This is a genomic window from Streptomyces sp. NPDC054932 (assembly GCF_053610205.1).
The window spans coordinates 1-56508 of the sequence record NZ_JBSGXU010000020.1 but is presented as its reverse complement, the minus strand read 5'-3'; the positions used below and the strand labels follow the sequence as shown (position 1 = coordinate 56508).

The window sequence follows — 56508 nt, the reverse complement described above, 5'->3', positions numbered from 1 at the left end:
GGGCTGCGCCGGCTCGGCTCCGGCGGGGGCGCGGGTGCGCGGGACTGCGGGCTGATCGCGACCGGGCTGTTCGTGTGGCAGCTGACCGACTTCCTCTACGCGGACATCGGCGGGCCGTCCACCGTGCTGACCGGCGTGATCATCGGCCTGGCGGCCTGGTGGGCGCTCCCCTCCCGGGGGGATGCGGGTCCACTGCGTGAGGCGGCCGCGGTTTCCGGGGCCGCCTCCGGTGCGGGTTCACGGGGTAGGGCCCCCGGGGTTGCGGCGCGCCGGTGACGGACACCACGCCCTGGCGGCCCGCCTCCGGCCCCCCGGCCGGGGCGGGCCACGCCCGTGTCCCGGGTGGCCCGGCACGCCCCGGTGGCGGGCCGGACCCGGCCCTGTTCCCCGCCGCACCGGGAGTGCGGGGGCCCGTCTTCGGCTCCGCCGGCTATCCGGGCGGCGCGTCGGGCAAGCACAGCGTGCCGGTGGCGACGCGGGCCGCGAGCGGCTGCGCCGACGCCCGCGAAGCGGCGCGCACCGACACCCCGGCGGCCCGGACACGGCGATCCGTACGGATGGCGGCGCGGGCGGCGGGCACACGGACCTCCGGTCCGGCGCCCGGCCCCGCCGACGCTCCGGCGGATCCGGTGACCGCGGCCCCGGGCAACCGGCCCGGCGGGCACCGCCGCACGGGTGAATCCACCGCCCCCGCGACTCCCGCCGGCGGCCAGCCGCTCGGCCGGTTCCTGGCCAAGGCCGCCGCCGTCACCGCCGGACTGACCGCCGCCGGGGCGGTCTTCGGGCTGGTGCGCGACCAGACCATCGCGCACCTCTTCGGGGCCGGGCACGACAGCGATGCCTTCCTGATCGCCTGGACCGTGCCCGAGATGGCCTCGACGCTCCTGATCGAGGACGCCATGGCGCTGCTGATGGTGCCCGCCTTCAGCCACGCCCTGGCCCGGCGGGCCGCCAGCAGGGCCGGGCTCACCCGCAAGGAGGCCCGCGCCCAGGACCCCGTACGGCTCCTGGTGGGGGCGACCCTGCCGCGACTCGTCGTGTTCCTGGCCGCGGTCGCCTCCCTGCTCGTCGTGGCCGCCCCGGCCGTCGTGGCTGTGCTCGCCCCCGGCCTGCCCGACCCCCGGCTGGCCGTCGAATGCACCCGGCTCACGGCGCTGACCGTGCTCTCCTTCGGCATCGCCGGATACTTCAGCGCCGCACTGCGCGCGCACCGGTCCTTCCTGCCGCCCGCCGCGATCTACGTGTCGTACAACGTCGGCATCATCGGCACGATGGTGGCCCTGCACGCCCTGTGGGGGGTACGGGCCGCCGCCGCGGGCGTCGCCGTCGGCGGACTGCTGATGGCACTCGTCCAACTGCCCGCCTTCATCCGCAACGTGGGCTTCGGAACGCCCCGCGCCAAGCGGTCCGCCCCGCGCAGCCAGCGCGACCGGGACCGCCCCACCCTCATCGCCTTCGGGGTCATCGCCCCCGTGATCTTCTTCGCGGTCTTCCGGCAGTCGCAGGTGCTCGTCGAGAGGTTCCTGGCGGCCTCGCTCCCGTCCGGGGCGATCTCCCATCTCAACTACGCGCAGAAGGTCGCGCAGATGCCGATGGTGCTCTCCCTGATGATCTGCACCGTCACCTTCCCCGTCGTCGCCCAGGCCATGGCCGCGGGAGAACGGGAGAAGGCCCGGCGGCGCGTGGAGCAGGACCTCGCACTGGCCGCGCTCGCCGTCCTGATGGGCACCGCACTCGTCATCGGCTACGCGCCCCAGATCATCCAGGTCCTCTTCGAACGCGGCGCCTTCACCCACCAGGACACCCTCGCCACCGCCTCCGTCATGCGGGTCTACGGAATCGGACTCCTCGGCCACTGCCTCGTCGGAGCACTCTCCCGGCCCTTCTTCTCGACCGCCCGGCCCACCTGGTTCCCGGCGCTCGCGATGGGCGCCGGGCTGCTCGTCAACATCGTGGCCGGAGCCCTCGCCGTCGGCTGGTGGGGCATCTACGGCATCGCCGCCGCCAACGCCGCCGGCATCTCCACCACCGCCGTCCTGCTGCTCACCGGCCTCGGCTCCCGGATCATCGCCATCGAGGTCCGGCGGGTCGCCGGCAGCATCGGCCGGCTCGCCGTGGCCGCCGTCGCCGCGGGCGCCACCGGCTGGATCGCCGGCCCCATGATCCCCGACCCGATGCTCAGCGCCGCCCTCGGCTGCCTGCTGGTCCCGGCCATGTTCGGAGCCGCCGGCACGGCCATACGCGCCCTCGAAGTCACCGCCCTGCCCGGTCAGATCTCCCAGCTCACGCAGAGGTTCCGCAATGTCCGCTGACACCGACACGGCCCCCGCCGCCGTGGTGGTCCCCGCCCGACGGACCGCTTCGCCGTGGGTCCTGATGTACCACTCGGTCGCCGAGTTCACCGACCCCGCGGAGGACCCGTACGGCATCACCGTCACCCCGTCCGCCCTGGAGGCCCAGCTGCTGTGGCTGCGCTCCCGCGGCCTGCGCGGCGTGTCCGTCGGCGAACTGCTGCGGGCCCGCGCGGCCGGGCACGGAGCCGGACTGGTCGGACTGACCTTCGACGACGGCTACACCGACTTCCTGACCCACGCGCTGCCGCTGCTGCGCCGCTACGACTGCACCTCCACCCTCTTCGTGCTGCCCGGGCGGCTCGGCGTGGACAACGTGTGGGACCCGCTGGGCCCGCGCAAGTCCCTGCTCACCGCCGAGGGGATCCGCGAAGTCGCCGACGCCGGACAGGAGATCGGCTCGCACGGACTGCTCCACCAGGACCTCACCGCTACCGCCGACGACATGCTCCAGCAGGAGCTGCGGGGCAGCCGCGACCTGCTGCGCGAGCTGACCGGCACCCTGCCCGAGGGGTTCTGCTACCCGTACGGGCACCTCGACGCCCGGGTCGTCGGCGCCACGAGGGCCGCCGGCTACGGCTACGCCTGCGCCATCGACCCCGGACGCCTCGCGGGCCCGCACGCCCTGCCGCGCACGCACGTCAGCCAGGCCGATGGCGGTGCCCGGCTGCGGATCAAGCAGATCCGCCACCAGGTGCGGGAGCTCCGGCGGGGGGTGCAGAGGTGAAGGCGCTCCAGTCGGTCAGGGCGCTGCACATCATCACCGGGCTCGGAGTCGGCGGTGCCGAGCAGCAACTGCGGCTGCTGCTGCGCCACATGCCCATGCACTGCGACGTGCTGACCCTGACCAACCCGGGGCCCGTGGCCGAGGGGCTGCGCGCCGACGGAGTACGGGTGGTGCACCTGGGGATGCGGGGCAACCGGGACCTGGGGGCGCTGCCGCGGCTGGTGCGGTTCATCCGGCGCGGCCAGTACGACCTCGTGCACACGCACCTGTACCGGGCCTGCGTGTACGGGCGCCTCGCGGCCCGGCTCGCGGGCACCACGGCGACCGTGGCCACCGAACACTCCCTCGGCGAGGGCGAGATCGAGGGCAGGCCGCTGTCGGGCGGTGTGCGCACGCTCTACCTGGCCAGCGAACGCCTGGGCGCGGCGACGGTGGCCGTTTCGGACACCGTGGCCGCCCGGCTGGAGGGCTGGGGGGTGCCGGCCGCGCGGGTGCACGTCGTACCGAACGGGATCGAGGCCGTCCGCTTCCGCTTCGACGAGGGCGTCCGGCGGGCCACCCGGGCCCGGACCGGGCTGCCCGAGCGGGCCTTCGTGGTCGGCGGGGTCGGCCGACTGGTACCGGGCAAGCGCTTCGACGTCCTTGTGCGGGCCGTGGCCGCGCTGCCGGGGGCGCACCTGCTGCTGGCCGGGGACGGGCCGGAGCGGGCCGGGCTGCGCCGGCTCGCCGCAGAGCTCGGCGCGCAGAGCCGGATCCACCTGTTGGGGGAGCGGGACCCGTTGGGCGACAGTGCGGACGGCCGCACCCCCGGCATCCCGGCGCTGCTGGCCGCCATGGACGTCTTCGTCTCCCCGTCGCGGGAGGAGGCATTCGGGCTCGCCGTCGTGGAGGCCCTGGCCGCCGGACTCCCCGTCCTGCACGTGACCTGCCCGGCCATCGACGACCTGCCCGCCGCGCAGGCCCCCGGGGCCCGCCGCATCGGCACCGGTACGGAGGAACTGGTCGCGGCGCTGCGCGGCCACATGGAGGCGGGCGCGCGCCGGCTGCCCCCGCCGCCGGTGGTCCGCCGCTACGACATCGCCCGCAGCGCGCGCGCCCTGCTGGACGTGTACGACCTCGCCCTCTCGACCGCGCCGGGTGCCGCCGGGGCGGCCCGGGGCCGCGGCGCCTGTGACCCGGTGCCGGGCGACCCGGTGCCGGGCGACCCGGCGTCCGGCGACCCGGCGTCCGGCACCGGAACCGTCATCGGCGCCCGGCGCGAACCGGTGGGCCGCGGACCGGCCGAGCCGACCGGCACCGGCTGATCCCTCCCCTGCCCGGGGTCCCGACGGGACCCGAAGGAACTCCCCTCCACCCAGGAAGCGAGCACGTCCATGGCCGATACCGCCGACCAGAAGAAGTCCGAGAAGAAGGCCGAGAGCAGGCCCGAGAGCAGGCCCGAGAGCAGGGCCGAGCGCAAGGCGGAGCGGAAGCCGGACCACCGCTCCGAGCGGAGGCCGCGCCGCCGCAGGCTCTCGCCGCCCCTGTGGTGGCCGCTGCCCGCCTGCGCCCTGCTGGGGTTGGCCGCGGGCGGGGCGTACGGAGTGCTCAAGGCGCCCGAGTACGCCGCCACCAGCTATGTCGTCGCCGTACCGGACGACACCACCGAGCCGGCCACCGCCCTCGGCTTCGCGCAGGCATACGCCCGCATCGCGACCAGCAGCTCCACCCTCGCGTACGCCCAGCCGCGCGCGGGCATCAGCGCCGCGAAGCTGCGTACCCAGGTACGGGCCGAGACCTCGCCCGAGTCCCCGATGATCGCCATCACGGGCACCTCGAAGAGCCCCGCCGAGGCCGCCGACATCGCGAACGCGGTCGCCGACGCACTGTCCCTGAGCAGCAATCAGGCCGCCAAGAACACCGGTGTCCAGCTGCTCCTCTTCAACCAGGCGGTCGCCCCGTCCGACCCCGCCTCCCCGTCCGCCGCCATCAGCGGTGCCGTCGGCGCGTGTGCCGGCGGACTGCTGGGCGGCCTGTGGCTGCTCGCCCGGCCGGGCCGCGCCCGGCGTTCCGAGGAGAGCACGGCCGCCTCCCCGGCCGGGTCCACTGCCCCGGCCCCGGTGGAGAGCGCCGCCGAGTCCCCGGTCGAGGAGTACGCCTCCCTGCCCGCGCAGGGTGAGCCGACCTCGGCCAAGGAGAAGGAGTCCGTGCGATGAGTTCGGGCTCCGCCGGGGCCCTGTCGGTGACGCTGTGCCGCGACCCCCGGCAGTTCGCCGCGCTGGAGGAGTCGTGGAACGCGCTCTTCCGCGGCTGCCCCACCGCCACCCCCTTCCAGAGCCACGCCTGGCTGCACTCCTGGTGGCTGTCGTACGGCAAGGACGGCCGGCTACGGATCGTCCTCGTCCGGCGCGGCGGGGAACTGGTCGGCGCGGCCCCGCTGATGCTCGTGCACCGGCCGATGCCGCTGCTCGTGCCGCTCGGCGGCCCCATCACCGACTACTTCGACGTGCTCGTGGCCGCGGAACACGCCGGTCAGGTCCTGCCGGCCCTGGCCCGCGGGCTGCACCGGGCCGCCCGCGGTGCCGTCGTGGACCTGCGGGAGGTACGTCCCGGGGCCGCAGCCGAGGAGCTGTACCGGCAGTGGCCGGGGGTCTCCAGCCGGCTCGCCGACTCCACGTGCATGGAGCTGCCCACGCTGCCGTTCGACGAGCTGGTCAAGCGGATGCCGGCCTCCGGCGCCCAGCGGGTGCGGGCCAAACTGCGCAAGACCGACGCGGCCGGGATCGAGGAGCACGAGGTCACCGAGCAGGAAGTGCCGCGCGCGGTGAGGACCCTGCTGAGGCTGCACGAGAAGCAGTGGCGCGGCCGCGGGGTGACCCCCGAGCACCTGCGGCCCCGTTTCGCCGAGCACCTCACCCGGGCCACCCGGCGGATGGTGCGGGCCGGGGAGAGCCGGCTGACGGAGTTCCGGCTGGACGGCAAGGTGGTGGCGGCCAACGTCACGCTGCTGTCCTCCGGGCTCAGCGGCGGCTATCTGTACGGGGCCGACCCGGACCTGCGCGACCGGAAGGTGGACGTGGCCGCGCTGCTGCTGCGCTACGAGGCCGGGCGGGCTCTCGCCGAGGGCCGGCCGGTGGTGAGCTTCCTGCGCGGCAACGAGCCGTACAAGAACCACTGGCGGCCCGAGACGGTCGTCAACCAGCGCTTCCTGCTGGCGACGACCGCGCTCGCGCCCCTGCTGCGTGTGCACGAGTCGCAGGTGACGGGGCGCGAGCGGGCGGTGGACGTACTGCGGGAGGCGCTGCCGGCCGCCAGGGACTGGCGGGCGCGGCTCAACGAACTGCGGGTGCGATGACCCGTCTAGAAGGGCCAGAAGCTGGATTCCTTGCCGAAGTCCAGCTTGATGCAGACCGACTGCTTGCCGACCAGCTTGGACAGCCACTCGCCGAAGTTGAGCGGCACGCACCAGTGCTGGCTGTTGACCAACGGCGGCGGCGTCGGCTGCGGCAGGGGCTTCGGCGGAGTGGGATCGGGCTTCGGCACGACCGGGCTCGGGGTGACGGGCGTCGGCTTGGTGACCTCGGGTGTCGGGACCTGCGGCGTCGGGACGAGCGGGGTGGGCGCGACGGGGCTCGGGGTGACGGGCGTGGGCCTGGGGACCTCGGGCGTCGGGGTGACGGGCGTGGGCTTCGGGACCTCGGGCGTCGGGGTGACGGGCGTGGGCTTGGGGACCTCGGGCGTCGGGGTGACGGGCGTGGGCTTCGGGACGTCCGGCGTCGGGGTGACGGGCGTCGGCTTCGGGACGTCCGGCGTCGGCACCTGCGGGGTCGGCACCTGGGGAATCGGCACGACCGGCGTGGGCACGACGGGCGTCGGGACCAACGGGGTCGGGATCACGGGCGTGGGCACCACCGGCGTCGGGATCACCGGGCCGGGCCGCTCGGGCGTCAGCGCGTCGCGGAAGACCTTCGCGGACTCCGGGTTCTGCTTGCACTGCCAGACGCCGTGCGGGCAGTAGTCGGTGATGGTGTGGTAGAGCGGCTTGTGCTGCCCGATCCACTTCAGCATGCGCCGTACGTACTCCGGATTGTCCCCGCGCCGGAACAGCCCCCACTCCGGGTAGGAGATCGGCTTGCCGTGTGCCTTCGCGAAGTCGACGTGCTGCTGGAGTCCGTACGGCTGGGTGATCTGGTCGTCGAAGCTCTGACCGGGACCCTGGTCGTACGAATCCATTCCGATGACGTCGACCACGTCGTCGCCGGGGTAGCACTTCGTCCAGCCGATCGCGTCCGCCCCCCTGTTCGGGGCGAAGTCGAACTTGAACTTCTGCCCGGGCACGGCCCGCATCGTCCTGACGATGCGCCTCCAGTACACCTTCCAGTTCTCCGGGTCCGGCGCGCAGCGGTGGGTGTAGGTGACGCCGTTCATCTCCCAGCCGAGCACGATCACCGTGTCCGGGACGCCCAGCTCCACGAGCCGCTCGGCGAGCCGCTGGAAGTGCCGGTCGTACTGGCCCTGTGCGCCCGCCCGGATCAGCTGGGCCACCTGGTAGTCGGGCACCCGGCCCTCGTTGCGTTCCTGCATGGGCACGTTGAGGACGAACAATCGGTCGTCCTCGTCCTGGCGCCACTCGGCCCAGTCCTCCAGGAACGAGACCCGGCCCTCGATGCCCGCCCACCTGTCGCCGGGCAGATAGGTGTGGCCGACCCGGATCTCCTTGCCGCCCAGCCAGCTCGACAGGTACGGGATCCGGGCCACCCCGGGCGGCCCGTAGTCGAGATAGGCGCCCATGGCGATGTCGGAGGCCTCCGGCCGGTCATCCTCGGGCGTCGCGAGCGCGGCCCCGGTGGCCAGCAGTCCGGCCGTGACCGTACCGATGCAGGTGCTCGCCAGTCGGCGGCGTGGTGTGGGCATGGCGTCTCCCGAGCTTTCCTGAATCGGTGTGCTTACCAAAGACGTTAGGCATCAGATCTGACGAATGGCCTGTCCGGTGCCTGCCGCGTAGGCCATTAGCAGGTGCACACCACCCCCGCTTGGTCCGACTAGGTGAAAGACACCGTTGCCATGCACGCGTACCCCAACCATGTGCCCGCCGTTGTGCTCAGACTCGATCGCAATCCGTTCCACCACGGAACCCTCGGCGCCGTCAGATCCCTTGGCCGCAAGGGCGTGGAGGTCCATGCCGTCGTCGAGGCCGGGGGAGGTCCTGTGGGGCGTTCGCGGTACCTGCGCGCCGTGCATCCGGGACCGGTGGGCGGGCTGGACCCCGAGGCGCCCGAGGCGCTGCTGGAGTGCCTGATCGGGGTGTCGGAGCGGATCGGCCGCCCGGCCGTGCTCATCGCCATGGACGACCTGAGCGCGATCGCCGTGTCCAGGGTCGCGCCGATGCTCCGCGAGCGCTTCCGGATTCCCCATCAGCCCGACAACCTGCCCGCCCGGGTGGCCGACAAGGCCGAACTGTCGCGGCTCTGCGCGCGGTGGGACGTGCCGCACCCGGAGACCGTGATCCCGGCGAGCGGCGCCGAGGCGGCCGAGGCGGCCTGGCGGCTGGGCCTTCCGGTGGTCGCCAAGTGGAGCCGGCCGTGGCTGTTGCCCGCCGGGGCGGACGGGCTGCGCAGCACGATGCTCGTGCACACCACCCCCGAGGCGCGCCGGCTCTACGAGCGCTCCACCGAGGCCGGGAGCCGGCTGCTGCTCCAGCGATTCCTGCCGGCCGGGCCGGACACCGACTGGTTCTTCCACGGTGCCTTCGCGCGGGGCGGGCGTCCGCTGCTCGCGGGCTCGGGCCGCAAGGAGCTGTCCTGGCCGGTGCGGACGGGGCTGACGGCCGTGGGGCGCTGGCTGCCGGATCCGGCGGTGGAGGAGGCGGGGCTGCGGCTCGCCGAACGGCTCGGCTACCAGGGGATCCTGGACCTGGACTTCCGCCGCGACGAGCGGGGCTGCTTCCGGCTGGTGGACTTCAATCCGCGGCCGGGCGCGCAGTTCCGGCTGTTCGCCGACGCGGCCGGGCTGGACGTCGTACAGGCGATGTACCTGGACCTGACGGGCCAGCAGGTGCCGCGGCCCTCGGGCGGCCCGGGCCGGGTGTTCGTCGCCGAGAACTACGCGCTGCTGGCGGCGGTGCGGGGCGGTGCGCTGCCGCGCCGCCGGGCGGCGGGTCCCGCGGATCCGGCGGGGTCGCCCGGACCGCCGTCGGGCCCGGCCCGGCCCGGCGCGGACCGGGAGGCGGCGCCGAAGCGCGCGGCCGAGCGGGGGCGGGTCGAGACGGCCTGGTTCGCGGCCGATGACCTGCTGCCGTTCCTGGCGATGCTCGGCGCCCTGCTGGGGCGGGGTGCCGGGAAGGGGGTGCGGGCGCTGCGCGGGGTCCCGGAGCAGGGCCGCCGTACGGCGCGCGCGGTCGCCCGCGCGCCCCGCCAGCGCGGCCGGAACCAGTCGGAGACCGGCTCCGAGGGACCGGCGTCCCGCCCCGTCCCGCCGGAGGCCCCGGCCGAGCCGGACGAGCTGGTGACCCGTTGAAGGAGCCCGGTGCGGCGGACCGGGCCGGGCCGGTGACCATCGAGCAGGAGGAGCGGCCTTGACGCGGATCGACGATCTCGTGGTGATCGGCGCGGGCCCGTACGGGCTCTCGATCGCCGCCCATGCGGCGGCCGCGGGGCTCGACGTACGGCTGCTGGGGCGGCCCATGGCCTCGTGGCGCGACCACATGCCCGACGGCATGTACCTGAAGTCGGAGCCCTGGTCGTCCAACCTGTCCGCGCCGGACGGGCGGCACACGCTCGCCGACTACTGCGCCACCCGCGGAACGGCCGCGGAACACGGCACTCCGCTGCCGATCGGCACGTTCAGCGCGTACGGGATGTGGTTCGCCCGGCAGGCCGCGCCGGAGGTGGAGGAGGTGACCGTCCTGGAGGTGACCCCGCAGGGCGACGGCTTCCGCGTCCGCACCGCCGAGGGACCGCCGCTCCTCGCCCGTACGGTGGCCCTCGCGGTCGGGGTGATGCCCTTCGTCCACCACCCGGGGGCGCTGCGGGAACTCCCGCCCGACCACTACTCGCACAGCAGCGGGCACCGGGACCTGAGCCGCTTCGAGGGCCGCGAGGTCGCCGTGCTCGGCGCCGGGCAGGCGGCGCTGGAGACCGCCGCCCTGCTGGCCGAGCAGGGCGCCCGGCCCTGTCTGGTCGCGCGGCGCTCCCGGCTGAACTGGAACACCGTCCCGCAGCCCCTGGACCGGCCCCCGCTGCGTGCCCTGCGCGATCCCCACAGCGGCCTCGGCACCGGCTGGCGCAGCTGGGTGTGGTCGGAGCTGCCCTGGGCCGTGCGCCGGCTGCCCGCACCCACCCGGGAGCGGATCGCGGCGACCGCGCTTGGCCCGGCCGGCGCCTGGTGGCTGCGGGACCGCTTCGAGCGGCGCGTCCCCGTCCTGCTCGGGCACCGGTTGCACCGGGCGGTGGCGGTGGGCGGGCGGACCCGGCTCGGACTGACCAACCGGGCGGGGGAGTCCGTGGTGGTGGACACCTCGCACGTCATCGCGGCCACCGGCTTCGTCCCGGAGCTGGCCCGGCTGGAGCTGCTGGACGCGGGACTGCGGGCCGCCCTGGAGACCGTCGGGGGGAGCGGGGCGCCGGAGCTGAGCGCCGGGTTCGAGTCCTCGTGGCCCGGACTGTTCTTCGCGGGGCTGCTGACGGCTCCCTCATTCGGCCCTTCCATGCGATTCGTGCACGGCGCGGGCTTCACGGCGGGGAGACTGGTGAGAGGGGTCCGGAGCCGCCTCGGCGCCCGGGGCCCGCGGCCGGGCTCCCACGGTGTCGCCCGGCTCGAACGGGCTGCTTCCCCCGGACGTCTTCCCCGGCTACCGCCGGGAGGGGATCCCGGGGGAGTACCCCCGGGGTATCCGAAGACGTATCTGCGGTGAGACCGCGGTGAGAGGGGTCCGTGATGAGCGCGGAGCGAGCACAGGGCCGCGGCTGGGTACGCATTCCCGCCAGCCGCGGGGAACAGCCCGCCAGGGCCAGGGCCGCCGGGTACGACCGCGCTCCTTACGCGGGCCCGTACGCGTCGGCCTCCCCCGCCGACCAGCCCACGATCTACCTCTCCGTGGTCAAGCGCTGGCGGGAGGCCGGGCGCACCCTTCCGGGGCATCCTGACGAGGAGTGGGAGCGGCTGATCTCCCAGCCGTGCTGGCCCGGCCGTTAGGTGGTGGGGAACGTGGCAGCGGCGGAACGCGACGGACCCGAGCCGGTCCGGCAGTCCCCCGTGACCGTGCCGGGAGAGCGGCTCGCGCTGAACGGCATGGGCAGCTTCGAGTGGGACCTGGGCGCCGGGACGGTGGCCCTGGACGAGGCCGCGATGGACGTCTTCGACCTCGGGCCGCAGGAGTTCGACGGCACCGCGCCCGGGGTCGCGCTGCGCATCCCGTCCGAGGACGGGGACCGGCTGACCGAGATCATCGACCGGGTCCTGGAGAGCGGCGGGGACACCTACGGCGCGTACTTCACGGTGCGGCGCCGCGACGGCCGCGACCAGTGGACGCACACCTCCGGCCGGGTGCTCCGGGATGCCGGGGGGCAGCCGGAGCGGATCGTCGGGATCGTCCGGGACGCGACGGCGGAGCTGGCCCATGCGACGCTGCTGCGCAAGCTGGAGGCGGCGCGCGCCCAGCAGACGACGATCGTGCAGCGGACGACGGAGGCCCTGTCGCGGGCGGTGACGGTCGACGACGTCACGGCCGCGCTCACCGGGGCGGGCGCGCTGGAGCGGCTCGGCGCGGACGGGCTGGCCCTGGGACTGGTCGAGGGCGGCACCATCAAGATCATCGCGTTGAGCGGGGAGTCGCTGGAGATCCTCAGCGAGCGCCGGTTCACCCGGCTCGACGGTTCGCTGCCGCTGTCGCAGGCGGTGCTCACCCGGCAGGCACGTTTCGTCACCTCGCTCAGCGAGCTCGGCGACGAATTCCCGCTGCTCGCGGACTACTTGAACCGCATCCGCTACGACGCGGCCGCCTATCTGCCGCTGATCGCCCAGGCCAAGGCCATCGGCGGGCTGGTCCTCTTCTACCGGCGGCGCACCGAGTTCAGCCCGGAGGAGCGCAACCTCTGCCTCGGCCTGGCCGGCATCGTGGCCCAGTCCCTCCAGCGGGCGCTCCTCTTCGACCAGGAGCGGGAGTTCGCGACCGGCCTGCAGGCCGCCATGCTGCCGCGCCGGATCCCCGAGATCAGCGGCGGGGAGATCGCCGTCCGCTACCACGCCGCCTGGAGCGGGCGGGAGGTCGGCGGGGACTGGTACGACGTGATCGCGCTGCCCCGGGACCGCGTCGGCGTCGTGGTGGGCGACGTCCAGGGCCACGACACGCACGCGGCGGCCATCATGGGCCAGCTGCGGATCGCGCTGCGGGCGTACGCGGGGGAGGGGCATCCGCCGTCCACCGTGCTGGCCCGGGCCTCCCGCTTCCTCGCCGAGCTGGACACCGAGCGCTTCGCCACCTGCATGTACGCGCAGGTGGACCTGGAGACGGGCGGCGTACGTGCGGTCCGCGCGGGCCATCTCGGCCCGCTGATCCTCCACACGGACGGGCGTACGGGCTGGCCCAACGTGCGCGGCGGCCTCCCGCTCGGGCTGGCCTCGTACTTCGAACACGAGGAGTTCCCCGAGACCCGGCTCGACCTGGTCCCCGGCGAGACGTTGGTGCTGTGCACGGACGGCCTGGTGGAGGAGCCGGGCACCACCATCACCGCCGGGATGGACGCCCTCGCCCAGGCGGTGCGCAGCGGCCCCCAGGGCGCGGGAGCGCTCGCCGACCACCTCTCCGACCGGCTCTGGGAACGCTGGGGCTCCGGGGACGACGTGGCCCTGCTGGTGCTGCGCCGGGCCCCCGACCCCGGCACCCACCGGGCGCCGCGCATCCACCAGTACGTCCACCAGGCCGACCCGGAAGGCCTCTCCGAGGCCCGCTACGCCCTGCGTCAGGCCCTGCGCGACTGGGGCATGCCGGAGCTCGCCGACGACGTGGAGGTCGCGGCCGGCGAGCTGCTGGTCAACGCCCTGCTGCACACCGACGGCGGGGCGGTGCTGACGATGGAGGTGCTGCCGGAGCCGGTCCGGCGGATCCGGCTGTGGGTCAAGGACCGCTCCAGCGTGTGGCCGCGCCGGCGCAGCCCGGGCGAGGCGGCCACCACGGGGCGCGGGCTGCTGCTGGTGGACGCACTGGCCACGCACTGGGGCGTGGAGTCGCGGGGCGACGGCAAGGCGGTCTGGTGCGAGTTCGACGTCGGGGGCAGCCCCCGGAGCGCGGGGTGACCGGACGGTCACCCCGGGTTGTGGGGCGCCGGGGGTGGGGTGATGATGCGAGCCATGGAACGGATCGTGTTGTGCGCGGGCTGACCAGGGCCGCCGTGACGGGCGTCCTGGCCGTGCTCCTGCTCGTGGCCGGGGTGCCGGCCGTCGTGGACTGGGCGACGGGGCGACCGCACGCGGACCCCGCGTGCCAGTCGGTGGCCTTCATGTCGATGACGGACGTCTCCCCCGACTGCCGGTAGCGGCGGCTACCGGCCCGGCCGGCAGGACGCCCCCCGGACCCGCACCGCTCAGTGCTCGCGGACCTCGACGTCGCGGCTGTCCCGGGCGACGGTGGTGACCGACTTCGGCATCAGGCCCGAGAGCCGGATCTCCTGCAGCTCCGCGGTGACCACCGCGTGGCCCGGGTGAACGTTCACGAAGGCGCCCGGCGCGTTGGCCACCCACCGGCGCTCCTGGCCGTCGCAGACGATCTGCTCCGCGCCGATGCTCAGCTGCCGCCCGTCGTCCTGCACGAGGGTCGCCTTGATCTGCATCGCCCCCTCGGGTGACGCCTGCTCGCAGTGGTACGACCCGGAAAGGGTGACGGCGCCGTCCTTGGCGACGTGGGCGTCGTGATGCACGGAAATCCCTTGGTCGAAAACGGTGGCGCCGGCCGGAGCGGTGAATAGCGTGGTGGCAGCCAGTGCGGAGAAGGCCGTCAGGGCCATTCGGCGGGCGGGGATGCGCATTCTTCCTCCAGGTGGTGCGGGTGGCGGGATTCCGCCGGAACGCATTGTGCTGGCAGCTGGGCGTACGCACGTGATCCGTGCGCTCGTGTCGTTGAGTGCAATTCCCTGCCCGGGGGCGTGAAACTGGCCGTAATTCGTCCCCGAAGGGATCTTGCATGCGCCAGCCCGCCCTCCCCGTCCTCGCCCTGCTCCCGCTCCTGCTCCTCGGTGCCACCGCCTGCCAGAGCGCCCCCGAGGGAGACGCGCTCGCCCCCGCCGCCGCGCCCGCGGTCCCGGTGGACGACGGGGCGCCGGGCGCCGCGGAGGCCCCCGTACGGCCCGGTGTGAAGGATGCCCATGTGGGTGACCCCGTACGGGTGCACGCCCGGCAGGTCGGCCGACACCTCCAGGTCGAGCTCGGGGCGTTCGTGGACCCCGCGATCAGCGTGGAGAAGAACTTCGTCCCGCCCGCCGGGAAGCGCTGGGTCGCCGCCTCGATGTCCTTCGTCAACGTGGGCGGAGCCTCGTACGGGGCGCTCGGACGCATGTGGGCGCACGACAGCGCGGGACAGCGTCACCCGGTGGTGAAGACCGGCGAGCTGACGACCGGCAAACCGATCGTCTTCGATTCACTGGAGGTCGGTGAGCGGGCCGAGGGGTGGGTGGTGTTCGAAATCCCGGAAAGCGCGCGCATTGTGCGGCTCCAGTACCAGGACGCGAACATGCAGACGAATTCCGGAGAGGGATTCTGGGCCGTCTAGCCCGCCCGGGTGAAGGGCCGTGAAAGGCTCGCCGGAGAGACCACTAGGGTGCGCGCATGACTTCTACTCAAGCCGAAATCGACCGGTCCCAGCTCGGCACTCTTTCGGTGCTCGCCTGGATCGGAGACCCCGAAGAGGCGCACGACATCCCGTACCTCCTCGCCTACACCCTCGGTGACGGCCCGAAGGGCCGGGAGGCCGGCGAGGCGGCCGCCCGCGGGCTGCTGGAGGAGATCGGCCTGCCCATCGGCGACGTGGTCATGGACGGCACCCTCAAGGCGGCCACCTTCCCGGTGCAGATCCTGCTGGAGGGCAATCAGATCGCGCTCACCCTGCCCGGGATGAACGCGCGCTGCACCGCCCCCGACGAGTGGGTCGCCGCGGCGGACGAGAGCGGGCAGGCGTACTTCCTCTTCGCCACCCGCGCCTGGCCGGAGGCGGTCCCGGGCCGGCCGGTCGCGCCGGAGACCCTGCAGGCCTTCGCGGGTGACGAGTCGGTGCTCACCAGCAGCGCCCACTGCGTCCTCGCCGTGCGGCGCGTGCAGCGGTAGCCACGGGCCGGGTGCCGCCGCCCCATGCTCCGGCCGCCGGGCTCCCAGCCTGCCCGGTGGCCGGTTTCCCGGCCGGCCCCGCCGTCAGGGGCCGGGACGTTCGAAGGCGAACCTGAGCGAGCGGACCCGGTTGTCGAAGTTCGACCCCGCCAGGTCCGGCAGCCCCACCGCCCGCAGCCCGACCGGACGGGTCAGCAGCTCGCGGAAGAGGGCCTTCATCTCCACCCTGGCCAGGTGCGCGCCCAGGCAGAAGTGCGGGCCGCCGCCGCCGAACCCCAGGTGCGGATTGGGCGAGCGGGTGATGACGAAGTCGTCGGGGTCGGGGAAGACCGCCTCGTCGCGGTTGGCGGAGGCGTAGTAGAGGACCACCTTGTCGCCCGGCCGGAACACGTGGCCGTCCATGGTGTGCTCGGCCGCCACGGTCCGGCGGAACTGGATGATCGGCGTCGAGTGGCGGATCATCTCGTCCACGGCGCCGTCCGCGTACTTCTCGAAGTCCGAGAGCAGCAGGTCCCGCTGGTCCGGGTGATCGGTCAGCAGGGTCAGCCCGTGGGTGATCGCGTTACGGGTGGTCTCCACCCCGGCGACCATCAGCAGGGAGAAGAAGGCGCCCAGCTGGCGCGCCCCGAGCGCCTGGCCGTCGACGTTCGCGCAGACCAGCGCCGAGATCAGGTCGTCGGTGGGGTTCTTGCGCCGCTCCCGCCCGATGCCCGCCACCATCCGCTGCATCCGGGCGAGCGCGCGCAGCCCGCGCCCGGGCATCCGCAGCCGGGAGGCCAGGCCCCGCTCCACGCCGATGTTCTCCGAGGCGTGGTTGACGCGGTCGGCGATCTCGGCGCGGTAGTGCTCCGGAATGCCCATCATGTTGCAGATGACCTCCAGGGGCAGCCGGGAGGCCACGGCCGAGACGAACTCGTCCGGCTGTTCGGCCAGTACGTCGTCCACGATGCGGGTGGCCACGGCGTGGATGTCGGCCTCGGCGGCCGCCAGCAGACGGGGTGTGAAGGCACGCTGCACGATCTTGCGCAGCTGGGCGTGGTCGGGGCCGTCCAGATTGACCATCGAGTCCCCGAAGAGGGCCCTGACCCAGCGGGCCGGCTCGGGCGTGGTCACGCCGGGGGCGCTGGCGAAGACCTTGGGCAGGCGGCTGGCCTCCTGCACCTGGGCGTGGCGGACGAGGGCCCAGTGGCCGGGACCGGACCCTTCCGGGACGAGGACCGGGCCGTCGGCCGCGCGCAGCCGGGCGAAAGCGGCGAGGCGGTGGGCGGGGGGCTGCTGCCAGAAGCCTGGCTCGGCCAGCTCCCTGCCGGGGTCGGTGCCGTGGCGTGGTGCCGGAAGTGTCATGGCAGGGCCTCCAGTCGGTGCGCGGTGCGCGTCGTTCTGCGCTGGAGAACGGCGGCGGGGGCGCGGGAGTGACGGTTCGCCGGGTGCGGGTGCGGGAGCGGGTGCGTGCGGCCCGCCCGGACTCAGGCGGTGGCGGGAGTTCCGGCCCGCGTGGCCAGGGTCAGTCCGACCGCCACCGTCAGCACCCCGACGAGGCCCGCCCACAGGACGGCGTGGATGCCCGACCAGGTACAGGCGAGCGTCACGACGGCGGACACCGGCAGGACCAGCTGCTGGGCGGCGCCGCGCTTGAACTGCCGGGAGTGCAGCAGCCACACCATCATCAGGAACAGCGCGGTCGGGACGGTCACCGCGGCGTTCGCGGCGACCTGGGAGATGTGCGCCTTGCCGACGGCGTGCTCGACCGCGACCTCGATGCCGGCGCCGATCGCCGCGCCCGAGGCGAAGATCAGCAGGTGTCCGTAGCCCCACGGGATGGCCTCGCGGTTGGAGGTCAGGTGCTCGTGCATCGGCACGGCGAAGTAGATCCACCACGCGGCGAAGACGATCAGCAGCCCGCCCGCGGCGATGGGCAGCAGCTGGCCCAGTGCCTCGTGCTCGTCGATCGCGGACTTGACGGCCACCGTGGCCGCGGCAATCGTCTCGCCGAGCACGATGATGGTGAACAGGCCGTACCGCTCCACGATGTGGTGCGCGTGCCAGGGCGTCCGGTGGCCGCGCTCGGCGATCACCGGAACCCCCAGCTCCGCGACGAGCAGGACGAGGAACAGCCAGCGCTTCCAGTCGTCCGGGACGAACAGCAGGCCGAGCCAGCCCAGCTGACAGAGCACCAGTCCGCACGCGTACGTCAGCGCTGCCGTCCGGGCCGCGCCCCGCTCCCCGGCGGCGGCCCGCAGCCACTGCGCCGTCAGGGCGACGCGCATGATGATGTAGCCGGTGACGGCGACCGCCCAGTCGTTGTCGTCGAAGGCCCGGCTCACCCCGGCCGCGTACACGAGCACACCGGCGATCTGCACGAGCGTCGCGATCCGGTACGGGACGTCGTCCACGTCGTAGGCCGAGGCGAACCAGGTGAAATTCATCCAGGCCCACCACACGCCGAAGAAGACGAAGAAGTAGCCGACCACCCCGGCGCCGGGATGGCCCTCCGCGAGCGAGTGGACCAGCCGGGCGCCGGCCTGCGCGATGGCGACGACGAAGCAGAGGTCGAAGAACAGCTCCAGCGGGGTGGCGGCGCGGTGGGCCTCGTCGGGGCTGCGAGCGGTCATGGTGGAGTAGGCCATACCGGCCAGGAGAGCAGAGGCGGGACTTCCGGAGGGCCGGACGCGCTGCCGGTACAGCCCGTGTGCCCCGGGCGGATGCGTGGGAACGCCGGCCCGGCGCGGCGGTCCGACGGCGGGCCGGGCGGGCTGGCCAACGCGATTTTCGAGGCGCACGGCTTGACGGCGTATGACCCCGTTCGGTCCAACTGCACATACGGCATAACGGGCTGAATCGGTACAGGTCGCCTAGCGTGGGGCTGTGTCCGAGCCATCAGAAGCCCTCGCCGCCCCTCCGCCGCCTCCCGGGTCCGCAGGAGCCGCCGGGGCGGAGACCCGGTCGGCCCCATTCCCGCACGGGCCGGGCACCCGACGGTCGGTCACCGCCCGGGCCGCCCTGGCGGGCACGGTCGTCTCGCTCCTGCTCGTCGCCGCCATCGTGCTGGGCAGCCGGATGCTGCGCGACTTCGACTCGGCGCTGCTGCCGTACGCCGTCGCCACCGTCTTCCTGGCCTTCGGCGTGGCCTACCGGTACACGGTCTGGGTCTCCGCGCCCGGCGCGCGCCGCCTCTTCAGGAAGGGCTTCGGCAGCCTCTTCTCGGCCGACAACTTCCGCAGGGCGCCCACCGCCCTGCCCAGGATGATCGCCACCTACCTCGGCTTCCAGAAGTTCCTCGGCGCCCGCTCGCGCGGCCGCTGGGCCGCCCACCAGCTCATCTTCTGGGGCTGTGTCCTGGCCGCCCTCATCACCTTCCCGCTGACCTGGGGCTGGTTCACCTTCACCTCCGACAGCGGCTCGGGCCCCGGCTACGAGATGCGGATCTGGGGGATCAAGGTCCTCGGCTTCGACTCGCTGAACGTCTGGGGCTGGCTGATGTTCCACGGCCTGGACATCGCCGCGGTGCTGGTCATCCCCGGAGCCTCGTACTTCCTGTGGCGCAGGATGAAGGACCGCGGCGCGATCACCGGCCAGCGCTTCGCCTACGACCTGCTGCCGCTGATCTGCCTGATCGTGATCTCCGTGACCGGGCTGCTGCTGACCTTCTCGTCGATCTTCCTGCACGGCGGAGGCTACGAGTTCCTGGCCATCCTGCACATGGTGTCGGTGGTGTTCACCCTCATCTACATCCCGTTCGGGAAGTTCTTCCACATCGTCCAGCGCCCGGCCGCCGTCGGCATGCAGCTGTTCAAGTACACGGCCCGCCAGGACGAACAGGTCTTCGCCTGCAGGCGCTGCGGGGAACCCATCGACACCACCCCGTACGTGGAGAACCTGCGCGGCACGATGCAGGACCTGAACCTCGGCTTCAACGCCTTCGTCGAATACTGCCCGCGCTGCAAGCGGGTGCTGCGCGGCAACGCCTACCTGACCCGTGTCAAGAAGGGTTTCAAGTGACCGCGACGGAACCGGCCGGGACCGACCCGCTGCCCCTCGACCCCTCGATCGCCCCGCCCGGCACCCGCAACTTCCGCGACGCGGGCGGCATCCCCGCCGACCAGTGGCACGCCGACCAGAACGGCGAGACCCTCGTCCCCACCCACTGCTGCTTCTGCGGCGTGCAGTGCGGGATGTACCTGCGCGTGGACCGGGGCGGCAAGGTCTTCGGCGTGGAGCCCCGCAACCACGACATCAACCGGATGCGGCTGTGCCCCAAGGGCATCAACGCCTACCAGCAGGTCAACCACCCCGACCGGCTGACCGCGCCGCTGCTGCGCCGCTCCCGGGACGAGGAGTTGCGCGAGGCATCCTGGGAGGAGGCGCTGGACTTCACCGTCTCCGAGATCCGCCGCATCCAGGAGGCCCACGGCAAGGACGCCTTCGGACTGCTCGGCGGCGCCAGCCTGTACTCGGAGAAGACCTACCTCGTCGGCAAGTTCGGCCGGGTCGCGCTGGGGACGCGGCACGTCGACTACAACGGCCGCCTGTGCATGGTCAGTGCCGCCGGCGCCAACAAGCTCTCCTTCGGCATCGACCGTGCGGCCAACCCCTTCTCCGACATCCTCCTCACCGACTGCCTGCTCATCGCCGGGTCGAACGTCGGCGAGTGCTTCCCGGTGATGACCCAGTACATCTGGGGAGCCCGCGACCGGGGCGCCTCGCTGATCGTCGTCGACCCGCGGGAGACGGCCATCGCGCGCACCGCCGACATCCACGTCGCCCTCAAGCCCGGCACCGACTCGGCCTTCTTCAACGCCGTGCTCCATGTGCTCGTCGCCGAGAGCCTGATCGACGAGGCCTACCTGGCCGCCCACACCACCGGCTGGGACGAGGTCAGGAAGACCGTCCAGGGCTACCCGCCCGCCCGGTCCGCCGGGATCTGCGGCGTCCCCGCCGAGCAGATCGTCGAGGTGGCCAGGGTGTTCGGCGGCGCCGGCAAGGCCATGGCCCTCCACGCGCGCGGGGTGGAACACCACTCGCAGGGAGTCGAGAACTGCCTGTCCATCATCAACATGTGCGTGGCCACCGGAAACCTCGGCAGGCCGGGGGCCGGCTACGGCACCATCACCGGCCAGGGCAACGGCCAGGGCGGCCGCGAGCACGGGCAGAAGGCCGACCTCCTCCCCGGCGGCCGGTCCATCACGAACGAGGAGCACCGCCGCCAGATCTGCGAGATCTGGGGCATCGAGGAGTCCGAACTCCCGCCCGCCGGCACCTCCATGATGGAAATGGTCTGGCAGATGCAGCGGCAGGAGATCCGCGGTCTGATCGGCATCTGCAACAACCCCTTCGTCTCGCTCCCCCACTACACGACGGTCAAGGAGGGCTACGACGCCCTCGAATTCCACGCCCAATTCGACTTCTTCCTCTCCGAGACCGCGGCCAACGCGCACGTGGTCTTCCCGGTCACCGTGTGGGCGGAGGACGAGGGCGTCATGGCCAACACCGAGGCCCGCGTCGTCAAGCACAACAAGGCGCAGGAGCCCCCCGCCGGGGTGCGCACCGACACCTGGGTGATGTGCGAGCTCGCCAGGCGCCTCGGAGCCGGCGACAAGTTCGCCTTCACGAGCTCCCGCGAGGTGTTCGACGAACTGCGCGTCGCCTCCGCCGGCACGGTCAACGACTACTACGGCATCACCTACGAACGACTTGAGGAGACCGGAGGCATTGTGTGGCCCTGTCCCTCCACCGAGCACCCGGGCACTCCCCGGCTGTTCGAGGGCGGCCGGACCTACCACCCCGACGGCAAGGTCCACATGCAGGTGGTCGAGTGGCACGAGCCCATGGACCCGTACACCGAGGAGTACCCCCTCTCCCTCACCACCGGCCGCACCGTCGCGCACTTCCTCTCCGGCAACCAGACCCGCCGTCTGGGCGCCCTCGTCGAGCAGACACCGCGCCCCTGGGTGGAGCTCCACCCCTCGCACGGCTACCGCAACGGCGACCCGGTACGGGTGGTCACCCGCCGCGGCAGCGAGGTCTTCCCTGCCCTGGTCACCGAGGCCATCCGCCCCGACACCGTCTTCATCCCCTACCACTGGCCCGTGCCGACGGCCGCGAACGCCCTGACCATCGACGCCCTCGACCCCCGTTCGAAGATCCCCGAGTACAAGGTGTGCGCCGCCCGGCTCGAGCCCGCCGAGCGGGTCGACGAGGTCCCCGCGCCGCCCACGGCCCCGGGCCACGAGGCCTATCCGCAGACCCAGGTGTCCCGCGCCGACCCCCTGCCCCCCACGTCCTCGCAGGGCCGTGGCACGGCGGAGAGGAGCTGACCCGCCATGATGGGCCGCACGATCTTCATCGACCCGGGCCGCTGCATCGGCTGCCAGGCCTGCGTCTCCGCCTGCCGCGAATGCGACTCCCACCGCGGCAAGTCGATGATCCACCTGGACTACACCGAACCCGGCATGTCCGTCGCCTCCCTCCCGACCGTCTGCATGCACTGCGAGGACCCGGTCGCCCCCTGCGCCGAGGTCTGTCCCGCCGACGCGATCCTGGTGACCCCCGACGGCGTGGTCCAGCAGGCCGACACCACCCGCTGCATCGGCTGCGCCAACTGCGTCAACGCCTGCCCCTTCGGCGTGCCCAAGATCGACCTACAGGCGAAGCTCCAGATGAAGTGCAACCTCTGCTACGACCGCACCGCCTACGGCCTCGCCCCCATGTGCGCCACCGTCTGCCCCACCGGCGCCCTCTTCTACGGCACCCTCGAAGAGCTCCAGGCCGAGCGCCCCGGCGTCCAGGTGGCCGACTCCTTCGTCTTCGGTGACGTGATGGTCAGCACCGGGGTGGCGATGGTCGTCCCCGCCGACAAGGTCCAGTGGCCGGTCCCCGGCGGCCTGCCCGTCGTCGAGGTGAATGGGGTCGACGTCCGATGAGCCTCACCGAACACCCGCCCCCCGCGCCCGGCCCGGAGGCCGACGGCGACGCGGCCGCCGAGCAGTTGCGCGACCGGATCAGCGCCGACTCCCTCACCACGCGCCGCGACTACCTGCGGATCGTCGCCACCGTCTCCGGCGGCCTGGCCATCGGCGGTGTCGGCGTCGCCGCCGGCATCCTGCACCGGCACGGCGACAGCGAGACGCTGCCCGAGGCCAAGAAGGTCACCGACCGGCTGGCGCCCGGCCAGTCGGTGGCCTTCCGGTTCCCCGGCGACGAGGACCGGGCCCTCGCCGTGCGGCTGACCGACGGTTCCCTCGTCGGCTACTCCGCCGTCTGCACGCATCTGGCCTGCGCCGTGCTGTGGCGGGAGGACCGGGGCGACGAGGGGGAGCTGTACTGCCCCTGCCACGAAGGGGTCTTCGAGGTCCGCACCGGCGAGGTCACCGCGGGCCCGCCGCCCCGCCCGCTCCCCAGGATCTTCCTGACCGAGCGGCCCGACGGCAGCGTCTGGGCCATCGCCACCGCCCGGTCGGGAGAGCCGGCCCGGGAAGCGCTCTGCCGGCAGTTCGGCGATTCCAACCCCCTGGCGACCGTGCAGCTGGGCTGTCCCGGTGCGAACGGCCCCGCCGCGAGCCGGACGGGGCGGACATGAGCGAAGCACAGCCCCCTCCGCGCCCGGAGTACCACCCGGGCAGTGCCCAGCCCCGGCTGAACCGGCCGGTGCGGGACCGGTATCCGCAGATCCGCCCCACCAGTGGCTACGGAGACCCCCGGATCCGGCACACGGGCCCCGGCCCGGGGGCCGGCAGCGAGCAGGAGCCGGAGCGGTCCTCGAAGCTGAACGCCCGTCTGACCCTGGCCCTCACCGTCGTCGTCGGACAGCTCTGGGCGCTGACGGTCACCGTCAACGAATGGATGGAGGGCAACACCGGCACGGCCTGGTGGGGGGCGGGATTCCTGGTCCTGTCCTTCCTCGTCGTGATCGGACTGTGGCTCCTCGACCCGAAGGACCGATGACCATGTCCACACCCACCCCCACTCCCCGGACGGTGCGCTCGCACCGCGCCGAGACCTACAGGCCCGGGGCCACCATCGGGGACGGGCGGCCCGAGGACGAGGACTTCTGGCAGTCCACCGGCCGCACGGTCGCCCAGCGCAACCTCTGGGTCTCGATCCCGGCGCTGATGCTCGGTTTCGTGGTCTGGCAGGTGTGGTCGGTCACCGTCGCCGATGCTGTGGCTCGGCTTCGCGCTCCAGGACAACGCCGCCCCGTACTGGGAGCTGGTGCTGATCGCGGCCGTCTGCGGCATCGGCCGCGCGAACTTCGCCTCCTCGATGGCCACCATCGGCTTCTTCTTCCCCAAGAGGGAGAAGGGCAGCGCGAGCGGTCTCAACGGCGGGCTCGGCAACCTCGGTGTGAGCGTCGTCCAGCTGGTCGCCCCCGTGGTGGTCACCGCGGCCGTCCTCGGCGCCCCGGCGGGCGGTCCGCAGCACGACGCCAAGGAGAACACCGACATCTGGCTGCAGAACGGCGCCCTTCTCCGGGTGCCGCTGCTGGTGATCACGGCGCTGCTCGCCCGGTTCCTGATGAAGGACCTCAGGGTGGCCGCAGCCCCTTCAGCCAGCAGAAGATCATCTTGGGGGCGGCCGTACCCTGGAGGCATGAGCAGCACCCCCGACCCGCAGCCCCCGCGTCCCGCCCAGGGGGCCGACCGGCCCCGGCCGAAGCCCAGGCTGGTCTTCGACGACCCGCTGGACCAGCAGTCCTCGGACGACACAGACCGCGGCTGGGGCGAGCGGCCGCCCGCCGGCGGCAGCGCGGCCGACCTGGCCCGCTTCCTCGACGAGAAGCCCCCGCACCACATCTGACCGGCCCGGGCGGCCGGAGCGGTCAGAACCTGTCGCGCGATCCCGCGGGGCCGTTGCCGGACCGCTGCGCGACCAGGGTGTCCCGGATCTCCTTGAGGACCTCCAGCTCGGTGATCTCGACGATCTCCTGCACACCTTCCCTGGCCTTGCGGCGGGCCTCCTGCTTGGCGAGGTACTTCGCCATCGGCAGCACCATGAGGAAGTAGACGACCGCGGCGGTGATCACGAAGGTCAGCGTCGCGTTCAGCACCGAGCCCCAGAGGATCTCCACACCCGTCGGCTGGCCGTTCGGGCCGATGCCGCAAGGGGCCTTGAGGCAGGACTTGTAGCCGTCCAGGCTCTGCGTGCCGACCGCGCCCACCACCGGGCTGATGATCCCCTTGACCACCGAGTTCACGATGTTCGTGAACGCGGCGCCGATGACCACGGCCACCGCCAGGTCGACCACATTGCCGCGCATCAGGAAGGCCTTGAAGCCTGCCAGCACGCTGTCCTTCTTCTTCTCGCTCACCACTGAGCCCTTCTTCACATGTGCCGAACACGGAGCCAACGGTTCCGAAAGCTACGGCAGTCCGGGCACGGCGTGTCCAATCGGCCCCCACCTCGAGGTGAATTGACTGACCGGGCGTGCGAATCAGCACAACGTCACCGCCAGCCGCGTCATGGCGCCCGCACCCACGAGCTCCCGCGCGGTGTCCCGCGGCACGGACAGCACCACCAGCGCCCCGCCGTCCGCAACACCCCTGTCGGGATCGGGGACTTCCGCCACCCGTGCCCCCGCGGCCACCACCCGGGGCGGCCCGGTGCGCTCCGCCGCGACCACGTCCACCCGGTCCCCGGGCCGCAGCAGCCGCACCGTCGCCGCGTCCGCGATGCGCACGGGGGCCGACACCATTGGCGCCGCCGCAGGTGGCGCCGCATTCCGGGAAACCCCGGCCGCGGGCGGCGCGGCGCCCCGCGAGGCCTGCGCCTCGGCGCCGCCCACCGCCAGGGCCGCCGCCACGACGGCCAGCGCGGCCGAGGCGGCCCGCCGACGGCGCCGCACCGCCCGGCGCAGCCGGTCCCCGCCCCGCCCCACGCGCAGCGGCGGGAACGGCGGGACCGGGCGCGCGGGGGGACACGCGGACGAGGTCGCAGAAACAGAGGAAGCCGAGGAAGCCGAGGAAGCCGAGAAAGCCGAGGAAGCCGAGGGAGCAGAGGAAGCCGAAGAAGCCGTGGAACAACGGGACATGACGAACACCACCAGACCGAACGAGTTGCCGTGCCCGGACCCGTCGCCCGGACACCTCCCACGATCCGGTCTCCCGGTGAATCCCGCCGGGGCCTGTGGACGATCCCCAGCCTGTGGACAACCCCGTCACCCGCAGGTGTCAGCCGCCCGCCCGTACCCGCCGCAGCGCGGCCACCGGGTCCGCGGCCCGGGCGATCGACCGGCCCACCACGACGTGCGAGGCCCCGGCGGCGAAGGCCGCCCGGGGCGTTCCCGGCCGGGCGTGCCCGCCCGTCGCGCCGTCCGGTTCCAGGGTCACGCCCGGCGTGACGATCAACCGCTCCGGCCCCAGCAGTTCGCGCAGCACCCGGGCCTCCCGCGGCGAGGCGACGACCCCGTCGCATCCCGCGCCGACCGCCAGCCGCGCCAGCCGCAGCACCTGCTCCTCGGTGTCCGCGGCGATGCCGATGTCCGCCAGGTCGCTCCCGGTCATGTTGGTGACCACCGTCAGCGCGAGTACCCGCAGCCGCGGGAACTCCCGTGCCGCCTCCACCGCCGCGGCCATGATTCCCGTACCGCCCATGGCGTGCACGGTCACCATGGACGCGCCCAGGGAGCCTGCGGCCCGGACGGCGCCGGCGACGGAGTTCGGTATCTCGAAGAGCTTCAGGTCGAGGAAGACCTCGTGCCCCCGCCCGACGAGGTCCCGTGCGAGCCCCGGACCCGCGGCGGTCAGCAGTTCCAGGCCGATCTTGTAGAAGCCGCACGCGTCGCCGAGGCGCTCGACGAGCTCCTCGGCGGCCCGGCGGTCGTCGAAGTCGAGGGCGACGATGACCTTGCGGTCGGCGGGGGAGAGGTCCGTGTCCACGCCGTCATTGTCGGGGTCAGCGCCCGGCCGGGAGCCGGCATGCCTCCGCGAAGCCCTGACTGGTCAGGCCGAAGGCGCTGTTGACGCGCGAACGCCAGTTCTCCAGCGCGACCATCGCCGTGAGCTCGACGAAGGCCTCCTCGCCGAGCCGTGCGATCAGGTCCCGCGCGAGCTCGTCCGTAACCGTCGGCTCGGTCTCCGTCATGGCCTCGGCGTACTCCATGACCAGCAGTTCCAGCTCGGTGAACACCTCGGGGGCCTCCCGCCACCGGGGCACCCGCTCGATCTTCTCCGTCGCCACCCCCAGCTCGTGGCCCTCCCAGTAGCCGAAGTCCATGCACCACGAGCAGTTGATCCGGGCCGCCGCCGCCATCACGGCCAGGTGCTTGAGACCGGCGTCGAGCGCCTTCCACTTCGCCGCCTGCTGTTCCAGGCGGACGTACGAGAACAGCACGCGCGAGTGGTGCCCGTAGGCCTGGCCGGGGTCGAGGACCTTGCCGTACGTGCGGCGCGAGTACCAGGAGCCGATGCGCATGAGGAGGGTGCGGGGCGGGGTGAGCGAGATACGCGGCATGACAGTCATCTCCCGGGCAGGGGCGGTCTTGTTTCCGCCTTCACCAGGGAGGACCGGACAGCCGGGCCGGATGTGACAGCCGCCGGCCGCCGACCGGTCGAGCGCCCGCTCCCGCCAGGGCGGGCTCGACGGGGAACCGGTCGAGGGGTATCTCGTACTCCTCGGCCGTGTCCCGGTTCAGCAGGGTTACGGGAGCTCGATGCCCAGGTCCCAGCCGTCGTGCGCGTGCGTGCACAGGCAGTCCCGGGCCTCCGTGGCCGGCAGGGCCGCCACCGCGTCGAAGAGGACCTCGCGCAGTCGGCCGACGTTCTCGCCGAACACCTTCAGGACCTCGGTGTGGGAGACGCCCTCGCCCGTCTCGGCGCCCGCGTCCAGGTCCGTGACCAGGGCCATCGAGGTGTAGCAGAGCCCCAGCTCGCGGGCGAGGACCGCCTCCGGGTGACCGGTCATGCCGACCACCGACCAGCCCGCCGCCGCATGCCACTGCGACTCGGCGCGCGTCGAGAACCGCGGCCCCTCGATGACGACCATGGTGCCGCCGTCCACGGGCTCCCAGTCCCGGCCCCGGGCCGCCGCCAGCGCCACGGACCGGCCCACCGGGCAGTACGGGTCGGCGAAGGTGGTGTGCACGACGTTCGGAACGGACCCGTCCGGCAGCGGCTCGCCGTCGAAGAAGGTCTGGGCGCGGGACTTCGTACGGTCGACCAGCTGGTCGGGAACGAGCAGCGTGCCCGGCCCGTACTCGGCCCGCAGGCCGCCGACCGCGCACGGGCCCAGCACCTGGCGGACACCGACCGAGCGCAGGGCCCACAGGTTGGCCCGGTAGTTGATCTTGTGCGGCGGGACGGTGTGACTGCGTCCGTGCCGGGGCAGGAAGGCCACCTGGCGGCCGCCCAGCTCACCCAAGTACAGGGAGTCGCTCGGGGGCCCGTACGGGGTCTCCACCTGGATCTCGGAGACGTCCTCCAGGAAGGAGTAGAAGCCCGAACCGCCGATGACACCGATCTCTGCGTTCACCATGCGGCCCACCCTAACGGGGCATGCCGAAGGCCCCGCTGCCCGGTCGGGGCGTGCGGGGCCTCGGGGAGAAGCGATCAGGCGGCCGACGTGGAGCTGCTGCTCGACGAGCTCGACGACGTCGAGGAGGACGAGGCGGCAGGAGCGGCGGCAGCGGTCGACGTCGAGGACGACGAAGAGCTCGATGACGGCTTCGAGGCAGGGGTGCTGCTCGACGACGCGCCACGGCTGTCGTTCCGGTAGAAACCGGAGCCCTTGAAGACGATGCCGACCGCGGAGAACACCTTCTTCAGGCGTCCGTCGCAGCTCGGGCACACGGTCAGTGCGTCATCGGTGAACTTCTGCACGGCCTCAAGGCCCTCACCGCACTCGGTGCACTGGTACTGGTAGGTCGGCACGAATTTCCTCCTGGCACTCTGACTCAATGAGTGCTAACGACGCTCCATGGTGACGTATTCCGGCGGATCAGTCCACCGTCACCGGCACGCGGTGACCCATCCCACGCTCGTTCACCCGGTTACGGGACACCGGGGAGCCGGTCGCCGGGGCGGCCGCCGGTGCGGTGGCGGAGGCGGTGGCGGTGGCCGGCGCCGCGGGCGCGGCCCCCTGCGCGGACGCGTTCACGATCCGGCTCGGTGCCTTCGGGGCCAGCTTCGCGCGCAGCGCCAGCAGCGTGGCCAGTGCGAGCGCGGTGGCACCCATGGGCACCAGGAAGCCGAACGAGGAACCGTGTGCGTCCGTCAGGCGGCCGGCCAGGATGACGGCGAGGGCCTGACCGAAGGCGATCGAGCCGGTCAGCCACGTGAAGGCCTCGGTCCGCGCGTTGGCGGGGACCAGCTGCTCGACCATGGTGTAGCCGGTGATCAGCGCCGGGGCGATGCACAGGCCGACGACCAGGCCGAGCGCACCCAGCACGATCATCGAGTTCGCGGCCCACAGGACGGACGCGGCGGCGGTGAGGCCGATGTAGCCGAGGATCAGGCGGCGACGCGGGCCGATCTTCCAGGCGATGGCGCCCATGGCGATGCCGGCGATCATGTTGCCGGCGGCGAAGACTCCGTAGAGCAGGCCGTTGGCCCCGGGGTTGCCGATCTCGTTGGAGAAGGCGGCGAGCGAGACCTGCATGCCGCCGAAGACGGCGCCGATCCCGAGGAAGGCGAAGATCAGGACGCGCAGGCCCGGGAAGGACAGCGCGAAGGCGCGCTGCTCACCGGCGGCGGACGGGACGTGCAGCTTCGGCTGGCTGGCCCGCTGGGCCGCGAAGAGCAGGCCGCCCAGCAGGGTCAGCGTGGCCTCGGTGACCAGACCGGCCGCCGGGTGGACGCCGGTGCACAGCGCGGTCGCGAGGACCGGGCCGACGACGAAGGTGAACTCGTCGGTGACGGACTCGAAGGCGGCGGCCGTCGGCAGCAGCGGGGAGCCCTCCAGCTTGGCGGCCCAGCGCGCCCGGACCATCGGTCCGACCTGCGGCACCGAGGCACCGGTGGGTACGGCGGCGATCGCCAGTGCCCAGAGGGGCGCGTCCAGCAGGGCCAGCGCGGCCAGGCCGGTGACGGCGGCGGAGTGCGCGAGGACCACGGGCAGCAGGACGGCGGTCTGGCCGAAGCGGTCGGTGACGATGCCCATCAGCGGGGCGGACAGTGCCATGGAGATGCCGGTGACGGCAGCGACGATGCCGGCGCTGCCGTAGGAACCGGTGGTGTGCTGGACCAGCAGCAGGATGCTGATCGTCAGCATGCCGAAGGGGAGTCGCGCTGCGAAGCCGGGGAGTACGAAGCCGAGGGCGCCGGGAGTGCGAAGGAGCTGCCCGTAGCCGGGGCGGGCGGACGTGTCGGTCGTGACCGCGGATGTCACGGCCTTGCCTTTCCGCTGCCTGGTAGAGCTTCCCCGTCTGCGGACGGTGCATCGCCTTGTGAGCGGCCGCACCCGTACATGTGGGAGCCCCGAGAGCTGTCCTCTTGCGCAGAACCGAGTGATACCTGGGCGCCCACTGCGGGAGGGTGCCACGGCCGCTTTGCGGTCGCGCCAGCTCTGCGTCAGGCAGAGTTGGTTCGATCTGGTGTGCCTTCATCGTACAGGGAAACCCACTACCACGCCCTGTGAATTCGGCGACAGGGGGTGTCTTCACCTGGGATTAACGCCCGCTTCGCATGTAAAGAGCCCGGAAAAGCAAGCGAAAGCGGGCATATCTCCGTCAAATCGGTGAATTAGAACGCCGCTCTAAATCTCGATCCCGTGCCGCGCTAGCGCGAGACGGGTCCGCCGGTGCCCAGCCACCCCGCCAGCTTGCCGCCCCGGGCGACCGCCCGCAGCCGCGCCTCCGCCGCGTCCCGGACCGGGTCCGTGGCCACCACCAGCAGCTCGTCCCCGCGCCGCAGCACGGTCGACGGCGCCGGTACGAAGCTCTTCGCGTCCCGGACCACCAGCGTGACCGAGGCCCCCGGCGGCAGCCGCAGCTCGCTCACCTCCACGCCGTGCATCCGCGAGGCCGGCGGGATGGAGAAGGACAGCAGGTGCCCGCGCAGCTTCTCCAGCGGCGCCGACTCGATCCCGAGGTCGAAGGCGCCCTCGTCCCCGCCCCCGAGGTTCAGCTTGCGCGCCAGCCAGGGCAGGGTCGGCCCCTGGACCAGGGTGTAGACGACGACCAGCACGAAGACGATGTTGAAGACGCGGTCGCTGCCCTCGATCCCGGACACCATGGGGATGGTCGCCAGGATGATGGGCACGGCGCCGCGCAGGCCCGCCCACGACATCAGCGCCTGCTCCTGCCAGGAGATCCGGAAGGGCAGCAGGCTGATGAAGACCTCCAGGGGCCGCGCGACCATCGTCAGCACCAGTCCGATGATCACGGCGGGCCAGAAGTCGCGGACCAGCTCGTGCGGGGTGACCAGCAGGCCCAGCAGCACGAACATGCCGATCTGGGCGATCCAGCCGAGCCCGTCGGCGAATCCCCTGGTGGCCGGCCAGTGCGGGAGCTTCGCGTTCCCGAGCACCATCGCGGCCAGGTACACCGCGAGGAAGCCGGAGCCGTGCGCGATCGCGCCGGCCGCGTACGCCACGATGGCGATGGCCATCACGGCGATCGGGTAGAGGCCGGAGGCGGGCAGGGCCACGTGTCGCAGGCCGTAAGCGCCCAGGAAGCCCACGGTCAGGCCGATCGCGACGCCGATCGCCAGCTCCAGGGCGATCTTGCCGATCAGGACGTACCACTCGTCCACCGGGCCGACGGTCGAGAAGGCCACCACCAGGATGACGACGGGTGCGTCGTTGAATCCGGACTCGGCCTCCAGGACGCCCGTGATCCGGGAGGGCAGCGGGACCTTCCGCAGCACGGAGAAGACGGCCGCCGCATCGGTCGAGGAGACGACCGCGCCGATCAGCAGGGCCTGTCGCCATTCCAGGCCGACCAGGTAGTGCGCCCCCGCCGCCGTCACGCCCACGCTCACTGCCACGCCCACCAGGGAAAGCACGACCGCGGCCGGCAGGGCCGGCTTGATCTCTTTCCACTTCGTGCCCAGACCGCCCTCGGCGAGGATCACGACCAGCGCGGCATAGCCGATGACCTGGGTCAGCTCGGCATTGTCGAATACGACGTTGCCGATGCCGTCCTGGCCTATCGCGATGCCTATGCCGAGGTAGATGAGCAGGCTGGGGAGACCGCTGCGTGAAGAGATGCGTACCGCCGCGACAGCGACGAGCAGCACGAGCGAGCAGACCAGCAAAAGCTCATTGAGCGTGTGGACAGTCAGCGGGCGGCCCTCCTCAATGCGCCCGGCGGATCGATCCTCCCGGCGACAAGTTCGGCAAGTAGTTCGTTACCTTACCTAATCTTTGACGCGCCCTTTACGCGATAACCACATTGTGAAACGCCTGTTCCCCCCTGTCCTCAGCACCTCGACCCCTGGCGGATCAACGGAGGCGGTCGTACGCCTATGGTTGCTCCCAGTACTCCCAGGACCACCCTGCCCCTCTAAGGACAGCGATGCCCGCCAACGAAACCGCTCCTCCCGTCAAGAAGAAGGGACGACGCGCCCGTCTGATCGTGCTCGTCCTGGTCCTGGCGCTCTTCGCGGGCCTCGGCTACGGGGCGTACTGGAGCGTGGACAGCGTGCGCGCCTCCTTCCCCCAGACCACCGGCTCCCTCAAGGTGCCGGGCCTGACCGGGACCGTCGACGTGAAGCGCGATGCCCACGGAATTCCCCAGCTCTACGCGGACAACGACGACGACCTCTTCCGCGCGCAGGGCTTCGTGCACGCGCAGGACCGGTTCTGGGAGATGGACGTACGGCGTCACATGACGTCCGGGCGGCTCTCGGAGATGTTCGGCGCCGGCCAGGTCGAGACCGATGCCTTCCTGCGCACGCTGGGCTGGCGCCAGGTCGCGCAGGCCGAGTACGAGACCAAGCTCTCGCCCGAGACCAAGAAGTATCTCCAGGCATACGCCGACGGGGTCAACGCGTACCTGAAGGGGAAGTCCGGCAAGGACCTCTCCGTCGAGCACGCCGCCCTCAAGATCAGCGACGACTACCGGCCCGAGCAGTGGACGCCGGTGGACTCGGTGGCCTGGCTCAAGGCGATGGCCTGGGACCTGCGCGGCAACATGCAGGACGAGATCGACCGCGCGCTGATGGCGACGAAGCTCTCGCAGGCGCAGATCGACGAGCTCTACCCGCCGTACCCCTTCGACCGGAACAAGCCGATCGTCGAGGGCGGCAAGGTCGAGGGCGGCAAGTACACGCCCCAGGGCGCGGGCACCGGCTCGGGCGGCGCCGCCGCCGGATCCCAGCCCTCGGCCGCGGGCGGCATCGGGAACGGCGCCGGCACCGGCCTCGCCGGCAACGCCACCGCCCAGGGCGCGGCCGTGGGCCTGCGCACCCAGCTGACCGCCCTCGCCGACACCCTGGACAAGATCCCCGCGATCCTCGGCCCCAACGGCAGCGGCATCGGCTCGAACTCCTGGGTCGTCTCCGGCAAGTACACGACCACCGGCAAGCCGCTGCTCGCGAACGACCCGCACCTGTCCCCGCAGCTGCCCTCGCTCTGGTACCAGATGGGCCTGCACTGCCGCACGGTCTCGGCCCAGTGCCAGTACGACGTGGCCGGCTACACCTTCTCCGGCATGCCCGGCGTGGTCATAGGCCACAACACCGACATCGCCTGGGGCATGACCAACCTCGGCGCCGACGTCACCGACCTCTACCTGGAGCAGGTCAAGCCCGAGGGCTACGTCTACGACAACCGGGTGCTGCCCTTCACCGTCCGTGAAGAGGTCATCAAGATCGCGGGCGGCGACAGCAAGACGATCACCGTCCGCACCACCAACAACGGTCCGCTCGTCTCCGACCGCAGCGAGCAGCTCGGCACGGTCGGCACCCGGGCCCCCGTCGCCAGCGCCGCCCCGGACCGCGGTGACGGATACGCCGTGGCCCTGCGCTGGACGGCGCTGGACCCGGGCAAGTCCATGGATGCGGTCTTCAAGCTCGACCGGGCCAAGACCTTCGAGGACTTCCGCAAGGCGGCCGCCGACTTCGAGGTCCCCTCCCAGAACCTGATCTACGCCGACAACAAGGGCGCCGCGGGCAACATCGGCTACCAGGCCCCGGGCCGGATCCCGGTCCGCGGCCAGGGCGTCGACGGCCGGATGCCCGCCCCCGGCTGGGACTCCAAGTACGCCTGGAAGGGCACCAAGGACGGCAACGCCGGCTACATCCCGCAGAGCGAGATGCCCTGGGACTACAACCCGTCCCGCGGCTACATCGTCACCGCCAACCAGGCCGTCGTGGAGAGCGGGACCGGCGCGGGCAAGTACCCGTACCTGCTGACCACCGACTGGGGCTACGGCGCCCGCAGCCAGCGGATCAACGACCTCATCGAGGCGAAGATCAAGGACGGCGGCCGGATCTCGACCGACGACATGCGCACCATGCAGATGGACAACAGCAGCGAGATCGCCGCGCTGCTGACCCCGATGCTCTCGAAGATCGAGATCAACGACCCGGGCGTGCGCGCCGCGCAGAAGCTGCTGGACGGCTGGAACTACACGCAGGAGCCCGACTCGGCGGCCGCGGCCTACTTCAACGCGGTCTGGCGCAACATCCTCAAGCTGTCCTTCGGCGACAAGATGCCCAAGGAGCTGCGGATCGAGGGCAGCTGCATGAACGTCCTCGGCAACGGCACCGGCCCGGCCGACGACCTCGCCAAGACGGTCCGCGAGTGCGGCACCCGCGACGCGGACTCGGCTCAGCCCGACGGCGGAGACCGCTGGTTCGAGGTGGTCCGCCGCCTGGTCAAGGACGAGAAGTCGCCGTGGTGGAGCGCACCCGCCAAGGGCCTGAACAAGCCGGCCACCACCACCCGCGACGAGCTGTTCGCGCGGGCCATGGCGGACGCCCGCTGGGAGCTGACCGCCAAGCTCGGCAAGGACCAGTCCACCTGGAGCTGGGGTCGCCTGCACCAGCTGACGCTGAAGAACCAGACCATCGGCACCGAGGGGCCCGGCTTCATGCAGTGGCTCCTCAACCGCGGCCCGTGGAACCTGGGAGGCGGCGAGGCCACGGTCAACGCGACCGGCTGGAACGCCTCCAGCGGCTACGGGGTCACGTGGGTGCCGTCGATGCGGATGGTCGTGAACCTCAACGAGCTCGACAAGTCGCGCTGGATCAACCTGACGGGGGCCTCGGGGCACGCGTACAACGCGCACTACACGGACCAGACGACGATGTGGGCCAAGGGCGAGCTGCTGGAGTGGCCCTTCGGCAAGGACGCCGTCGAGAAGGCCACGGTCGACACCCTGACCCTCAAGCCCGAGGGTTCCTAGGGCCGGCTGAAGCGGCGCACCCCTGACGGGGTCGCCACCGCCTGAACGGGGTGGTCGTGCGGTTCCTCCGGGACCCGCGCGACCACCTCGTCGTCGTAGAGGAGCACGACCAGCGCGGGATGTGCCCCGGCGCGCTCCAGCCGCTCCAGCACACGGTCGTAACTGCCCCCGCCGCGGCCCAGCCGCATGCCGCGGCCGTCCACCGCCAGCCCGGGCAGCAGCACGGCGTCGGCCCCGGTGACCGCGTCCGGCCCGAGCGCGGGGGCGGTCGGCTCCAGCAGCCGCATCTTCCCGGGGTGGGCGGCCTCGGCGAGAGTGTCCGGGCCTTCGTACGCCGCCCAGTCGAGGTCGTTGTCGGGCAGCAGCAGGGGCAGCAGCACGCGTTTGCCGGCCGCGCGCAGGGCGTCGAGGAGCTCACGGGTGCCGGGTTCGGTGCCGATCGAGACGTACGCCGCCACCGTGCGGGCATCGGCAAGTTCGGGCAGTTCGAGGGCCCTGACGGCGAGTGCGCCGGCCGCCGTGCGGCAGGTTTCGGGGGACAGGGCCCGGCGTGCGGCGAGCAGTTCTCGGCGCAGTCCGGCCTTGGCGGAGGCGGTGGGCGGGTTCTCTGCCACGACGAAATCAAATATCCTTCCGAATTGGGGCATACACGTATCTACCTGCTGCGATCCAGTCTGGCGCTCTGCAGAACCCACTATCGTTCTGGCCATGACTATGTTGCACCCCGTGATCAAGAAGGCCGTGATTCCGGCCGCTGGCCTCGGTACTCGGTTCCTCCCGGCGACCAAGGCGACCCCGAAGGAAATGCTCCCGGTTGTGGACAAGCCGGCCATCCAGTACGTGGTCGAGGAGGCCGTCGGGGCCGGACTCGACGATGTCCTCATGATCACTGGGCGTAACAAGCGTGCCTTGGAAGACCACTTCGACCGCAACTACGAGTTGGAGTCGGCCCTCATCGCCAAGGGCGACGACGACCGGCTGAAGAAGGTCCAGGAATCCAGCGACCTGGCCACCATGCACTACGTCCGTCAGGGCGACCCCCGGGGCCTGGGCCACGCGGTGCTGTGCGCCGAACCGCACGTCGGCCGCGAGCCCTTCGCCGTCCTGCTCGGCGACGACCTCATCGACCCGCGCGACCCGCTGCTGCGTCAGATGGCCGACATCTACGCCCGCACCGGCGGCACCGTCATCGCGCTCATGGAGGTCGACCCGGCCAGCGTCCACCTCTACGGCTGCGCCGCCGTCGAGGCCACGGACGAGGAGGACGTGGTCCGCATCACCGGACTCGTCGAGAAGCCGGAGCCCGAGGACGCCCCCAGCAATTACGCGGTTATTGGACGCTACGTCCTCAACCCCGCGATCTTCGACATACTGCGGGAGACCGAGCCGGGCCGCGGTGGGGAGATCCAGCTCACCGACGCCCTGCAGAAGCTGGCCGCGGACGAGACCGTCGGCGGTCCGGTGCACGGCGTGGTCTTCCGGGGCCGTCGTTACGACACCGGGGACCGCGGCGACTACCTGCGGGCCATCGTCCGCCTCGCGTGCGAGCGCGAGGACCTGGGCCCCGAGTTCCGCACCTGGCTTCACCGTTACGTCACGGAGGAGATGTAGCACCTTGAGCAGTTCCGCACCGCAGGACACCGGCCACCGACTGTGGTCCGTGGACGAGCACCTCGCGGACGTCCTCTCGGCCGTCCGGCCGCTGGAGCCCATCGAGCTCCAACTGCTGGACGCCCAGGGCTGTGTCCTGGTCGAGGACGTGACCGTGCCCGTCGCCCTCCCGCCCTTCGACAACAGCTCCATGGACGGCTATGCCGTCCGCACGGCCGACGTCCAGGGTGCGAGCGAGGAGTTTCCCGCGGTGCTCACCGTCGTCGGGGACGTCGCGGCGGGCAGCGGTGAGCTGCCCACCGTGGGCCCCGGCGAGGCTGCCCGGATCATGACCGGCGCCCCGCTGCCGCCCGGCGCGGAAGCCGTCGTACCGGTCGAGTGGACCGACGGCGGTACGGGCGGCGGCGCGGCCGCCGGGATGACACCGGCCAGCGCCGCCCCCGAGCACGCGAGCGGCGAGGTACGGGTGCACCGCGCCGCCGAGGCACGGGCCCACGTCCGCGCGCGCGGCAGCGACGTACAGGCCGGTGACCTGGCGCTCGCGGCCGGCACGGTCCTCGGGCCCCCGCAGATCGCCCTGCTGGCCGCCATCGGGCGCGGCACCGTACGGGTGCGGCCGCGCCCCCGGGTGGTGGTCCTGTCCACCGGCAGCGAGCTGGTCCAGCCCGGCGAGGCGCTCACCGCGGGCACCATCTACGACTCCAACAGCTTCGCGCTGGCCGCGGCCGCGCGGGACGCCGGGGCCATCGCCTACCGGGTCGGGGCCGTCGCGGACGACGCCGACACCCTGCGCGCCACCATCGAGGACCAGCTGATCCGGGCCGACCTGCTGGTCACCACGGGCGGGGTCAGCGTCGGCGCGTACGACGTGGTCAAGGAGGCGCTGTCCTCGGTCGGCGCGGGCGACGCGGACGCCGAGGACGTGGCCGGGGGCGGGATCGACTTCCGCAAGCTCGCCATGCAGCCCGGCAAGCCGCAGGGCTTCGGCTCGATCGGCCCGGACCACACCCCGCTGCTGGCGCTGCCCGGCAACCCGGTGTCCTCGTACGTCTCCTTCGAGCTGTTCGTGCGCCCCGCGATCCGCACCCTCATGGGGCTGCCGGAGTCCGAGGTCCGGCGGCCGAGCGTGCGGGCGGTGCTGACGGCCGACAAGGCGCTGGGCTCCCCGGCCGGCCGCCGCCAGTTCCTGCGCGGCAAGTACGACGCCGAGAGCGGCACGGTCAGCCCGGTCGGCGGATCGGGCTCCCACCTGATCGCCGCGCTGGCGCACGCCGACTCCCTGATGGTCGTACCGGAGGATGTCACCTCGGTGGAGCCGGGGACGGAGCTGGAAGTGGTCCTGCTCAGCTGAAGCCGGGCCGGTGCGGGTAGCGTGTGTCGCACCACACAGGCTCCTCGCGGGCCCAGAGCGGAGCGGCGCAGCAATGAGTACCGAGAGCAGGCTCACCCACATCGACGAGGCCGGCGCGGCCCGGATGGTCGACGTGTCCGGGAAGGACGTCACCACCCGGACGGCGCGGGCCAGCGGGCGCGTCCTCGTCGCCCCGCGGGTGATTGAGCTGCTGCGCGGCGAGGGCGTTCCCAAGGGCGACGCCCTCGCCACCGCGCGGATCGCCGGGATCATGGGGGCGAAGAAGACCCCCGATCTGATCCCGCTGTGCCACCCGCTGGCCGTCTCGGGCGTGAAGGTGGACCTGACGGTCGCCGACGACGCCGTCGAGATCCTGGCCACCGTGAAGACCACCGACCGCACGGGCGTCGAGATGGAGGCACTGACCGCCGTCGCGGTGGCCGGCCTCACCGTGATCGACATGGTGAAGGCGGTCGACAAGGGCGCGGTCATCACGGACGTCCGGGTGGAGGAGAAGACCGGCGGCAAGTCCGGCGACTGGGCGCGCTCGTGAACGCCCCGCGCGGCGGCGAGGTGCACAGCCACCTCGCCACGGCCGACGGGGCCGCGGCGCCCGCACCGGCGGTGGGCCGGGCCCTGGTCGTCACGGCCTCGAACCGGGCCTCGCAGGGCGTGTACGCGGACAAGGGCGGCCCGCTGCTGGCCGAGGCGCTGGAGAAGCTCGGCTTCGCGGTGGACGGCCCGCAGGTCGTCCCGGACGGCGATCCCGTGGAGCAGGCGCTGCGCGCGGGCGTGGCCGCCGGGTACGACGTCATCCTGACCACCGGCGGCACCGGCATCTCGCCGACCGACCGCACCCCGGACGCCACCGCGCGGGTGCTGGACTACGAGATCCCGGGCATCCCGCAGGCCATCCGCGCCGAAGGCCTGGCGAAGGTGCCGACCGCGGCCCTGTCCCGGGGCCTCGCGGGCGTGGCCGGGCACACCCTCATCGTCAACCTCCCCGGCTCGACGGGCGGGGTGCGCGACGGCCTCGCCGTCCTGTCCCGCGTCCTGCCGCACGCGGTGGACCAGATCCGCGGCGGCGACCATCCCAGACCGGCGGCACCCTCCGGGAGCGCGAGCTGAACGGCCCCTCCTGGCCGGTGGTCCTGGCGGACGGCGATGTCACGCTCCGGCCGATAAAGCTGCGGGACCAGAAGGCCTGGCGCGAGGTCAACCGGCGCAACCGAGACTGGCTCCGGCCATGGGAGGCCACGATTCCGCCGCCCGCGCCGTGGGGGCCGGTGATCCAGCGGCCGACGTACCGCCAGATGGTCCGCCACCTGCGGGCGGAGGCGAACGCGGGCCGGATGCTGCCCTTCGTCATCGAGTACCAGGGCCGGCTCGTGGGCCAGCTGACGGTCGCCGGGATCACGTGGGGCTCCATGTGCGCGGGCCACATCGGCTACTGGGTGGACCGCGAGGTGGCGGGCCGCGGTGTGATGCCCACGGCGGTCGCGCTGGCGGTGGACCACTGCTTCGGGAAGGTCGGCCTGCACCGGATCGAGGTGTGCATCCGCCCCGAGAACATTCCGAGCCGGCGCGTCGTGGAGAAGCTGGGTCTGCGCGAGGAGGGGCTGCGGCCGCGCTATCTGCACATCGACGGGGCCTGGCGCGACCACCTCGTCTACGCGGTCACGGTGGAGGAGGTGCCGGAGGGGCTGCTGCGCCGCTGGCACCGGGCGCGGCACGCGCAGTCCCCGCCGAAAAACGGGGGCAGCCGTCCCGAGCAGCGATAAACGAATATCTGTTCGAATTAATGGCCTCGGGTAACCGATTCGCCCATAACCTGATCCGAAGAATCACAAAAAAAGTCCGTGATATCAGCGAGATCGTGCGACACACCGGCCCAATTGGCCGATCCCCTCGGCCGCGCCCCTCTACGGTGTGAGGTGTGAGCAGCAGCGGCCTCATCTACGCAGTCATTGTCGGGGCCTGGGCCGCCTACTTGGTGCCCATGTGGCTCCGGAGGCAGGACGAGCTGAACGAAGCCCGTCCGACGGAACGCTTCTCCACTGCCATTCGGCTGCTTTCCGGCCGGGCGGGAATGGAGCGCCGTTACGCCAAGGGGCTGCGTGAGCGCGGTGACGAGCAGGCGGAGCCCCAGCCCCACGCGGACCCGGACGCCGCGACGGAAATGGTTGATTCCGTCGACGTCGACGCCCGGGCCTTTGTCGTGCCCCCGACCAGGGCGGAGCCGAGACCGGCCATTGCCGAACGGGAGCAGCGCGCGGAGCGGGCCCGGCGCGAACAGCGCCTCCAGGTCCTCGCCCGCCGCCGGCGCACGACCGCGCTCCTCTTCCTGGTCTTCACCCTCGGCGCGGTCGTCGCCGCGGTGGGGGGTCTGCGCTACCTGTGGGCGCCCGCCGTGCCCGCCCTCCTGCTGAGCACGTACATCGTGCACCTGCGGGTCCAGGAGCGACGGCGCTACGAATTCACCATGGACCGGCGGCGCGCCGAGGCGGCCGCCCGGCAGCTGCGCGAGAACCGCCCGAGCCGCCGTGAGCCCGAGGCGGCGTCCGGTGCCGAACCGGATCCTGCGCCACCGGTTTCCCCGCAGGAAGCCGGACGGCGCGCACTCGTCGAGCAGACCGACCACGCCGAGTGGGTGGACCAGCAGCGCGAGCGCGAACGCGGCCCCGCCCGTGGTGACAGCTGGGAGCCGGTCCCGGTCCCGCTGCCGACGTACGTGACGGCGCCGGTGGCCCCCCGCGCCACGGGCCCGGCGGCCCCGGACGCCTGGAGCGCGACCCGCTCCAGCACGGCCGAGCCGACGGAACCCCGCCTGCGCGCCCAGCCCGGACCGCCCCAGTCGGACCCGAAGCCCCAGACCGCCCCGCGTCCGCGCGGCCAGGGCAAGGGCCGCACCCCGCTGTTCGACCAGTACGAGGGCGAGGACCGCCCGCGCGCCGCGAACGAGTGATCGGTGACCTGCACGGACGCTCCGGGATATCGGTTTTGGAGCACCCGCGCGGGGATGCTAATGTTTCACACGTCGCAAGGGCCTGTGGCGCAGTCTGGTAGCGCACCTCGTTCGCATCGAGGGGGTCTGGGGTTCAAATCCCCACAGGTCCACAGACGACAGTTCGCGAGTAGCTCTCGTGAACGTCACGAGATCCCGTCCGGTCGGAAGACCGGGCGGGATCTCGGCGTTTCCGGGGCCGACCCTAGGATGACCGGCGAATGATCATCCAACGGGGAGAAGAACTGTGCCAGTTGCATGGCAGCACGAAGCGGCCCAACTCCGGGACGCGGCCATCTTCATAGGACTGCCGGACCCGACGCTGTGGTCCGGGCCGCCCGTCCGGGAGAGCGGGATCGCCGCCTGGATGGAGCAGGTCAAGTTCTTCACCACGATCGAGATCGACTCCGTCCTCACCGTGCACAGCCGCTCGGGCAACGCCTTCGAGCTGTACGGGAAGGGACGCAACTTCCTGAACCCGGTACGGCTGGCGCGCTACGCGCCGTACGCGATCGAGGCGCAGAGCGCCGAGGAGAACCCGGAGATCCTCGCCCGGGCGCGCACCGCGTGGCGGGAGTACGTGGACGGCATCGCGCGGCGCATCGGCGCTCCCGTCCGGGTGACGCAGGACGACTCCGAGGTGCCGGAGGCCGTCTGGCGTCCCGGGGGCGAGGAGGGCCCGCACCTGCGGCTGTGGATGAACCGCTCGTACGGACTGGACCCGGACGGCCCGCTGTTCACCAAGGTCCCCGGCCGCGTGCTGGTCCGCCTGGACGCGCACGCCCCGCAGGACATGGCCGGCGTCACGCCGCGGCCGCTCACCGGGGTCAACGACCTGCCGGAGTGGATTCCTGACTGGTACCAGGAGTACGCGGTCGAGCAGGCGCGGCTCGAATTCGAGACCCCGGACGACGAGGACCGCCTGATCGAAAGGATCAAGCACGTACTGGGCGGCGCGATCAGGACCGGCGGATCCCTCCACGAGTACCTCGGCCGGCTGGCCACCACTGCGGTCGAAGCCCGGCCGGACACCGACTCGTACCTCTGGCAGCACACCTTCGAGCACCCCGACGCCCCGCAGGGCCGCCTTCCCGCGATCCACATGGCGCACGTGATCAGCGTCCTCGCGAACCAGGAGAAGGCCGGATCGGCCCGCATCCAGGAGACCGTGGAACCGGGCCTCACCCTCCACTACTACGACCTGTTCGACCCGCGGATGCAGAACGCGCTGGCCGTCACGGGGCGGGAGGCATGCGCGCTGTGGAAGCCGGTCCGCTCCTCGTACGAGCAGTCCATCACGGGCAAGTCCTACCTCATCACCCCCCAGGACGTCCTGGACCGCATGAGGGCCGCCGCCGGGATCGAGTGAGCGGGCCCGCGTGCCGTTTGCCGGTCACCGGCTGTGTTCCAGGACGAGCCGGCGGAGCTCGGCGGCCGAGTCGGCGGCGAGCCGGTAGATGCCCTGGACGCTGACGGAGTGGACCAGTTCGCCGTCCACGACGTGCTTGAGGGTGCGTTCACCGCGGCGGGAGGTGTACGTGAGCCGTCCCAGCAGATCGGCCGGGACGGCCACGCCGAATCCCAGCGCGGAACCGGGCGGTCCGAGCAGCACCTCGGTGACGCAGCCCGCCTTCAGCACCCGCCAGTCCAGCAGTTTCGCGTAGTCGTCGTCGTGGAGCTCGGCCCCGGCATCCCCGTAGGGGATGATCCGCGACACCTCCATGGCACCCAGCACGTGGAGCCGCTTGCGGAAGGCCCGGACGGGGAAGACGGTGTCACCGGGCCGGACGCCGGCCCGCACGAAACTCGGCAGCGACTGGTGCGGGCCTCCGAACAGCATCGTGAGGCGCCGGCCGGCACAACCGGTGCGTTCGAGCTCCCGGCACAGATCGTTGGTCCACAAGGTCGTATAGGAGTTCGGCACAGCAGAACCGTAGGGGCGCCCACTGACAAGAGGTCAGCAGCCCGGGCGGGAGCGGCGGGAGGCGGCTGGGCAAAGATGCGTTCATGACGATCAGTTGGGAACGCGACATCGGGACGGCCCAGGCGTGGGAGGCGATCGGGGGCCCACCGGACCTCGTCGAACGGGTCCGGTACGTCGGAACCGGCGATCTCGGGGCAGGGCCGCTGCCGGTACGGGAGCTGGCGCGCGCCACCGTCGGGGTCTGCGGACTGGCGGCGGGGGAGCTCGCCGCACTGCGGGCCGGGGGTACGGCGGGGGACGCCTCTTCCCTCGTCGTGGACGAGGGGGCGGTGGCCACGGCCTTCGTCAGTGAACGTCACCTCCGGGTCTCCGGCCGGGCCCCGGTGACGTTCGCTCCGCTGTCCGGCTTCTGGCAGGCGGCCGATGGCTGGGTACGCACGCACGCCAACTATCCGCACCACGAGGCCGCGCTGGTACGGGCGTTGCGGCTGCCCTCCGCGACGCCGGAGGCGGTACGCGCCGCGGTCGCGGGGCGCGGCGCCCTCGAGGTGCAGGAGCTCGTGTACGGGGAGGGCGGACTCGCCGTCGCCGTGGCACGGGACTACGGGGAGCCGCAGCCGCTGGTGGAGCCCGTACGGGTGACAGGGGTGCGGGGACGGACCCTCGGCGATGCCCCGGTCGCCCGGCCCGCCACGGGGGTGCGGGTACTGGATCTGACCCGGGTCATCGCCGGGCCCGTCGCGACGCGGACGCTCGGGCTGCTGGGGGCGGACGTACTGCGGATCGACTCGCCGCGGCTGCCCGAGGCGGACGACGCGTACGCGGACACCGGCTTCGGGAAGCGGTCGGTGCTGCTGGACCTGGCGGAGGCGGCGGACCGGAAGGTCTTCGAGGGCCTGCTCGCCGAGGCCGACGTGGTGGTGACGGGGTACCGGCCGGGCGCGCTGGAGCCGTACGGGCTCGGGGCGCGGCAGCTGCTGGAGCGGTGGCCGGGGCTGGTGGTGGCCGAGCTGTGCGCGTGGGGGTGGCGGGCGGCCGGGCCGTGGGCGGGGCGCCGGGGGTTCGACTCGCTGGTGCAGGCGGGGTACGGGATCGCCGCCGCGTGTGCCGGGCCCGACGGGAGGCCCGGGGCGCTGCCGGCGCAGGCGCTGGACCACGGGACGGGGTACCTGATGGCGGCCGGTGTGCTGAGGGCGCTGGCGGAGGGGGGCGGGCGGGGGCTGCGGTTCTCCCTCGCCGGGACGGGGTCGTGGCTGGTGCGGGGACTGGGTGCCGGGGCCGGTGCCGGGGCGGCGGCTTCGGGGTACGCGGCGGAGCCGTGGCTCAGGGAGACCGGGTCGGGGTACGGGGTGCTGCGGCACGCCGCCAGTCCCTTCGGGGAGTGGCGGGCGGGTCCGTCCCGGTGGGGGACGGACCGCGCCGTCTGGCTCCCGCGGTAGGGGGCGCGTGCGGCGCCGTTGCCGGGGGCGCCGCCCCCGGACCTTCGCGCCTCACACGCCGGCGGGGCCGGACGCGAGGGGTTTCGCCATGCAGCGGCTGGAGTCGTAGTGGCGGTAGTGGCCGAATTTCGCGGACAGGGTGTAGCCCGAGGAGAGGTAGAGGGCGATCGCCTCCGGCTGCTGGTCGCCCGTTTCGAGGACCATGCGGTGGCGGCCCGCCGCGTGGGCGTCGGCCTCCAGGACCGCCAGGATGCGGCGGGCCAGGCCCCGGCCGCGGGCCTCGGGGACGACGTACATGCGCTTCAGCTCCGCGTCGCCGTCCGCGTAGCCCTCGTCGTTCTCGTCCTGCCGGCGCCAGCCGCCGCTCGCCACCGGGGCGCCCGCGGCGTCGTACGCCAGCAGGTACAGGCCCTGCGGCGGGATGAACATCGCGGGGTCCAGGAAGGTGGCGTCGCCCTCACCGTCGTACCGCTCCTGGTACTCCAGCTGGACCTGGTCGTTGAGTTTGACCGCGTCCGGGTGGTCGTACGGCACGGTGCGGAGGTCTATCCGGTGAGACATCCGAACATCGTACGGAACCATCCCGCTATGGTGCTGGGATGCTCACTGTGACCTCCGTGAATGTGAATGGGATTCGGGCCGCTGCCAAGAAGGGCTTCGGGGCGTGGCTCGAGGGATCCGACGCCGATGTGGTCTGCCTGCAGGAGGTACGGGCCGAGGAGGGGCAGATTCCGGAGGACGTCCGGACCCCCGCGGGCTGGCACACCGTCTTCGCGCCGGCCGCCGCCAAGGGGCGGGCCGGGGTCGCGCTCTACACGCGGCGCGAGCCGGAGCGGGTGCAGGTCGGATTCGGCAGTGCGGAGTTCGACGACAGCGGGCGGTACCTGGAGATCGATCTGCCGGGTGTGACCGTGGCCAGCCTCTACCTGCCCTCGGGCGAGGCCGGGACGGAGAAGCAGGACGAGAAGTACCGGTTCATGGGGGAGTTCCTGACGTACCTGGCGGCGCTGAAGGAGCGGGCCGCGGCCGACGGCCGCGAGGTCGTGGTGTGCGGTGACTGGAACATCTGCCACCAGGAGGCGGACCTCAAGAACTGGAAGACGAACCGGAAGAACGCGGGCTTCCTCCCCGAGGAGCGGGAGTGGCTCGGCAAGGTGTACTCGGAGGCGGGCTACGTCGACGTGGTGCGTGAGCTGCACCCGGACGCCGAGGGGCCGTACTCCTGGTGGTCCTACCGGGGGCGGGCCTTCGACAACGACGCCGGCTGGCGGATCGACCTCCAGGTGGTGACGCCCGGGCTGGCGGCAAAGGCCGTGAAGGCCTTCGTGGAGCGGGCCGAGACGCACCCCGAGCGCTGGTCCGACCACGCGCCCGTGACCGTCGTCTACGAGCTGGGTGCCTGATCGGATCCGGTGCCGGAGGCCAGCAGGCGGTCCATCGCCATCGTCAGCTCGGCCTCGACCACGCTCTTCGCCAGCGGGCGCAGCCGGGTGAGCGCGTCCTGTGAGATGTGGGCCGATATCAGCTCGGTGAAGAGCAGGGCCATCGCGTCCGCGTGCTCGCGGACGCGGCGGCCGGTCTCCAGGACCGCCGCCAGCGGGACGCCCTCGCGCACCAGGGCCGAGGAGACGTCCAGCAGGCGGCGGCTGACGTGCACGATCGCGTCGCCGTCGACGGCGAGGTAGCCGAGGTCCAGGGAGGCCGCCAGGTTCTCCGGGGTGACCTCGCCCTCGAAGTAGTCGGCCAGTGCCTCCGGGGTGAGCCGGACCGGCGTCTCCTCGGACCAGCCGATGCCGAGCAGCTCGCCGAGCTGGCTCACGTCGCGGCCGCTCTCGAAGGCGGCGGTCAGCTCGGCGATGCCGCCGAGGGTGTGGCCGCGCTCCAGCAGGGCGGCGATGGTGCGCAGCCGGGCCAGGTGGTGGTCGTCGTACCAGGCGATCCGGCCCTCGCGGCGGGGCGGCGGGAGCAGCTTGCGCTCGCGGTAGAAGCGCAGGGTGCGGACCGGTATGCCGGCCGCTTCGGCCAGTTCCTCCGTGCGGTACTCGCGCACCGTCTTCGCTCGCGTCTCTTCCTTCTCCACAGACGCACCTTATGGCGTACCGGCAGTAACTTTCCGGGTCCGACCCCTACCCATGAGTACGGGGCTGCTCTACCCTCCCGATTGTGCCAGTGATTGCTGGCAATGTTTCGATGGTGTGTGGCGTGGGCGTGAGCGTGGCTGGGACTGCGATGGAGCGGAAGGCGGCGGGCATGGACGGCATGGGCGAGCGCGAGGGGCGCGAGCGGGGCGAGCACGTACGGGTGGCGGTGATCGGGTCCGGATTCGGCGGACTCGGGGCCGCCGTGCGGCTGCGGCGCGAGGGGATCACGGACTTCGTCGTCCTGGAGCGCGCCGACTCGGTCGGGGGCACCTGGCGCGACAACAGCTATCCGGGATGCGCCTGCGACGTCCCGTCGCACCTGTACTCCTTCTCCTTCGCGCCGAATCCGGACTGGCCGCGGACCTTCTCCGGGCAGCCCGTCATCCGGGAGTACCTGGAGCACGTCGCGGACACCTTCGGGCTGCGCCGGCACATCCGGCTCGATTCCGAGGTCCTGATGATGCGCTGGGACACGGACGGGCTGCGCTGGGAGATCGAGACCTCCGCCGGACCGCTGACCGCCGACGTGGTGGTCTCGGCGACCGGCCCGCTGTCCGAGCCGAAGCTGCCGGAGGTGCCGGGCCTCGCCGGGTTCCCCGGCAAGGTCTTCCACTCCGCGCGCTGGGACCACGACTACGACCTCGGCGGCAAGCGTGTCGCCATGATCGGTACGGGCGCCTCCGCGATCCAGATAGTGCCCGCCATCGCCCCCGACGTGGAGCGCCTGACGCTCTTCCAGCGGACCCCGCCGTGGGTGATGCCGCGCACCGACCGGGCGATCTCCGCGGTGGAGCGCTGGCTGCACCGGCAGCTGCCCTTCACCCGCGCCGCGCGCCGGGGGCTGCTGTGGGGCATCCGGGAGCTCCAGGTCAGCGCCTTCACCAAGCGGCCGAACCAGCTCGGACTCATCGAGGCGCTCGCGAAGGCCAACATGGCCCGGTCGATCAAGGACCCGGCCCTGCGCGCCAGGCTGACGCCCTCCTACCGGATCGGCTGCAAGCGGATCCTGCTCTCCAGCGAGTACTACCCGGCGCTCGCGCGGCCCAATGTGGACCTGGTCGCCTCCGGGCTGAAGGAGATCCGGGGCTCGGTCCTGGTCGCGGCCGACGGGACCGAGACCGAGGTCGACGCGATCATCTTCGGTACGGGCTTCCACGTCACGGACATGCCGATCGCCGATCGGGTGGTGGGCGCGGAGGGCAAGACCCTCGCGGACGAGTGGAAGGACGGGATGCAGTCGCTGCGCGGGGCGACCGCGGCCGGCTTCCCCAACTGGATGACGATCATCGGCCCCAACACCGGGCTCGGGAACAGCTCGATGATCCTCATGATCGAGTCGCAGCTGAACTACATGGCCGACTACCTGCGGCAGCTCGGCATGCTGGGCGGGAAGGTCGCGCTGGCCGCGCGCCCCTCCGCCGTGAACAAGTGGAATCGCCAGGTCCAGGCCCGGATGGAGCGGACGGTGTGGAACACCGGAGGCTGCACCAGCTGGTACCTCGACGCGCAGGGCCGCAACACGACGGTCTGGCCGGGCACGACCGGCGAGTTCCGCCGCGAGACGCTCAGCGTCGATCTGGCCGAGTACGAGGTCGTTCGCGTCCCGGACCGCGAGCGGGTCCCGGCCCTCGTGACGGCCGCCGCCGTGCCGAAGCCGCGTCGCTCCCGCGGGGGCTCGGCGGGGTCGGGTGCGGCGCCGCTGCCGGGGGCCCTGCCCGCGGACCCCCGCGCCTCGAACGCCGGCGAGGCCGGAATTGCCGGCGGGGCCGGCGCCGACGCGGCGGAGGGCGCCGCGTGAGCCGCCCGACGCACGTCGTCTCCGGGCCCTACGCCCCGCCCGCCGCGCGGCGCGAGCTCGTCGCCGTCTCCGCCGACGGGGCCCGCCTGCACGTCGAGGTCCACGGGGACGAGGGCGCGCCGACCGTGGTGCTGGCCCACGGCTGGACCTGTTCCACCGCCTTCTGGGCCGCGCAGATACGGGCCCTGGCGGCCACCCACCGGGTCGTCGCCTACGACCAGCGCGGGCACGGGCGCAGCCCCGCCGCCCGGACGCACAGCACCACCGCGCTCGCCGACGACCTCGTGGCGGTCCTTGAGGCCGTGCTCGCCCCCGGGGAGCGGGCGGTCGTCGCCGGGCACTCCATGGGCGGCATGACGATCATGGCGGCGGCGGGCCGGCCGGAGTTCGGCCGGCGGGCCGCGGCGGCGCTGCTGTGCAGCACCGGCAGCTCCCGGCTGGTCGCAGAGGCGCAGGTCCTGCCGGTGCGTGCCGGGCGTGCGCGGACCCGTATCACCGGCGCGGTCCTCGGCTCCCGCGCCCCCCTCGGGCCCGTCACGCCCGTCGCCAGGAAAGTCCTGAAGTACGCCACCATGGGCCCCGGTTCCGCACCGGACAAGGTCGAGGCGTGCGCCCGCATTGTCCACGCCTGCCCCACCGGGGTGCGCCACGCGTGGTCCCGGGTGCTGGCCGGACTGGACCTCGACGCGGACGTCACCCGACTTGCCGTGCCCACCGCCGTCATCGGCGGCACGGCCGACCGGCTCACCCCGATCGTGCACGCCCGCGGGCTCGCCGCCGCGCTGCCGGACTGCGTGGGCCTGACCGAGCTCACCGGCATGGGGCACATGACCCCGATCGAGGCCCCCGAAGCCGTCACCGCTGTCCTGCGCGAGCTGGCCGGGCGGTATCTCGACACCACCGGGGCCGACACCACCGAGGCCGGCACCACCGAGGCCGGCACCGCCGAGAAGGAGAAGACGCCGTGAGTGCTCGCAGGAGTCTGGAAGGCCAGGTCGCCGTCGTCACCGGCGCCGCCCGCGGGGTCGGCGAGCTGCTCGCGCGCAAGCTGTCGGCCCGGGGCGCGAGGATCGCCCTCGTCGGTCTGGAGCCGGAGGCGCTCAAGGCCGTCGCCGAGCGGCTGCACACCGACAGCGACCACTGGTACGCCGACGTCACCGACCACGAGGCCATGGCCCGGGTCGCCGAGGAGGTCAAGCAGCGCTTCGGCAAGGTGGACATCGTCGTCGCCAACGCGGGCGTGGCCGCCGGCGGACCGTTCGCCGACTCGGACCCCGAGGCCTGGCGCCGGGTGATCGAGGTCAACCTGATCGGCGGGGCCGTCACCGCGCGCGCCTTCCTGCCCGTACTGACGGAGAGCCGCGGCTACTTCCTCCAGATCGCCTCGCTCGCCGCGATCACCCCGGCGCCGATGATGACCGCCTACTGCGCCTCCAAGTCCGGGGTCGAGGCATTCGCGCACTGCCTGCGCGCGGAGGTCGGCTACAAGGGGGTCAAGGTCGGCGTCGGCTACCTCTCCTGGACCGACACGGACATGGTGCGCGGCGCCGACCAGGACGAGGTCATGCGGGAGTTGCGCCAGCGGCTGCCGTGGCCGGCGAACCGCACGTACCCGCTCGGGCCGGCCGTGGACCGGATCGTCGCGGGCATCGAGCGGCGCTCGCCGCACGTGTACGCGCAGTGGTGGCTGCGCGGCATGCAGGGGATGCGCGGCTACCTGCCCGGGCTGATCGCGACGGTCGGGCAGCGCGACATGAAGCGCTTCGAGCCGCGCCTGGGCGGCGTGTCCAAGGGGCTCGTCGGCGCCGGCGGGGCCGCGGACGAGAGGGAGCGCACACAGAGTCACTGATCGAAATGCGACCTTTGTCCGCTCGTGCAAGTCTGGTCGAGGCCCAACCACCAACACCCCTCATGGAGTGAACAGCATGGGTATCAAGGACCAGTTCCAGGACAAGGCGCAGGAGCTCAAGGAGAAGGCCCAGAAGGGGCAGAAGCAGCCCGGCAAGGGCCCGCAGGACGAGAAGTCCCGGCGGAGCCCGCAGCCGAAGGACTCGCCGCAGCGGTCCTTCGACGACATCCGGGACGAGCTCGACGACCGGACCTAGGCACCTGGCCCGACCGATACCGGGCCCGCACACAGCGCCGAAGGGGCGCGATCCCCGATCAGGGATCGCGCCCCTTCGTGCGACCTCGGGCCTCAGGGCCAGGGCCTCAGGACCTCGGGGGAAGCTTCGGACGGCGCCGGTCCGGTACGTCCGTGTAGCCGGGCGGCACCGCGGCCGGGTCCTGTTCCAGCAGTTCCAGCGCCAGGTGCACGGCGTCGTCGAGTTGGGCGTGCCGCCCCTCGGCCCAGTCGAGCGGGGTGCGCTGGATCTCCAGGTCCGGCTCCACGCCGTGGTTCTCCACCGACCAGCCGTACTCCGGGAACCAGGCGGCATTCATCGGCACCGTGATCACCGTGCCGTCCCCGAGGGTGTGGCGGCCGGTCATGCCGACCACGCCGCCCCAGGTGCGCAGGCCCACCACCGGGCCCAGGCCCAGCAGTTTGAAGGCCGCGGTGATCATGTCCCCGTCCGAGGAGGTCGCCTCGTCGGCCAGCGCCACGATCGGCCCGCGGGGCGCGTTGGAGGCGTAACTGACCGGCTGGGCGCCCCGGGTGAGGTCCCAGCCGAGGATGGAACGGGTCAGCTTCTCCACCACCAGCTCGCTGATGTGCCCGCCCGCGTTGCCGCGTACGTCCACGATCAGCGCGGGCCGGGACATCTCCATCCGCAGGTCGCGGTTGAACTGCGCCCACCCCGAGCCGCCCATGTCGGGGATGTGGAGGTAGCCGCACCGGCCGCCGCTGATCTCCCGGACCGCCTCGCGCCGCTTGGACACCCAGTCCTGGTAGCGCAGCGGCCGTTCGTCGATCAGCGGCACGATGGCGACCCGGCGGGCCCGGCCCTCGCCCGCCGCGGGCTGGAAGGTCAGCTCCACCGTGGTGCCGCCGGCCGCCGCCAGCAGCGGGTAGGGCCCGGCCACCGGGTCCACCGGGCGCCCGTCCACGTGGGTGAGCACCGCGCCCTCGCGGATGCCGGTGCCGGCCAGCGGGGAGCGGGCCTTGGAGTCCGAGGACTCGCCGGGCAGGATCCGGCTGACCACCCATTCCCCGTCCCGGGGGAAGAGGTTGGCGCCGAGCAGGCCGATCGCCCGCTGGTAGTGCGGGGGCCCTTCGTTGCGGCGCGCGGGGGAGACGTAGGCGTGCGAGGTGCCCAGTTCGCCGAGGACCTCGCGCATCAGGTCGGCGAACTCGTCGGGTGAGGCGACCCGTTCGACCAGGGAGCGGTACTGGGCGAGGATCCCGTCCCAGTCGATGCCGCACATCTTCGGCTCCCAGAAGTACGCGCGGATGATCCGCCCGGCCTCCTCGTACGCCTGGCGCCACTCGGCCGCCGGGTCCACCTCGTGCAGGATGCGCCGCAGGTCCAGGTAGACGGTCGAGTCGCTGTCGCCGGACTCGGTCGCCGGTACCGCGCGCAGGTCCCCGTCGTCGTTGATCACGAGCCGGGTGCCGTCGCCGCTGACCGCGAACCAGTCCAGCCCCGAGGCGAGTTCCGTCTTGCGCGCCTTGGTGAGGTCGAAGTGCTCCAGCGTCGGCTTGCCGCTGATGTCGGCCGGATTGGCGAAGGTCTCGCCGAGCGCGCCCGAGATCGGCCAGCGCAGCCACACCAGCCCGCCGCCGTGCACCGGGTACAGGGCCGAGTACTTGGACGCGGTCACCGGGAACGGAGTGACCCGGCTCTCCAGCCCCTCCACCTCGACGGTCACGGCGCCGTCGGCCTCGCCCGAGTCGCCCTCCGCCAGGTCGAGTCCCCCGGCCGCGGGCCGTCCCTCGGCGGACAGCGCGAAGGGGGAGGGGGTCGCGGAGGACAGCGGCACCAGGTACGGGCGGCAGCCCAGCGGGAAGGACAGGTCGCCGGTGTGCACGTCGTAGACCGGGTCGAAGCCGCGCCAGGACAGGAAGGCCAGGTAGCGCCCGTCCCGGGTGAAGACCGGATTCTCGTCCTCGAAGCGGCCGTTGGTGACGTCGACGACGGTGCGGGCGCCGGGGCCGGAGATCCGGGCCATCTTGATCTGCCGCAGGGAACGCCCGATGCCCGGATGCGACCAGGTCAGCCAGGCGCCGTCGGGGGAGAAGGCGAGGTCGGTGACCGGGCCGTTGATGGACCGGATCAGCTCGGTGACCTCGCCGTTGGACTCCTCGGTGGCGTCGATGAGGAGCAGCCGGCCGTCGTTGGACGCGATGGCGAGCCGCTCGCCGTCCGGGTCCGAGAGCAGCTCGGTGACCCGCCCCAGCTCGCCCGAGGCCAGCCGGCGCGGCTCCCGTTCGCCGGAGGCCCGCGGCAGGTAGGCGATCTCGATCGCGTCCTCGCCCTCGGCGTCGGTGATGTAGGCGACCTGGCCGCCGCTGCCGAGCATCTCCGGGAGCCGTACCCGCACGCCCGCGGTGTCGGCGATGGTCCGGGCCGGGCCGTCGCGGTGGGTCAGCCAGTAGAGGCTGCCGCGCACCACGACCGCGCTGGCGCGCCCGGTGGCGTCCACGGAGAGCGAGTCGACGTGGCTGGCGGCCGGCACCTGGTACGTGCGCCGGCCGGCGCGCGGGCCGCCGAGGCGGACGTCGAGCTTGCGCGGGACGGCGTCGGGGGCCAGGGACTCGACGAGCCAGAGGTCCCCGGCGCACTGGTAGACGACGCGGGAGCCGTCGCTGGAGGCGTGCCGGGCGTAGAACTCCTCGTGATCGGTGTGGCGGCGCAGGCCGGTGCCGTCGGGCAGGCAGGAGTACAGGTTGCCGATGCCCTCGTGGTCGGAGAGGAAGGCGATCCTGCCGTCCACGAACATCGGGGAGTCGAGGTGGCCCTCGATGTCCTCCAGCAGCCGCTGTCCGTGCAGCCACAGCCGGCCGGTGGCGCCGCCGCGGTAGCGCTTCCAGGCGGCGGGCTCGTGCGGGGGCTTGCCGGTGAGCAGCAGGGAGTGCCGTTCGCCTTCCTCGGTGGCGTGCACCTGGATGTCGGAGACGGGGCCCCAGGGCAGGCGGCCGCCGGGGCTGCCGTCGGTCGGGAGGGTGTAGGCCCAGGCGAAGTAGGAGAAGGGCTGGCTGTGCGAGGACACGGCCAGGATGTCGCTGCGGCCGTCCTCGTCGGGCGGGGTCCAGCCGCACACGCGGGTGTCGAGGGCGCCCCAGTGGCTCAGCTGGCGGGCGGGGCCGCCGTCGACGGGGGCGAGGTGGATCTCGGGGTCGAGGCTGCGCCAGGTGGTGAAGGCGATGTGCTTGCCGTCGGGGGAGAAGCGCGGGTGGCCGACGCGGGTCCGGTCGACGGTGATGCGCCAGGCCCGTCCGGGGGTCTGGCCGTCGGGGACCAGCGGGGCGACCCAGAGGTCGTCCTCGGTGGCGAAGCAGAGGAGGTCGTCGTGCAGGTGCGGGAACCGGAGGTACGCGACGTCGTGACTCACCCCCCAATGCTTTCCGCGTAGGGGGGCCCTGGCAACTCGTACAGGTGATCCATGCCACTCCTCCAAGCGAAACGGAACGGTTTCGTTTCGCTTGGGGTGGGGGTATCGTCTTAAGCGTACGGAACAGTTTCGCTTCGATGGGAGGCACGGACATGACCGAGGCGATGGCGGCTCGGCGTAGCCGGATCACCCCCGAGCGGCAGGCCGAACTGCACGAGGCGGTCCTCGACCTCCTGCGTGACGTCGGCTACGAGGCGCTGACCATGGACGCGGTCGCCGCCCGTACGAAGTCCAGCAAGGCCACCCTCTACCGCCAGTGGGGGAGCAAGCCGGAGCTGGTCGCCAAGGCCCTGCGATGCACGCAGCCCGTCTCGCTGCGGGAAATCGACACGGGCAGCCTGCGCGGGGACTTCGCGCTCATGGTGGAGCACTCCGACGACGCGCAGATGGCCAAGGACACCGCGCTGATGCGGGGTCTGGCCCATGCGGTCCACGAGAGCCCGGAACTCCACAAGGCACTGCGTGACCTGCTGGTCGACCCGGAGATCACCGGACTGCAGGTGATGCTGCAGCGCGCGGTGGACCGGGGCGAGATCCGCCCGGACTGTCCGGCGCTCGACTTCGTACCGCACATGCTCATCGGGGCGTTCATCGCGCTCCCGCTGATCGAGGACCGCCCGGTGGACCGGGCCTTCCTCGGTGACTTCATCGACGCCGTGGTCTTCCCCGCCCTCGGCGTCTGACTCCCCGGTCCGCCCGTCCCCTGCACCACCTCCTTGCTGCTCCTGACACGCCGCTCTCGTCGTCGGGCCGGCTCCTCATGCCCTGATCCGATCCGGATCCATCCCACGACCTGAACGGGAGAACCACCGACGTGGCTACCTTCCTCTACCGACTCGGCAGAGGCGCCTTCCGGCGCCGCGGTCTCGTCGCCCTCCTCTGGGTGGCACTGCTGTTCGCCGCCGGCTTCGGCGCCGCCTCGGCGGCCGCGCCCACCTCCGGCTCGTTCTCGATACCCGGTTCGGAGGCCCAGAAGGCCTTCGACCTGCTGGACGAGCGCTTCCCGGGCATGGCCGCCGACGGCGCCACCGCCCGCATCGTCATCAAGGCCCCCGAAGGCGCCAAGGTCACCGACCCCGGCCCCAAGGCCGAGGTCCAGAAGATCGTCTCGAGTCTGAAGACCGGGCCGGGCGCGGCCGAGATCTCCTCCGTCGCCGACCCGTACGAGGTCCAGGCCGTGAGCCAGGACGGCTCCACCGCCTACATCAGCGCCAAGTACACCGTCAGCGGCATGGAGCTGAAGGACGACACCCGCGAGGCGCTCAAGGACTCGGGCACGGCGGCCAAGGCCGCCGGGCTGAACGTCCAGATCGGCGGCGACGCGCTGATGGCGGCCCCCGAGACGGGCTCCGGCGAGATCATCGGCATCGCGGTCGCCGCGATCGTCCTCGTCATCACCTTCGGCTCGCTGGTCGCCGCCGGTCTGCCGCTGCTGACCGCGATCATCGGCGTGGGCATCGGCGTCTCCTCCATCACCGCGCTCGCCAACGTGCTGGACCTCGGCAACACCACCGCCACCCTCGCGACGATGATCGGCCTCGCGGTCGGCATCGACTACGCCCTCTTCATCGTCTCCCGCTACCGCGTGGAGCTCGCCGAGGGCCGCGAGCGGGACGAGGCCGCCGGCCGCGCCGTCGGAACTGCCGGCTCCGCCGTCGTCTTCGCCGGTCTGACCGTGGTCATCGCCCTGGTGGGCCTGGCCGTCGTCAACCTCCCCATGCTGACCAAGATGGGCTTCGCGGCCGCGGGCACCGTGGTCATCGCCGTGCTCGTCGCGCTGACCCTGGTCCCGGCCATCCTCGGCTTCGCGGGCAAGAAGGTGCTGCCCGCGGGCGAGAAGAGCCGCCTGTTCGGCAAGGCCAAGCCGGCGGGTGCCGAGAAGAAGGCCAACGGCGGTACCCGCTGGGCCCGCTTCGTCCTGCGCCGCCCCGTCATGGTGCTGCTGGCCGGTGTGATCGGCCTCGGCGTCATCGCCATCCCGGCGAGCAAGCTGGAGATGGGCCTGCCGGACGACGGCGCCCAGCCGGTCTCCACCACTCAGCGGCAGGCGTACGACCTGCTGTCCGACGGCTTCGGCCCGGGCTTCAACGGTCCGCTGATGGTGGTCGTGGACGGCGACAAGGCGCTGGCCGACTCCACCGTCGACCGGATCAAGGGCCTGGACGGGGTCGTCGCGGTCACCCCGCCGACCCTCAACAAGGCCGGCGACGCCGCGGTGATCACCGTCATCCCGAAGGACCGCCCGTCCTCCGTCCAGACCGAGGACCTGGTCCACGAGATCCGCGAAGGCAGCGGGGACGACGTCCTCGTCACCGGCGCCACCGCGATGAACATCGACTTCTCGCAGAAGATGAACGACGCGCTGCTGCCCTACCTGGCGCTCGTGGTCGGCCTGGCCTTCCTGCTGCTGATGCTCGTCTTCCGCTCGATCCTCGTTCCGCTCAAGGCGGCCCTCGGCTTCCTGCTCTCGGTCGTCGCCGCGCTCGGTGCGGTCGTCGCGGTCTTCCAGTGGGGCTGGCTCGGCTCGGTCTTCGGGGTGGAGCAGACCGGTCCGATCATGTCGATGATGCCGATCTTCATGGTGGGCGTCGTCTTCGGTCTGGCCATGGACTACGAGGTCTTCCTCGTCACCCGCATGCGTGAGGCGTACGTCCACGGCGAGCGTCCGGGCCAGGCCGTGGTCACCGGCTTCCAGTACAGCGCGCGGGTCGTCGTGGCCGCCGCCATCATCATGATCGCGGTGTTCGCGGGCTTCATCGGGGCCAGCGAGCAGATGGTCAAGATGATCGGCTTCGGTCTGGCCGTCGCCGTCTTCTTCGACGCCTTCGTGGTCCGCATGGCGATCGTCCCGGCGGTGCTCGCACTGCTCGGGCACAAGGCCTGGTGGCTGCCGAAGTGGCTGGACCGCCTGCTGCCGAACGTGGACGTGGAGGGCGAGAGCCTGCGCCAGCACCTGGAGAAGTCCTCGAAGTCCCCGGAGGGTCCGGACAAGGACCGCGAGCTGGTCAACGCCTGACCCGGACGGCCCCTGCGGCCGAC

Annotated in this window: 53 protein-coding genes and 1 tRNA gene (1 of these 54 only partly in view); 36 read left to right on the top strand and 18 right to left on the bottom strand. The window is 72.4% G+C overall.

Features of this window, described 5'->3' with window-relative positions; genetic code table 11:
* From ACWGE1_RS08610 to ACWGE1_RS08585, 6 genes are all read left to right on the top strand, one after another.
* Nucleotides 1-276, top strand: the end of a protein-coding gene (locus ACWGE1_RS08610; protein WP_453419808.1) for an O-antigen ligase family protein. It extends 1137 nt beyond the left edge of the window; only the last 276 of its 1413 coding nucleotides appear in the window; the start codon falls outside the window, past its left edge; the stop codon is at nucleotides 274-276.
* A 281-nt stretch (nucleotides 277-557) separates the two neighbouring features.
* A complete protein-coding gene (gene murJ / locus ACWGE1_RS08605; RefSeq protein WP_453419831.1) occupies nucleotides 558-2312 on the top strand; it encodes a murein biosynthesis integral membrane protein MurJ in 1755 nt (584 codons plus the stop codon).
* The gene (locus ACWGE1_RS08600) at nucleotides 2302-3078 is read left to right on the top strand and encodes a polysaccharide deacetylase family protein (protein WP_453419807.1); all 777 of its coding nucleotides are present in this window, start codon (nucleotides 2302-2304) and stop codon (nucleotides 3076-3078) included. Before murJ ends, ACWGE1_RS08600 begins: the two co-directional genes overlap by 11 nt.
* Nucleotides 3075-4382: a glycosyltransferase gene (locus tag ACWGE1_RS08595; RefSeq protein ID WP_453419806.1), complete on the top strand. Its 1308-nt coding sequence runs from the start codon at nucleotides 3075-3077 to the stop codon at nucleotides 4380-4382. The genes ACWGE1_RS08600 and ACWGE1_RS08595 overlap by 4 nt, the downstream gene beginning before the upstream one ends.
* 69 nt (nucleotides 4383-4451) lie before the next feature.
* Nucleotides 4452-5273 (top strand): lipopolysaccharide biosynthesis protein, encoded by an 822-nt coding sequence (locus tag ACWGE1_RS08590; RefSeq protein WP_453419805.1) that lies wholly within the window; start codon nucleotides 4452-4454, stop codon nucleotides 5271-5273.
* Complete coding sequence (locus ACWGE1_RS08585) at nucleotides 5270-6412, top strand: GNAT family N-acetyltransferase (RefSeq protein WP_453419804.1); 1143 nt, start codon at nucleotides 5270-5272, stop codon at nucleotides 6410-6412. The genes ACWGE1_RS08590 and ACWGE1_RS08585 overlap by 4 nt, the downstream gene beginning before the upstream one ends.
* A 5-nt stretch (nucleotides 6413-6417) precedes the next feature.
* On the opposite strand, the gene ACWGE1_RS08580 is transcribed toward ACWGE1_RS08585, so the two are convergent.
* Complete coding sequence (locus tag ACWGE1_RS08580) at nucleotides 6418-7971, bottom strand: glycoside hydrolase family 26 protein (RefSeq protein ID WP_453419803.1); 1554 nt, start codon at nucleotides 7969-7971, stop codon at nucleotides 6418-6420.
* Between the two features lie 294 nt (nucleotides 7972-8265).
* On the opposite strand from ACWGE1_RS08580, the gene ACWGE1_RS08575 reads away from it, so the two are divergent.
* The 5 genes from ACWGE1_RS08575 to ACWGE1_RS08555 all read left to right on the top strand — a co-directional run bounded on the left by ACWGE1_RS08575 (nucleotide 8266) and on the right by ACWGE1_RS08555 (nucleotide 13589).
* Nucleotides 8266-9573, top strand: coding sequence for a carboxylate--amine ligase (locus ACWGE1_RS08575; protein WP_453419802.1), 1308 nt, complete (start codon nucleotides 8266-8268; stop codon nucleotides 9571-9573).
* A gap of 67 nt (nucleotides 9574-9640) precedes the next feature.
* Entirely contained in the window at nucleotides 9641-10969 is a 1329-nt protein-coding gene (locus ACWGE1_RS08570) for an NAD(P)-binding domain-containing protein (protein WP_453419830.1), read from the top strand.
* A gap of 23 nt (nucleotides 10970-10992) precedes the next feature.
* Entirely contained in the window at nucleotides 10993-11250 is a 258-nt protein-coding gene (locus ACWGE1_RS08565; RefSeq protein WP_453419801.1) for a hypothetical protein, read from the top strand.
* 12 nt (nucleotides 11251-11262) lie between these two features.
* Nucleotides 11263-13350: a SpoIIE family protein phosphatase gene (locus tag ACWGE1_RS08560; RefSeq protein ID WP_453419800.1), complete on the top strand. Its 2088-nt coding sequence runs from the start codon at nucleotides 11263-11265 to the stop codon at nucleotides 13348-13350.
* 71 nt (nucleotides 13351-13421) lie between these two features.
* A complete protein-coding gene (locus ACWGE1_RS08555; RefSeq protein ID WP_453419799.1) occupies nucleotides 13422-13589 on the top strand; it encodes a hypothetical protein in 168 nt (55 codons plus the stop codon).
* A 48-nt stretch (nucleotides 13590-13637) separates the two neighbouring features.
* Here the strand turns inward: ACWGE1_RS08555 and ACWGE1_RS08550 are convergent, their stop codons facing one another.
* A complete protein-coding gene (locus ACWGE1_RS08550) occupies nucleotides 13638-13970 on the bottom strand; it encodes a DUF6299 family protein (RefSeq protein ID WP_453419798.1) in 333 nt (110 codons plus the stop codon).
* A gap of 263 nt (nucleotides 13971-14233) precedes the next feature.
* Here ACWGE1_RS08550 and ACWGE1_RS08545 point away from each other — a divergent pair, with 263 nt between their 5' ends.
* Together ACWGE1_RS08545 and ACWGE1_RS08540 are read left to right on the top strand one after the other, a co-directional pair.
* A complete protein-coding gene (locus tag ACWGE1_RS08545) occupies nucleotides 14234-14818 on the top strand; it encodes a DUF4352 domain-containing protein (protein ID WP_453419797.1) in 585 nt (194 codons plus the stop codon).
* 56 nt (nucleotides 14819-14874) lie between these two features.
* Nucleotides 14875-15369, top strand: coding sequence for a DUF5949 family protein (locus ACWGE1_RS08540; protein ID WP_030717179.1), 495 nt, complete (start codon nucleotides 14875-14877; stop codon nucleotides 15367-15369).
* An 84-nt stretch (nucleotides 15370-15453) separates the two neighbouring features.
* On the opposite strand, the gene ACWGE1_RS08535 is transcribed toward ACWGE1_RS08540, so the two are convergent.
* On the bottom strand, nucleotides 15454-16713 hold the full coding sequence (locus tag ACWGE1_RS08535) for a cytochrome P450 (RefSeq protein ID WP_453419796.1): 1260 nt from the start codon (nucleotides 16711-16713) through the stop codon (nucleotides 15454-15456).
* 122 nt (nucleotides 16714-16835) lie between these two features.
* On the bottom strand, nucleotides 16836-17996 hold the full coding sequence (locus ACWGE1_RS08530; RefSeq protein WP_453419795.1) for a low temperature requirement protein A: 1161 nt from the start codon (nucleotides 17994-17996) through the stop codon (nucleotides 16836-16838).
* Nucleotides 17997-18234: 238 nt separating this feature from the next.
* Here ACWGE1_RS08530 and ACWGE1_RS08525 point away from each other — a divergent pair, with 238 nt between their 5' ends.
* The 5 genes from ACWGE1_RS08525 to ACWGE1_RS08505 are packed head-to-tail and all read left to right on the top strand — an operon-like array spanning nucleotide 18235 to nucleotide 23310.
* Entirely contained in the window at nucleotides 18235-19368 is a 1134-nt protein-coding gene (locus tag ACWGE1_RS08525) for an MFS transporter (protein ID WP_453419794.1), read from the top strand.
* A complete protein-coding gene (locus ACWGE1_RS08520; protein WP_453419793.1) occupies nucleotides 19365-21683 on the top strand; it encodes a molybdopterin oxidoreductase family protein in 2319 nt (772 codons plus the stop codon). The genes ACWGE1_RS08525 and ACWGE1_RS08520 overlap by 4 nt, the downstream gene beginning before the upstream one ends.
* Before the next feature lie 6 nt (nucleotides 21684-21689).
* A complete protein-coding gene (locus ACWGE1_RS08515) occupies nucleotides 21690-22289 on the top strand; it encodes a 4Fe-4S dicluster domain-containing protein (protein WP_453419792.1) in 600 nt (199 codons plus the stop codon).
* A complete protein-coding gene (locus ACWGE1_RS08510) occupies nucleotides 22286-22945 on the top strand; it encodes a QcrA and Rieske domain-containing protein (protein ID WP_453419791.1) in 660 nt (219 codons plus the stop codon). Before ACWGE1_RS08515 ends, ACWGE1_RS08510 begins: the two co-directional genes overlap by 4 nt.
* Nucleotides 22942-23310, top strand: coding sequence for a hypothetical protein (locus tag ACWGE1_RS08505; protein ID WP_453419790.1), 369 nt, complete (start codon nucleotides 22942-22944; stop codon nucleotides 23308-23310). The genes ACWGE1_RS08510 and ACWGE1_RS08505 overlap by 4 nt, the downstream gene beginning before the upstream one ends.
* Before the next feature lie 55 nt (nucleotides 23311-23365).
* Here ACWGE1_RS08505 and ACWGE1_RS08500 read toward each other — a convergent pair whose 3' ends face one another.
* Nucleotides 23366-23515 (bottom strand): hypothetical protein, encoded by a 150-nt coding sequence (locus ACWGE1_RS08500; protein WP_453419789.1) that lies wholly within the window; start codon nucleotides 23513-23515, stop codon nucleotides 23366-23368.
* 440 nt (nucleotides 23516-23955) lie between these two features.
* Here ACWGE1_RS08500 and ACWGE1_RS08495 point away from each other — a divergent pair, with 440 nt between their 5' ends.
* On the top strand, nucleotides 23956-24162 hold the full coding sequence (locus tag ACWGE1_RS08495) for a hypothetical protein (protein ID WP_453419829.1): 207 nt from the start codon (nucleotides 23956-23958) through the stop codon (nucleotides 24160-24162).
* 22 nt (nucleotides 24163-24184) lie between these two features.
* Here ACWGE1_RS08495 and mscL read toward each other — a convergent pair whose 3' ends face one another.
* From mscL to ACWGE1_RS08455, 8 genes are all read right to left on the bottom strand, one after another.
* Nucleotides 24185-24673 (bottom strand): large conductance mechanosensitive channel protein MscL, encoded by a 489-nt coding sequence (mscL, locus tag ACWGE1_RS08490; RefSeq protein WP_453419788.1) that lies wholly within the window; start codon nucleotides 24671-24673, stop codon nucleotides 24185-24187.
* Nucleotides 24674-24796: 123 nt separating this feature from the next.
* Nucleotides 24797-25393: a hypothetical protein gene (locus ACWGE1_RS08485; protein WP_453419787.1), complete on the bottom strand. Its 597-nt coding sequence runs from the start codon at nucleotides 25391-25393 to the stop codon at nucleotides 24797-24799.
* A gap of 139 nt (nucleotides 25394-25532) precedes the next feature.
* Nucleotides 25533-26240 carry an orotidine-5'-phosphate decarboxylase gene (gene pyrF, locus ACWGE1_RS08480; RefSeq protein WP_453419786.1) on the bottom strand — a complete coding sequence of 236 codons (708 nt, stop codon included), beginning with the start codon at nucleotides 26238-26240 and terminating at the stop codon, nucleotides 25533-25535.
* Nucleotides 26241-26256: 16 nt separating this feature from the next.
* Complete coding sequence (locus tag ACWGE1_RS08475; RefSeq protein ID WP_453419785.1) at nucleotides 26257-26814, bottom strand: carboxymuconolactone decarboxylase family protein; 558 nt, start codon at nucleotides 26812-26814, stop codon at nucleotides 26257-26259.
* A gap of 186 nt (nucleotides 26815-27000) precedes the next feature.
* Nucleotides 27001-27834, bottom strand: a complete 834-nt coding sequence (locus tag ACWGE1_RS08470) for an S-methyl-5'-thioadenosine phosphorylase (RefSeq protein WP_453419784.1) — start codon at nucleotides 27832-27834, stop codon at nucleotides 27001-27003.
* Between the two features lie 74 nt (nucleotides 27835-27908).
* Nucleotides 27909-28229 carry an FmdB family zinc ribbon protein gene (locus ACWGE1_RS08465; RefSeq protein ID WP_189735399.1) on the bottom strand — a complete coding sequence of 107 codons (321 nt, stop codon included), beginning with the start codon at nucleotides 28227-28229 and terminating at the stop codon, nucleotides 27909-27911.
* Nucleotides 28230-28296: 67 nt separating this feature from the next.
* Complete coding sequence (locus ACWGE1_RS08460) at nucleotides 28297-29685, bottom strand: MFS transporter (protein ID WP_453419783.1); 1389 nt, start codon at nucleotides 29683-29685, stop codon at nucleotides 28297-28299.
* A gap of 389 nt (nucleotides 29686-30074) precedes the next feature.
* Complete coding sequence (locus tag ACWGE1_RS08455) at nucleotides 30075-31598, bottom strand: potassium/proton antiporter (RefSeq protein ID WP_453419828.1); 1524 nt, start codon at nucleotides 31596-31598, stop codon at nucleotides 30075-30077.
* A gap of 215 nt (nucleotides 31599-31813) precedes the next feature.
* Here ACWGE1_RS08455 and ACWGE1_RS08450 point away from each other — a divergent pair, with 215 nt between their 5' ends.
* On the top strand, nucleotides 31814-34648 hold the full coding sequence (locus tag ACWGE1_RS08450; RefSeq protein WP_453419782.1) for a penicillin acylase family protein: 2835 nt from the start codon (nucleotides 31814-31816) through the stop codon (nucleotides 34646-34648).
* Here the strand turns inward: ACWGE1_RS08450 and ACWGE1_RS08445 are convergent.
* Nucleotides 34645-35262, bottom strand: a complete 618-nt coding sequence (locus ACWGE1_RS08445) for a 5-formyltetrahydrofolate cyclo-ligase (protein ID WP_453419781.1) — start codon at nucleotides 35260-35262, stop codon at nucleotides 34645-34647. The two genes, ACWGE1_RS08450 and ACWGE1_RS08445, sit on opposite strands and share 4 nt — an antisense overlap.
* Before the next feature lie 94 nt (nucleotides 35263-35356).
* Here ACWGE1_RS08445 and galU point away from each other — a divergent pair, with 94 nt between their 5' ends.
* The 8 genes from galU (at nucleotide 35357) to ACWGE1_RS08405 (ending at nucleotide 41983) form a co-directional block, all read left to right on the top strand.
* Complete coding sequence (galU, locus tag ACWGE1_RS08440; RefSeq protein WP_453419780.1) at nucleotides 35357-36259, top strand: UTP--glucose-1-phosphate uridylyltransferase GalU; 903 nt, start codon at nucleotides 35357-35359, stop codon at nucleotides 36257-36259.
* Nucleotides 36260-36263: 4 nt separating this feature from the next.
* Nucleotides 36264-37610 (top strand): molybdotransferase-like divisome protein Glp, encoded by a 1347-nt coding sequence (glp, locus tag ACWGE1_RS08435; RefSeq protein WP_453419779.1) that lies wholly within the window; start codon nucleotides 36264-36266, stop codon nucleotides 37608-37610.
* A gap of 73 nt (nucleotides 37611-37683) precedes the next feature.
* Nucleotides 37684-38163: a cyclic pyranopterin monophosphate synthase MoaC gene (moaC, locus tag ACWGE1_RS08430; RefSeq protein ID WP_453419778.1), complete on the top strand. Its 480-nt coding sequence runs from the start codon at nucleotides 37684-37686 to the stop codon at nucleotides 38161-38163.
* Entirely contained in the window at nucleotides 38160-38738 is a 579-nt protein-coding gene (locus tag ACWGE1_RS08425; protein ID WP_453419777.1) for a MogA/MoaB family molybdenum cofactor biosynthesis protein, read from the top strand. Before moaC ends, ACWGE1_RS08425 begins: the two co-directional genes overlap by 4 nt.
* Nucleotides 38739-38755: 17 nt before the next feature.
* Nucleotides 38756-39391, top strand: coding sequence for a GNAT family N-acetyltransferase (locus tag ACWGE1_RS08420; protein WP_453419776.1), 636 nt, complete (start codon nucleotides 38756-38758; stop codon nucleotides 39389-39391).
* Nucleotides 39392-39546: 155 nt separating this feature from the next.
* Nucleotides 39547-40575, top strand: a complete 1029-nt coding sequence (sepX, locus tag ACWGE1_RS08415; protein WP_453419775.1) for a divisome protein SepX/GlpR — start codon at nucleotides 39547-39549, stop codon at nucleotides 40573-40575.
* A gap of 78 nt (nucleotides 40576-40653) precedes the next feature.
* Nucleotides 40654-40727 (top strand) — tRNA-Ala (locus tag ACWGE1_RS08410).
* A 134-nt stretch (nucleotides 40728-40861) separates the two neighbouring features.
* Nucleotides 40862-41983, top strand: a complete 1122-nt coding sequence (locus ACWGE1_RS08405; RefSeq protein ID WP_453419774.1) for a hypothetical protein — start codon at nucleotides 40862-40864, stop codon at nucleotides 41981-41983.
* 24 nt (nucleotides 41984-42007) lie between these two features.
* Here ACWGE1_RS08405 and ACWGE1_RS08400 read toward each other — a convergent pair whose 3' ends face one another.
* On the bottom strand, nucleotides 42008-42538 hold the full coding sequence (locus tag ACWGE1_RS08400) for a hypothetical protein (RefSeq protein ID WP_453419773.1): 531 nt from the start codon (nucleotides 42536-42538) through the stop codon (nucleotides 42008-42010).
* An 83-nt stretch (nucleotides 42539-42621) separates the two neighbouring features.
* On the opposite strand from ACWGE1_RS08400, the gene ACWGE1_RS08395 reads away from it, so the two are divergent.
* Nucleotides 42622-43977, top strand: coding sequence for a CoA transferase (locus tag ACWGE1_RS08395; protein ID WP_453419772.1), 1356 nt, complete (start codon nucleotides 42622-42624; stop codon nucleotides 43975-43977).
* A 51-nt stretch (nucleotides 43978-44028) separates the two neighbouring features.
* On the opposite strand, the gene ACWGE1_RS08390 is transcribed toward ACWGE1_RS08395, so the two are convergent.
* Nucleotides 44029-44538: a GNAT family N-acetyltransferase gene (locus tag ACWGE1_RS08390; protein WP_453419771.1), complete on the bottom strand. Its 510-nt coding sequence runs from the start codon at nucleotides 44536-44538 to the stop codon at nucleotides 44029-44031.
* A gap of 38 nt (nucleotides 44539-44576) precedes the next feature.
* Here ACWGE1_RS08390 and ACWGE1_RS08385 point away from each other — a divergent pair, with 38 nt between their 5' ends.
* Nucleotides 44577-45380, top strand: a complete 804-nt coding sequence (locus ACWGE1_RS08385) for an exodeoxyribonuclease III (RefSeq protein ID WP_453419770.1) — start codon at nucleotides 44577-44579, stop codon at nucleotides 45378-45380.
* On the opposite strand, the gene ACWGE1_RS08380 is transcribed toward ACWGE1_RS08385, so the two are convergent.
* Nucleotides 45362-46057 carry a MerR family transcriptional regulator gene (locus ACWGE1_RS08380; RefSeq protein WP_453419769.1) on the bottom strand — a complete coding sequence of 232 codons (696 nt, stop codon included), beginning with the start codon at nucleotides 46055-46057 and terminating at the stop codon, nucleotides 45362-45364. The genes ACWGE1_RS08385 and ACWGE1_RS08380 overlap by 19 nt on opposite strands.
* A 179-nt stretch (nucleotides 46058-46236) precedes the next feature.
* Here ACWGE1_RS08380 and ACWGE1_RS08375 point away from each other — a divergent pair, with 179 nt between their 5' ends.
* The 4 genes from ACWGE1_RS08375 (at nucleotide 46237) to ACWGE1_RS08360 (ending at nucleotide 50021) form a co-directional block, all read left to right on the top strand.
* Complete coding sequence (locus ACWGE1_RS08375) at nucleotides 46237-47916, top strand: flavin-containing monooxygenase (protein WP_453419827.1); 1680 nt, start codon at nucleotides 46237-46239, stop codon at nucleotides 47914-47916.
* A complete protein-coding gene (locus ACWGE1_RS08370; RefSeq protein WP_453419768.1) occupies nucleotides 47913-48884 on the top strand; it encodes an alpha/beta fold hydrolase in 972 nt (323 codons plus the stop codon). Before ACWGE1_RS08375 ends, ACWGE1_RS08370 begins: the two co-directional genes overlap by 4 nt.
* The gene (locus tag ACWGE1_RS08365) at nucleotides 48881-49765 is read left to right on the top strand and encodes an SDR family oxidoreductase (RefSeq protein WP_453419767.1); all 885 of its coding nucleotides are present in this window, start codon (nucleotides 48881-48883) and stop codon (nucleotides 49763-49765) included. Before ACWGE1_RS08370 ends, ACWGE1_RS08365 begins: the two co-directional genes overlap by 4 nt.
* Nucleotides 49766-49841: 76 nt before the next feature.
* Nucleotides 49842-50021: a hypothetical protein gene (locus ACWGE1_RS08360; RefSeq protein ID WP_453419766.1), complete on the top strand. Its 180-nt coding sequence runs from the start codon at nucleotides 49842-49844 to the stop codon at nucleotides 50019-50021.
* Nucleotides 50022-50127: 106 nt separating this feature from the next.
* On the opposite strand, the gene ACWGE1_RS08355 is transcribed toward ACWGE1_RS08360, so the two are convergent.
* Complete coding sequence (locus ACWGE1_RS08355) at nucleotides 50128-53409, bottom strand: S41 family peptidase (protein ID WP_453419765.1); 3282 nt, start codon at nucleotides 53407-53409, stop codon at nucleotides 50128-50130.
* 152 nt (nucleotides 53410-53561) lie between these two features.
* On the opposite strand from ACWGE1_RS08355, the gene ACWGE1_RS08350 reads away from it, so the two are divergent.
* Both ACWGE1_RS08350 and ACWGE1_RS08345 read left to right on the top strand, forming a co-directional pair.
* On the top strand, nucleotides 53562-54152 hold the full coding sequence (locus ACWGE1_RS08350; RefSeq protein WP_453419764.1) for a TetR/AcrR family transcriptional regulator: 591 nt from the start codon (nucleotides 53562-53564) through the stop codon (nucleotides 54150-54152).
* 131 nt (nucleotides 54153-54283) lie between these two features.
* Entirely contained in the window at nucleotides 54284-56485 is a 2202-nt protein-coding gene (locus tag ACWGE1_RS08345; RefSeq protein ID WP_453419763.1) for an MMPL family transporter, read from the top strand.
* Nucleotides 56486-56508: the final 23 nt, after the last annotated feature.

Excerpts from the sequence above, each read along its gene's own strand:
- ACWGE1_RS08590 (WP_453419805.1), top strand. The coding sequence starts at position 4,452 with ATGGCCGATACCGCCGACCAGAAGAAGTCCGAGAAGAAGGCCGAGAGC.
- ACWGE1_RS08375 (WP_453419827.1), top strand. The coding sequence starts at position 46,237 with ATGGGCGAGCGCGAGGGGCGCGAGCGGGGCGAGCACGTACGGGTGGCG.
- galU (WP_453419780.1), top strand. The coding sequence starts at position 35,357 with ATGACTATGTTGCACCCCGTGATCAAGAAGGCCGTGATTCCGGCCGCT.
- ACWGE1_RS08475 (WP_453419785.1), bottom strand. The coding sequence starts at position 26,814 with ATGCCGCGTATCTCGCTCACCCCGCCCCGCACCCTCCTCATGCGCATC.
- ACWGE1_RS08495 (WP_453419829.1), top strand. The coding sequence starts at position 23,956 with ATGAGCAGCACCCCCGACCCGCAGCCCCCGCGTCCCGCCCAGGGGGCC.
- ACWGE1_RS08450 (WP_453419782.1), top strand. The coding sequence starts at position 31,814 with ATGCCCGCCAACGAAACCGCTCCTCCCGTCAAGAAGAAGGGACGACGC.
- murJ (WP_453419831.1), top strand. The coding sequence starts at position 558 with ATGGCGGCGCGGGCGGCGGGCACACGGACCTCCGGTCCGGCGCCCGGC.
- ACWGE1_RS08390 (WP_453419771.1), bottom strand. The coding sequence starts at position 44,538 with ATGTCTCACCGGATAGACCTCCGCACCGTGCCGTACGACCACCCGGAC.
- ACWGE1_RS08515 (WP_453419792.1), top strand. The coding sequence starts at position 21,690 with ATGATGGGCCGCACGATCTTCATCGACCCGGGCCGCTGCATCGGCTGC.
- ACWGE1_RS08385 (WP_453419770.1), top strand. The coding sequence starts at position 44,577 with ATGCTCACTGTGACCTCCGTGAATGTGAATGGGATTCGGGCCGCTGCC.
- ACWGE1_RS08565 (WP_453419801.1), top strand. The coding sequence starts at position 10,993 with ATGAGCGCGGAGCGAGCACAGGGCCGCGGCTGGGTACGCATTCCCGCC.
- ACWGE1_RS08535 (WP_453419796.1), bottom strand. The coding sequence starts at position 16,713 with ATGACACTTCCGGCACCACGCCACGGCACCGACCCCGGCAGGGAGCTG.
- ACWGE1_RS08510 (WP_453419791.1), top strand. The coding sequence starts at position 22,286 with ATGAGCCTCACCGAACACCCGCCCCCCGCGCCCGGCCCGGAGGCCGAC.
- ACWGE1_RS08470 (WP_453419784.1), bottom strand. The coding sequence starts at position 27,834 with ATGGTGAACGCAGAGATCGGTGTCATCGGCGGTTCGGGCTTCTACTCC.
- ACWGE1_RS08580 (WP_453419803.1), bottom strand. The coding sequence starts at position 7,971 with ATGCCCACACCACGCCGCCGACTGGCGAGCACCTGCATCGGTACGGTC.
- ACWGE1_RS08545 (WP_453419797.1), top strand. The coding sequence starts at position 14,234 with ATGCGCCAGCCCGCCCTCCCCGTCCTCGCCCTGCTCCCGCTCCTGCTC.
- ACWGE1_RS08360 (WP_453419766.1), top strand. The coding sequence starts at position 49,842 with ATGGGTATCAAGGACCAGTTCCAGGACAAGGCGCAGGAGCTCAAGGAG.
- moaC (WP_453419778.1), top strand. The coding sequence starts at position 37,684 with ATGAGTACCGAGAGCAGGCTCACCCACATCGACGAGGCCGGCGCGGCC.
- ACWGE1_RS08485 (WP_453419787.1), bottom strand. The coding sequence starts at position 25,393 with ATGTCCCGTTGTTCCACGGCTTCTTCGGCTTCCTCTGCTCCCTCGGCT.
- ACWGE1_RS08600 (WP_453419807.1), top strand. The coding sequence starts at position 2,302 with ATGTCCGCTGACACCGACACGGCCCCCGCCGCCGTGGTGGTCCCCGCC.
- ACWGE1_RS08395 (WP_453419772.1), top strand. The coding sequence starts at position 42,622 with ATGACGATCAGTTGGGAACGCGACATCGGGACGGCCCAGGCGTGGGAG.
- ACWGE1_RS08350 (WP_453419764.1), top strand. The coding sequence starts at position 53,562 with ATGACCGAGGCGATGGCGGCTCGGCGTAGCCGGATCACCCCCGAGCGG.
- ACWGE1_RS08540 (WP_030717179.1), top strand. The coding sequence starts at position 14,875 with ATGACTTCTACTCAAGCCGAAATCGACCGGTCCCAGCTCGGCACTCTT.
- ACWGE1_RS08505 (WP_453419790.1), top strand. The coding sequence starts at position 22,942 with ATGAGCGAAGCACAGCCCCCTCCGCGCCCGGAGTACCACCCGGGCAGT.
- ACWGE1_RS08585 (WP_453419804.1), top strand. The coding sequence starts at position 5,270 with ATGAGTTCGGGCTCCGCCGGGGCCCTGTCGGTGACGCTGTGCCGCGAC.
- ACWGE1_RS08530 (WP_453419795.1), bottom strand. The coding sequence starts at position 17,996 with ATGGCCTACTCCACCATGACCGCTCGCAGCCCCGACGAGGCCCACCGC.